The following is a 44,132-nucleotide window of genomic DNA, read 5'->3' as shown; positions in this document are numbered from 1 at the left end:
CGGCTCGTACTGGACGTACCGGCGCGGTCCGACAACGCGGCGAGGTGCCGTGCCGGGGGCCGCGACCCGGCAAACCTTTCCGGTCACAGCACTAGCGCTTGCGGGCCAGCAGGAAGCCCTGCGGGGACCTCTCGAGGGCGTCCGGCTCGCGGATCAAGCGGGAGACTTCGGCCAGTCCGGCCGCGGCCAGCAGCCCGGCGATCAGGTCCGGCGGGGTCCAGTACACGTCCAGCTCGACCGGATGTCCGTACGCGTGCTCCAGCCGGATCCGCGCGTCGCCCGCCTTGAAGGCGATCAGGAAGTAGCCGCCCGGCGCCAGTACCCGGGCGAACTCCGCGAACACCGGGGCGAGTTCCGAGGGCGGGGTGTGCACGGTGGAGTACCAGGCCAGGACCCCGCCGAGCACCCCGTCGGCCACGTCCAGCGCGGCCATCGAGCCCACCTCGAACCGCAGCCCCGGATAGGTCCGGCGGGCCACCGCCACCATCGCCGGGGACAGGTCGACGCCGAACGCCCGTACGCCGAGCCCGTCGAGATGCGCCGTCACCCGGCCCGGACCGCAGCCCAGGTCGGCGACCGCCCGGCCGCCGCCCCCGTCACCGCGTACGTACTCGGCGAACGCGGCCAGCATGGCCCGGTCCAGCGGCTTCCCGGCCAGGTCCGGGCTGACCAGACGCGCGTAGTCGACGGCGACGGCGTCGTAGGAAGCGCGCACGGTGTGCAGGTACGAGGTCTCTGTCATGCCCCTGGACAGTAGCCCGCGCGGAGCCTCCGCTCATCCTCCCGTCAGCGGACCGTCAGTGAACCGGCCAGGGAGCCGGCCGGTCGGATCGGCCAGTGGATTGGGCAGTTCCGCCCACTGATCGCCAGGAATACCGGGGCTCAGCCGCATCAGGGTGAGCGCCTTGGTGGGCAGCGGCCCGGTCAGCAGGGCCTCGGTGTCGGCGGTGGCCGGCAGGGAGGCCGCCGCTTCGGCGAGGGCCTCGGCGAAGGCCCCGGCCGAGCCCGCCGTGGCGCCGAGCGCCCCCGTCAGCAGGGACCCGAACAGCTTGCGCCGCAGGAGGGTCACGTCGTCGGTGATCAGCCGGCCGGACAGCGGCGGCACCGGCAGGCCGTGCCGCACGAGCCGGGCCGGACTGATCCGGATGTCGGCGAGGTCGCGGTAGACCAGCCGCAGCGGGGCGCCGGCGGGAGAGAGGACCACGAGGAGGTTCTGGCCGTGGGCCTCGAGGGCCACCCCGAGCTCCAGCACCCGCAGGCACACCGAGAGCGCGAGGCGGGCGAACTCGGCCCGCCAGGCCGCCGAGCGCGCAGGCGGGAAGAGGGCCAGGGCCGCCACCGGGAGCACCCGCTCGCCGGCGGCCGCGTTCGCGTACACCTCCGGCGGCTCGCGCAGCACGGCCGCCAGGTCCGGGCTGTGCGCGGTCGCCGCGCCCAGGGTGCGGGTGATGTGCAGCCGGCCGTCGAGTCGCTCGGACAGGTCCTGGGCGAAGGCGGAGACGGCCGCCGCCGTCTCGATGGAGTAGCCGGAGATGTCCCGTACGGAGGAGGTCAGCCGGGCGCTCAGCGCCGTCTTGACGTGCGCCCCGCCCTCGGTGGGCGCCAGCGTGCGCAGGGCCATCAGCGGATGGGCCGCGAAACCGGCCCGCACCCGCTCGCGCCCCAGCACGTGCGCCGCCTGCCACGGATGCACCGGAACCAGGATCCGCCCCGCGTCGCGCAGTTCGGCCGGCCAGTCGCCGGTGACCAGGCACTCCTCGTCCCGTACGGCGACCAGCCCGAGGTCGACCACCGGCCGGTGCTCGGGCGCGTACGCCAGCTGCTCGGCCACCGAGAAGCCCGGCCGGGAGCGGCAGTTCGGGTGGTAGGGGTGCCCGTCCACCACCTGCTGTTCCCACTGCCAGGTGGTCCGCGGGGCGAGGTCCTCTCCGGCCGGGTCCGCTCCGGCGAGGCCTGCCCGGGCCGGTTCCTGACCGGCGCGGGAGAGCGCGAGGGAGGCCGTACTGGCGTCCAGCTCGGCGGCGAACTCCTTCCCGTGCGGCACCCCCAGCGCCGTCACCAGCCGCGCGGCCTGCCGGAAGGCCGTGCCGTCGAGCAGCAGCTCGGTCACGTACGCCCCGGTCGCGTACGGATCCGGCCGCGGGCCCTCCAGCCGGGCGCCCCTGGCCAGCAGCAGCACCAGGCCGCCGGGCCCCCGCTCCCGGCCCACGATCCACTCCAGTGGTTCGAAGGCCAGCGCCCGCCACAGCCGGGTCAGCACGGCCGCCCGGGCGCCGCCGAGCGCGGCGGCGTAGGCGGGTCCGAGTGCGGGCCGGACGTCGGCCAGTTCGGCGGCGACGGCGTCTTCGGCCGGGGAGGCGGGAAAATGCATGCTGAGGCTCCGACATCGGATATCGCTTTACGGGATGATCAAATAATCATTGCGGATACTGAAGATCACGGCTGGTGGTTACGCCTTGCGGACCCTCCGGCGCACCGGACGGACCGAATGGAATCAGTGGACCTCAACGCCGCCGCCGACGCCTACGCCGCCACCCCGCTCCTGAACTGCCTGCTCCGGGAGGCGGCGGAGCCCGTCGAGCCCGCCGAGATCGTCAAGCCCGCCAGGCCCGCCAGGCCCGCCGAGCCCGCCGAGAAGCGGGGCGATGCGGCCGTGCACCGGCTGCGCGGCAGCGGGCGGCTGCTCCGGGTGCGCGGCGGGCGCCGGCCCGTCCGCCCCGAACTGCGCACGGCGGTCGGCTGGCATCCGCTCAGCCACACCGAGCTGGTCAAACTGGTCGCCGACGAACTGGGCCGGTTCACCGGGGTCTCCAACGACGAGCTCCCGGTGGAGATCACCGACAGCCGGGACACGGTCGCCGCGCTGCTGGCCGCCCGCGCCTCGGCCGAGCCCCCGGTGGACCCGTACCTCCTCTCCGAGCAGTGCCTGGTGATGGGCCACCCGCACCACCCCGCTCCCAAGGCCCGGGGCGGGGCCCCGGCCGGGAGCTGGCTGCCGTACGCGCCGGAGGCCCACGCCCGCTTCCCGCTGGTCTTCCTGGGACTGCGCGAGGACCAGACGGCCGAGGAGGGCGGCCCGGCCGCCTCCGAGGCGATCGACTCGCTCGCCGCGGTTCTCGACGGGCCGCGCGCTCCCGTCGGTTACCGGCTGCTGCCCGCCCACCCCTGGCAGCTCGACCTGGTGGGCGAGCGGCCCGCGGTGCGCGAGGCCTTCGCCGACGGGCGGCTGCTGCGGCTCGGGCGGGGCCGGCGCGCGGCCTGGCCCACCGCGTCGGTCCGGACCCTGTACGTGCCCGATCCGGCGGCCGACCTGTTCGTGAAGTTCAGCCTCGACGTCAGGATCACCAACGACGTGCGCCGGCTGTGGCGGCACGACCTGCTGCGGCTGCGCCGTACCGACGCGGCCGTCGAGGCCGGTTTCGCCGCGCTGCGCCGGACCGGCTCGGACGCGGCCTGGCTCGCCGACCGCGGCTACCGCACCGCGGCCTTCGCCTTCGAGGAGCTCGCGGTCCTGGTCCGTGACGGCCTGCACGCGCACGTCCGACCCGGGGCCACCCCGCTGCTGGCGGCCGCGCTGGCCGAGGGGTACGCCGGGAGTCCGCCCAGTGGCGCCGCGGACCCGGCCCGCTGGTGGCGGGCGTACCTGCGCCAGGTGGTGCCGCCCGTGCTGGAACTGTTCGCCCGGCACGGCATCGTGCTGGAGGCCCACCTCCAGAACACCCTGGTCGCCGTCGACGCGGCGGGCATGCCGGTGCAGGCCCTCTTCCGGGACGCGGAGGGGGTCAAGCTCCTGCCGGACCTGTCGCGCGCGGACGCCTGGCAGCGCCTGGTCTACTGCCTGGTCGTCAACCACCTGGCGGAGATGGCGGGAGCGCTGGCCGAACGCTATCCGGACATCTCGCCGCTCCTGTGGCCGGCCGTACGGGAGGAGCTCCTCCGCTACGAGGCCACGCGCGGGCTGCCCGAGATCGCGGAGCTGCTCGCCGCTCCGGCCCTGCCGGCCAAGACCAACCTGCTGCTGCGCTGGACGCGGGCGGACGGCGCGGACGCCCGGTACCTGCCGCTCCCGAACCCGCTGCGGGAGTAGGCCCGCCGGGGCGTGGGTACGGAATCGGCCAAGGTGGGCCGCGTCCCTGCTCTCCCCTCACTCAAAGGTATAGACCAATGCTACGTTGGTCGGGCAGACCGCGCAGTCCTTGACCACCCGTCAGAGGAGAAGCCATGCCCTCCCCTTCGCGGGGCGGCGGCCCGGCCGCCATGCCCAAGTACCAGCGGATCGCCGCAGCGCTGCGCCGCGATCTCGACCGCGCCGCGCACGCCCCCGGCGGTCGGCTGCCCTCCGAGCGCAGCCTGGCCGCCCGATACCAGGTCAACCGGCAGACCATCAGGGCCGCCCTCCAGCACCTGCGCGAGGACGGCCTCGTCGTCACGGGCCGCCGGGGCACCCGCCCCGTCGTCCCGCCCGTGGTCGAGCTGCGAGAGTTGCCGCAGCCGCCCGAGCCGTGCGAGCCGCCCGGGCCGTCGGCCGTCGGGTCGGTGTCTCCCGGCCCGGTGTCCTCCGGGCCCGTCCTCACCCAGAACTGGCTCACGCTGGTCAGCGTGCCGCCCTCGCTCGCCGCACTGCTCGGCATGGGCGGCGGGGACCGCACCCTCGTCCTCCACCACCGCGAACGCGGCCCGGCAGGGGAGACCCTCCAGCACGCCGTGACGTACTTCAGCCCGGGGGTCGTCGCGCGGAGCCCCGAACTGGCGGGCTACCGGGCCCGGGCGGCGGAGGCGGCGCGCGACGAGGATCTGAACCCCTTGCACCGCTGGCTCGACGGGGCCGCGGCGGGCGGCCGGGTCGCCGAGACCCTGACCATGACCCGCACCACCCACCCCCCGGCCACTTCCCCGGCCTGCGGACTGACCGTGCGCCGTACCGTGCACGACGCCTCGGGGCGCCTAGTGAGCGTCACCGACCTGGCCTTCCCCACCTGGGACCGCCTGACCTTCCACCGCGACCGCCGCGACCACGCGACCACCGGATTCCGCGTCACGTAGGACGCAACGGGGCGTCAGCGGCCCAGCGACCCGGTGGCCCAGCGACCCAGCCACTCGGCGACCCGGTGGCTCGGCGGCTCAGTGGACCAGGACCCGGTCCGGGGCCTGCTCCGGGCCGGCCGCGCCGGTGGAGCGGCGTCGCGGCCGCACCGGCCACCAGATGGCCCGGCCCAGGAGGGTGGCCAGCGCGGGCACCAGCACGATCGACAGGACGAAGGCGGACAGCAGGATCCCGAGGGCCGTCGCGAAGCCGATCTGCTGTGTGGACGCGGCCGGGGTGACGGCCAGGCTCCCGAAGGAAGCGGCCAGCACCAGTCCCGCCGTGGCGATGGCGGGCGCCGTGTGCCGCACGGCGCGGCCCACCGCGGCGCGGGCCGGACCCGGCCGCTCCATCTCCTCCCGGATCCGGTCGCTCATCAGGATGTTGTAGTCGGTGCCCAGCGCGACCACGAACAGGAACAGCACCAGCGGCAGCGTGAAGTCCACCCCGGGCCGGTCCAGCGCGCGCTGGAAGACGAGGGTCGAGGCGCCGAGGGTGGCGGCGAAGCCCAGCCCGACCGCCGCCAGCAGGATGGCCGGCGCGAGCAGGCTGCGCAGCAGCGCGAGCAGGATCAGCGCGATCAGCGCCGCCGCCACCGGGAAGACCACCTTCAAGTCCTTGTCCACGGCGGCCGAGATGTCGGCGAAGAGGGCCGGGGTGCCGCCCACGTGCGCCTCGGTACCGGCGGGCTTCTGGGCCGCGACCACGGACCTGACCGGGCCGGTGACCAGGTCGCGCGCCTCCTGCCGCTGCGAGTCCGCCGTCAGGAACACGTCGATCCGCGCCGCCCGCCGGTCCTCGCTCAGCACGGTGTCCGCGACCTGTCCCACGCCGCCGACCCCGGCGAGTGCCCGCGACAGCCCGCCGAGCCGCTCGGTGGTGAGCTCGGCGCCGTCCGAGGCGGTGACGAAGACACTGGTCGGGTCCGACACCCCGGCCGGCAGGGCGCGGGAGATCTCGCCCGCGGTGGCGACGGCGGGGGTGCGCTCTCCGCCCGCGCCGCCCTGCCCGTAGTCCATGCGCATCCCCAGGAGCCCGGTGGCCAGTGCGCCGAGCAGGGCCACGGAGGCGAGGACCAGTGTCAGCGGCCGCCGCGCCACTCGGTCGCCCATCCGTGCGGCGGCGCCCGGGCGGGGCTGGCGCTTCAGGCTGCGGGAGGGCCAGAACATCTTGCGCCCGGTGACCGCCAGCAGGGCCGGCATGAAGGTCAGGCTGCCCAGCAGCATCACCAGTACGGACAGGGCGATGGCCGGCCCGAGCACCCGGAACTGGCCGAAGGAGGCCACGCCGAGCGTGGCGAACGCGGCGACGATGGTCAGCGCCGCGGAGGTGATGGCCGTACCCACCCGCCCGGCGACCTCGGCGGCCGCCTCGCGCCCGGACTGTTCGGGGTGCTCGCGCAAGTGCTCACGGAAGCGGAAGAGGAGGAAGAGGAAGTAGTCGATGCCGATGCCCATCAGCACCACGTTGATCAACCCGGGTGTGGAATCGGCCAGCCCGGTCCCGGTCAGCAGCGCGGCGCCCACCACGGCGCCGATCGCGGCCCCGCCGATGACGGCGACCGCGAGCAGCGGCAGGAGGGCCGCCAGGAAACTGCGGAAGACCAGTACGTGCAGCAGGACGATGACCCCGAGCATGAGGGCGCCGACGACCGCCGACCTGGTCTCCTCGGAGTCCGCCGTGTCCACGCGGTCGGCGATCCCGCCGGTGAAGCCGGTGCGCAGCCCGTCCTGCGCGAACAGGTCCCGCGCGGTGTCCCGGAAGGCCTTGTAGGTGGACTGCACTCCGGGATCGGCGGCATTGCCGGTCAGTTCGACGGACAGCAGCCGGAAGGAGCGGTCGGGCGCCGTCATGGCCGGACTGACCCGGGGGACCTGCGAGTGGTCCTCGGCGAAGGGCATCGGATCCTTCGGCGCGGGCATCTCGATCCGGTGCCGGGACAGTTGGGCGGCCTGCGCGTCGATGCGCTGCTCGTCGGCGGCGCTGAGCGGCGCCGCGTCGGACCGGGCCACGAGCACGGTCAGCAGGTTGGCGTCCGGCTTCACCCCGAACCGCTCCTCGGCGATCTTCAGCGCGGCGGCCGAGTCGTAGCTCGCGGGCAGGAAGCCGCCGTTGCCGGCCTGGGTGGCGCGGAACACGAACGCCTGCCCCAGCATGGCCAGGGCGATGCCCAGGACCGCCCACAGGGCGATGACCTTCCACGGACTTCTCGTCGAGAATCCGGTCAGGGCGCGGATCACTGGTTTTCTCCGGTCTGTGGGGTGCCGGCCGGGGGTTCCCGGCCGGACTCCAGACCATCAGGGGCGGGCGGGGAAAACGTCGGGGCAGGGGAGGAGCCGCAGTCCGGGACCAGGGTCCGGCCGCCGGACCCGACCAGGACTCGGGTCCTGGTACGAGGTCCCGCCCGTGGGCGGGTGGCAGGGGAGGCGGCCGGTGCCAGAATGAATCACCGGAGCGAGCGGCCGCGTGAGCCCGGCACCAGCCGGGATGCGGCCGACGGGGGAGGACCGGCGGCATGAGTGTGGGCGTGGCACGGGACGGCGCGAAACCGGCGGCCGGCCAGGGCGTGGATCCGGGCGAGGCCCGGGGCGAGGCCCGGGGCCCGGATCGGGGCGGCGATCGAGGCGTGGATCGAGGCGTGGATCGAGGCGTGGATCGGCGCGGAGATCGGGGCGCGGCCCGGCTGGAGTGGACGCGCAACGACGCGCTCGTGGCGGTCGGGGCCGCCGCCATCGACCTCGTCGGCTTCTCCCTTGGCACCGTGACCGAGGGCGGATCCCTCAGTGTGACCGCGGTCGTCGTGCTGGTGGTCGCGGCCCTGACGCTGGTCGCCCGGCGCGTCCGTCCGGTGACCGTCCTGGCCGCCGTACTGGCCCTGGGCGTGGTGCTGAACCTGAGCACTCCCCAGGTGCCGCACTTCTCCCTCGCCGTGACGGTGGCCCTCTACTCGGTGGCCAGGTTCCGCGGCCGCGCCGTGGCCGCTGCGGCGGCGGCCGCCGTGGTCCCGCTCGTCTCGGCCGGCCAGAGCGGCTCGCCCCTGCCGTTCGGCTGGTGGGGCCTGCTCGGGAACGCGGTCGCCGCTCTCGTCGTCGTCGGCACGGCCGAGGTGGTGAACCGCAGGCAGCGGGAGGCAGAGGTCCACCGGAGGCTGCTCGCCGACCGGGCGGTGGCCGAGGAGCGCCGCCGGATCGCCCGCGAACTGCACGACATCGTCGCCCACCACATCACCACCATGCAGCTGATGGCCGGCGGGGCGCGGGCCAACCTGGCCCACGACCCGGAGGTGGCGCGGGAGGCCCTCGTGACCCTGGAGGGCTCCGGGCGGATGGCCCTGCGCGAGATGCGCCAACTCCTCGACGTGCTGCGGGCCGGGGAGGAGCCGGAGCACACCCCGCCGGCGCCCCAGCCCGGGGCCGGCGACCTCGACCGGATCATCACCGAGGCCCGGCTGGCCGGGACGGAGACCGAGTTCACCGTGGACGGGCCGGTCCGCCCGCTCCCGCCGACCGTGGGCCTCACCGTCTTCCGGATCGTGCAGGAGGCCATGACCAACACCCGCAAGCACGCCGGGCAGGCGCGGGCCCACGTACGGCTCACGTACCACCGGGACGAGGTGACCGTGGAGGTGCGCGACGACGGGGCGGGAGCGCAGGTACCGGCCGTACGGCCCGCGCCGCGCTCCGGGTACGGTCTGATCGGAATGCACGAGCGCGTCGCCCTGCAGGGCGGAACCCTGGAGGCCGCCGCACTCGACGGCGGCGGATTCCGGGTGGCGGCCCGCCTCCCGGTCCCGGATGCGGGCCCGGGGGAGGACGAGAGGGAGGAACGGCAGCGATGATCCGTGTACTGATCGCGGACGACCAGCCGCTGGTACGGCGGGGCCTGGCACTGATCCTGGCCCCCGACCCGGAGTTCGAGGTCGTGGGCGAGGCCGAGGACGGGGCGCAGGCGGTCGCCCTCGCCCGGGAGCTGCGGCCCGACGTGGTCGTCATGGACATCCGCATGCCGGTCCTCGACGGAGTCAAGGCCACCGAGGAACTCGCGCGGACGCTCCCCGAGACCCGGGTCCTGGCCCTCAGCACCTTCGACATGGACGAGTACGTGGTCGCCGCCCTGCGCGCCGGCGCGTACGGCTTCCTGCCCAAGGACATCTCCCCGGAGGAACTGGGCGCCGCGGTCCGCATCGTCCACACCGGCGAGGCCGCCGTCGCGCCGCGGCTGCTCACCCGGCTCATCTCCACGTACGTACGGACCTCCGCCCGGCCGCGGTCGTGGACCGCCCGGACCCCGGCCGAACTCACCCCGCGCGAGCTGGAGATCTGGCGGCTCATGGCCACCGGCCGGGGCAACGCCGAGATCGCCCTGGAACTGGACATCAGTGTCTCGACGGTCAAGAACCACATCACCGGCATCTTCGGCAAGCTGGGCGTCCGCGACCGCGCGCAGGCGGTGATCGCGGCCTACGAATCGGGCCTGGTGGAGGCCGGTTGCGGGAGCGGTTGATCACCAAGTGCCCGTAAGAGGACCGGAATACTCCTGGTGACCGTACCTCTGACCAGCCAAAACACTGGATGATTCGCCCGTGCGGACGGAGGTCCGTCCGTGGCACAGTGCGATGAGCCCAACCGCACGACCAGGGAGCCCCCATGCGCGATCCGCACTCCACGCCGCTCGCGGCCGCCCCCGAGTGCCCGCCGCAGCCCGGCCCGCTGCCCTGCTGCCCGGTGTGCGACGACGCGCCGGCCCGCATCTCCTGGCGCCAGCGCCCGGGCCGGCCGGTGGTCCTGGTCTTCGACCCCTGCGGTCACCGCTGGTCCTCCCCGGACGCGCCGGTCCTGGAGGTCACGCCGTCCTGAGGCGTTCCCCCCGCCCCGCCCGACGCTGATCGTGCGGATGCGCACTTCGTGTTCAAAGATGCGTGGTGGTCGCTGATTTCGAGCAGAATCCTTCAAAGAGGCCCGGCGGAGCGCTATCTTGCCAGGAGCATGCCAAAGAGCTGTGTCCGTGATCCGGACCGCACGAGGAGCTGCCCCATGAGACTGCCAAGCATCCGCAGGAACCAGGGCGCGCAGGGAGCATTAGCCCCCCCGGCCTGCCGAACCCGCCGAACCCGCCGAGGCCCCGCACCGGGGCGCCGCCGCACCCCGGCCGCCCTGCTCGCCGCGGCCCTCGCCGTCGCGGGACTGGCCGCCGCCGGACCGCTCGTCCCGCCCGCCGAGGCGGCCGCCGGCCCCACGGCCACCGCCGGCAACGTCACCGGTTTCGCCCAGTCCGGGAACACCTTCACCGTCACGGCCTCCAGCGGAGCCAAGGCCCGCGTGGTCGTCGCCCGCGCCGACATCTTCCGCCTCTGGCTCTCGCCCGACGGGGCCTTCACCAACGACCCGGCCGGCTCCGATCTCGCCCCCACCACGGACTTCGGCTCCGTGGCCACTTCCTATTCCGACGCGGGCAGCTACTACCGGATCACCACCGGGTCCCTCTCCATCAGGGTGAACAAATCGCCCCTGCAGTTCTCCGTCTACCGCGGCGACAACACCACCCCCGTCTGGCAGGAGACCCAGCCCACCAGCTGGACCAACAGCCAGACCACCCAGTACCTGGCCCGCGGCGCGGAGGAGCAGTTCTACGGCACCGGCCTGCGCCTCGGCGAATGGGCGCTGCGCGGCAAGACCGTCCCGATCGCCGTCGACAACAAGTGGCGCGAGAACACCAACGCCAGCCCCGCCCCCTTCTACATGTCCACCAATGGCTACGGCGTCATGCGCAACACCTGGGCCCCCGGCTCCTACGGATTCAATGCCCCCACCACCCTCACCCACGACGAGAAGCGCTTCGACGCCTGGTACTTCACCGGCGACTCGCTCAAATCCGTGCTCGACGCCTACACCGACGTCAGCGGAAAGCCGTTCATGGCGCCGATGTGGGGCTTCGAGCTCGGCAACGCAGACTGCTTCAACGCCTCCAACCCCGACTACCAGGGCGACCACAACCGGCTGCGCCACCAGACCACCCCCGACGTCGTCGGCTACGCGACCGACGCCCGCGCCGCCGACATGCCCTCGGGCTGGTTCCTGCCCAACGACGGCTACGGTTGCGGCTACACCGCGCCCCTCAAGTCGACGGTGGACGCACTGAAGTCCAAGGGCTTCCAGACCGGACTGTGGACCTCCACCGGTCTCGGCTCCATCGCGGACGAGGTGGGCACGGCCGGCAGCCGCGGCGTCAAGACGGACGTGGCGTGGATCGGCAGCGGCTACAAGTACGCCTTCAACGGCGTGCAGCAGGCCGTCGACGGGATCGAGCAGAACTCGGACGCCCGCCGCTACGTGTGGACCGTCGACGGCTGGGCCGGCACCCAGCGCAACGCCGTCGTCTGGACCGGCGACACCTACGGCACCTGGGACGACATGCGCTGGCACGTCCCCGCCATCACCGGAGCGGGCCTCTCCGGCCTCAACTACGCCTCCGGCGACATCGACGGGATCTTCGGCGGCAGCCCCAAGACGTACACCCGCGACCTCCAGTGGAAGGCCTTCACCCCCGCCTTCATGACCATGTCCGGCTGGGGCGCGACCAACCCGGCCGCCGGCTACCAGGACAAGCAGCCCTGGCGGTTCGCCGAGCCGTACCTCTCCATCAACCGCAAGTACCTCCAGCTCAAGATGCGGCTGATGCCGTACCTCTACACGATGAGCCGCGTCGCCCACGAGAGCGGCGTCCCCAGCACCCGTGCCATGGTCCTGGAATACCCCGACGACCCGGTGGCCCGTGGCAACCTCACCAGCGGCCAGTTCATGGCAGGCGACTCCTTCCTCGTCGCGCCCGTCGTCTCCGACACCTCGGTCCGGGACGACATCTACCTCCCCGCCGGGACCTGGACGGACTACTGGACGGGGAAGACGTACACGGGCCCGGGCCGGCTGAACGGCTACCAGGCGCCGCTCGACACCCTGCCGCTCTTCGTCAAGGGCGGCGGCATCGTGCCGATGTGGCCGCAGATGAACCACACGGGGGAGAAGCCCGTCTCCACCCTCACCTACGACATCCACCCGCGCGGCAACTCCTCCTTCAACCTCTACGAGGACGACGGCAGCACCCGCGCCTACCAGTCCGGCGCCTACGCCCGCCAGCAGGTCAACGTCACCGCGCCGACGGCCGGCTCCGGCACGGTCACCGTCAACGTGGGCGCCCACACCGGCAGTTACACCGGCAAGCCGGCCTCCCGCGGTTACGAGTTCACCCTCCACGTGGCCTCCGCGCCCACCGCACTCACGGCGGACGGAGCCGCCGTGGCACGCCTGACCTCCAAGGCGGCCTACGACTCCGCCGCGTCCGGCTGGTTCTTCGACCCGGCGGACCGCTCCGGAGTGCTCTGGATCAAGACGGGTTCAAAGGCGGGCGCCTTCACCGTCGCGGCCACCGGCACCAGCGTCCCCACGGCCGAAGCCCTGCCCTCCTCCACCCCGATCTCCCCGTCCGCCTGGTCCCTGGCCTACGCCGACAGCCAGGAGACGAGCGCCGAGAACGCCGCCGCCGCCAACGCCTTCGACGGGAACCCGGCCACGATGTGGCACACCGCCTGGTCCTCCTCCAAGCCCGCCGCGCTCCCGCACGAGATCCAGATCGACCTCGGCGCCCGCTACGCCGTGGACGGCCTCGGCTACCTGCCCCGCCAGGACGGCGGCGTCAACGGCCGGATCGGCGGCTACGAGGTCTACGTCTCCGACACCACCGCCGACTGGGGGCCACCGGTGGCGACCGGTACCTTCGCCGACACCGCGGCGGCCAAGACCGCCGCCCTCACCACCAAGACCGGCCGCTACCTGCGCCTCAAAGCCCTGACCGAGGCCGGCGGCCGCGGCCCCTGGACCAGCGCCGCCGAGATCACCCTCACCGGCCGCCCGGCCCCGCTCCCGGCGAACGCCACACTCGTCAACGCCGCCTCCGCGAGCTGCGTGGACCTGCCGCACAGTGCCACCACCCCGGGCACCGAACCCACCCTCTACACCTGCCACGGCGGCCCCAACCAGCGCTGGACCCTGCAGGGCGACGGCCGCCTCACCGGCCTCGCGGGCGTCTGCCTCGACGGCGCGAACGCCGCCCGCGTCACGATCCGGACGTGCGACGGCAGCGCCGGCCAGACCTGGCAGGCAGGCCCTCAGAGCACCCTGCGCACCGCCGGCCAATGCCTGACCCCGGCCGGCTCCGCCACCGCCAACGGCACCACCCTCACCCGCGCCGCCTGCGACAACACCCCGGCCCAGCGCTGGACCTTCACCCCCTGACCCACTCCCCGACCCCTGTCAGTCGCCGAGCACGGCCTGGCACTCCCGCCAGGCCGGCTCGCTCAGCAGCCCCCGGAACCGTCCGAACAGCGCGAGGAGTTCGGCCCCCCACGCCCGCCGGAAGGCGGGATCGATCCGCGCGAGGTCCAGCTCGTTGGCCACCGACAGCTCGGCGAGATCGCGCCGCAGCTCCACCGCGGGGGAGTGGACACGGCCGGTGAACCGGTCCCGGAAGGCCGCCTCCTCACAGGCGAGCGTCGGGTACGACGCCGACCGGTCGCAGGCCGCGTAGAGGTACACGATCGCCTCGGCCTCCTCACCGATCACCGCAGCCAGCTCGGCCCGGCGCTCCAGCGTCAGCAGGGCGGTGGGGAAACCGTCCGTCCCGTAGAACGCATGGCACAGGCCCGCCCGTCGGAGCGCGGGCCGCGCCCCCCAGGACGCGAGCAGCTCCTGTACGCGCCCGAGGTGCGCGAGGAGGGTCCCACCGGGGTGGGCGATCTCCTGCGCCCCGCTCCTGCAACCATGCGACGGCGCGATCCGACACCTGCGTGCCCCTCCGGCTCGTGGTGGTGGGTCGGCACCCGTCCCGCCTCCTTCCGCCTGGGGTCCGGACCCCGTGGCGAGGGCGGGGACGGGTTGCCGCCCGGTCCCTGCACCGATCTTGATCCAGCCGAAAACCCAAGTCAATCCTCCGATTTCCTCCCCACACCCAAGCGATACCTTGGGTCTCATGACCCTCGACGATCTTCGTGTGTTCGTGGCCGTCTGCCGGGCCGGCAGCCTCAGCGCCGTCGCCCGCGACCTCGGCTGTACCCAGTCGGCCGTCAGCCAGCACGTCCGCCGCCTGGAGAAGCAGACCGCCACCAGCCTCCTGGAGCGCCACGCCCGCGGAGTCGTGCCCACCGAAGCGGGCCGCATCGTCCAAGCCGCCGCGGCCGACGGCATCGCCGGTCTCGACGGAGCCCTGCGCCGCGTGGCCGACCTCGTACGGGGCGCAGGCGGGTCGGTGCGCGTCACGACCGGCGCGACCACGGTGCGGCACTTCATGTCCGAGGCCGTCGTCACCTTCCGCCGCCTCCACCCCGAGGTCAGCCTGGAGTTCCAGACGGAGAACTCCAGCCGCAGTTGCTTCGACGCCCTCGCCGCCGACGACCTCGACCTCGCCTGGATCACCATCGGCGGCCCGGTCCGCGGCATCGAACTGCGCCCCGTCATGGAACTGCCCTGGGTGCTCGCGGTCGGCGCCGACGACCCCCTCGCGGCCCGCCCCCGTATCGACCCCGCCGACCTCGCCGGCATCCGCCACATCCGGCTGCCGGAGAACTCCGCCTCCCGCGCCCACCTCGACACCGCCCTCGCCGAGGCGGGGATCCGCGTCCGCTCCGACACCAGCGTGGCCGACTGGGACACCGCCCTGCTGCTCGCCGAACTGGGCCTGGGCACGCCGTCGTCCCCGCGCTGCCCGGCTGGCGGGTCCCCGGTGACGACGGCCCGCTGCGCCTCGTACCCATCCCCGCCCTGCCGCCCCTCGCGGTCGGCTGGGCGGTCCGCCGCTGGGCGGCCCTCGCCCCGCCGGCCCTGGTCTTCGCCGACGAGGTGGCCCGCAGCTGCCGGGCGCGCGCCGCAGGGCAGCAGGGCCGGTTCGGCGGCTGACGAGGACGCGGGGCGCCGTACGGAGGATGATGGAGGGGCCGGGTACGGAGGCCGAGCGCGATCCCGCCGCCCGGCGGAGGAGGTGCACGTGCCATGACGGAGCACGACGGCGGTCCGTCGGCGTCGAAACTGGAGGAAGGCCGACTGCTCAAGGAGTTGGAGGCGATCCACCGCACGCGCCACGAGACCCTGCTCCACGGGTCCGACGAAGCCCTGGTCACCCACACGAAGCGGATGAACGAGCTGGAGCACGAGTACGTACGCCGCCACCCGCAGCGCGCCCAGACCGCGGCCCGCACCCGCTCGGGCGCCCGCGCCCGCGGCACCGGGGACTGATGCCGCCGATGGCCCGGCCCCGTACGGGGTCGGGCCATCGGCGTCCGGTCTGCGGGCCGCGTCCGCTCAGCGGGCGGCGTAGGGGAGCAACGCCATCTCGCGGGCGTTCTTGATCGCCACGGCGAGCCGGCGCTGCTGCTGCGCGCTGACCCGGGTGACCCGGCGGCTGCGGATCTTGCCGCGGTCGGAGATGAACTTCCGCAGCAGGTCGGTGTCCTTGTAGTCGATGTGCGTGATCTTGGCGGCGTCCAGCGGGTTGGGACGGGCCTTGACGGGCTTGCGGATGTCGGTGCGGCGGGCCATGCGGATTCCTTCGGTTCCTTGGGGTTTCTTGGGTTTCTTGTCGATTTACGGGATCAGGAGACGGGGTCGAGGAGTGCGTCGAAGGCGGCCGGCAGGCGTTGCCAGGCCTCGCGCCCTCCGGCGAGTTCGGCATCGGTCAGCAGGCAGGACTCCAGGAGCCGGGCCAGCCCGTCGCGGTCGAGGCCCGGTGAGGTGAAGACCAGGTGCTGGCAGCAGTCGCCGTGCTCGGGGTGCCAGCCCAGGGCGGCGGCCGCCCTGCGGACGGGAGGCACCATCTCCCAGGCGGCGTCCGGCAGCGAGGCCAGCCACGGTCCGCTGTTCTCCACGCAGAGCGCGCCGCCCGCGGCGTCCCAGGCCAGCAGGGTGTCGGGCCGGTCGGCGAGCCAGAACCGGCCGCGGCTGCGGGCCGCCGCACAGGCGAGGTCCTCCAGCGCGTCGTAGAGCCGCTCCGGATGGAAGGGCCGGTGGCGGTGCCAGACGAGTGTGGCGACCCCGGCCTCGTCCGCGTCCTGCGGCAGGAGCGCACAGGCCGGGTGCTGGGCGGCGGCCGCCGCCTCGGCGTCGAATCCGGCGAAGGCGATCCGGGCCAGCTCACCGGACCCGGTCTCCACCCGGCGAGCGGTCGGGTGGAGCTGGGCCAGCAGTGCACGGTCCTCGTCGTCCGCGTCCGCGCTGTCGACGAGGGCGAGGACGGGCGCGTACTCCAGCTGCCGGGCCCAGGTGTCCCCGACCGTCCGCTGGTCGGTGGCCGCCGCGGCGAGCCCGGCTTCGGCCAGGTCGTCCCCGTTGGCGAGGTACGGCAGGACGAGCGCGGGGTCGACGGCGGTGATCACATTGGTGAGCTCCAGGTCCTCGCCGCCGTGCGCGTCGATGACCTCGGCCATCGCGCGGGGCTCGACGGAGTCCCACAGTTCGACGACGGCGAGCCGGGTCAGCCCGCCCGCGGCCAGCCGCCACAGCTCCGGGACCAGGTCCTCGCGCAGCGCGCAGCACGCGCAGTCGTTGACGAGCGGGGTCTCACCCGAATCGAGGAGGCCGGAGGCATCGCGCACGGTGCGCCGTACGGTGCCCTCGGCCGCCGTGGAGAGGTCGTGGTGCAGGACGACGCTGCCGGGCACGGTGGCGAGCAGCTCCCGCACCGCCGTCCGGCGGGCGTCGGCGTGGAGCCCGCCGACGATGACGACGGGCAGGGTCACGGCTTGCTCCCGCGGTGGGCGAGGTGGATTGCAGGCTTCACGGTGCTGTCCTTCTGGGCGTGGTCAGTGGTGCGGCTCGGCGGGCCGGCCGGTCGGTCGGCTGGTCAGCGCTCTTCGCGGAAGTCGACGTGCCGGCGGACCACCGGGTCGAACTTGCGCAGCACCATGCGGTCCGGGTCGTTCCGGCGGTTCTTGCGGGTGACGTAGGTGTAGCCGGTGCCCGCGGTGGAGCGGAGCTTGACGATCGGGCGTATCTCGTTGCGTGCCATGTGGCTAGTATATGGCAATGATTTCCATTACCAATATGGTGGTCCACAACGAGAGGCGGGTAACACCTTGTCCGCGCACTGCCAGCTGACCGGCGCCCAGCCGGGCTTCGGCAACAACATCTCCCACTCGCACCGGCGCACCTCGCGCCGCTTCGACCCCAACATCCAGCGCAAGAGGTACTGGCTGGCGAGCGAGGGGCGGTACGTGCGCCTCACCCTCAGCGCGAAGGCGATCGAGACCGTCGACGTCATCGGGGTCGAGAGCGCCGTCGCCCGCATCCGGGCGCGCGGGGTGAAGGTCTGATGGCGAAGAAGAGCAAGATCGCACGGAACGAGAAGCGCAAGGCGGTCGTCCGGCGGTACGCCGCCCGGCGGGCGGAGCTCAAGGAGATCCTCCGGCTGTCGTCCTCGACGGAGGCCGAACGGGCCTCCGCGCTCGCGGAGTTGAGGAGTCAGCCGCGCGACGCCAGCGCCACCCGGGTGCGCAACCGGGACAGCGTGGACGGGCGCCCGCGCGGGCACCTGCGCAGGTTCGGGCTCTCCCGGGTCCGGATGCGTGAGCAGGCGCACGCCGGATTCCTGCCGGGGGTCACCAAGTCGTCCTGGTGACGACCAGGCGCATGAGAGCGGCGGCTCGCACCCCCTCGGGGGTGTGAGCCGCTGCGTCGTTCCGCGTCGTCTTGGTGTGGGTCATCTTTGCCTCGGATGAGACAATCTTGTATCGTTCGATGCGAAGGAGGCTCGCCATGGTGCATGAAGAAGAACTGCTGGACGGCGCCGCCCGCGTCCTCGCCGGCGATCACAGCGCCTCGATGGTGCAGATCGCCGCCGGCATCGGGACCAGCCGCGCCACCCTCAGCCGCCGCTACGCGACCCGGGAGGCGCTGCTGAAGGCCGTGGCCGTCCGGGCGATCCACGTGGTCGACGGCTGCCTCGCCCCGCTCGACCTGGACCGGGCCGCCGACGGGCCGGCCTTCGACGCCGCCCTCGAAGAGCTGGTTCTCGCGCTGATGCCCGCCGCGCACCTCTACGGCTTCACCTCGCGGGACGCCACCGTCCTCGCGGATCCGGAGTTCCGGGCCGGCGTGGACCGGCAGGACCAGCGGGCGCTGGCCTTCCTCGCCCTCGGCCAGCGGCTGGGACGACTGCGCGGCGACCTGCCGCCGTATTGGATCTGGTACTCGCTCTGGGGCCTGCTCGACGCGGCCGCCGAAGGCGTACGCGACGGGCACCTCGCACCCCGCCAGATCGGCCACCTGGTCCTGACGTCCTTCCTCAGCGGCACGCGGCCCCTCGCGCCCCCGCCTCCCGCTCAACCCTGAACGGATTCCCATGCACACCCCCTCGCAGGACCCCCGCCGGTGGATCGTCCTGGCGATCCTCTCCGGCAGTCTCCTGCTCATCTCCATGGACACCACGATCCTCAACGTGGCCTTCCCCTCGCTCGTCGGCGACCTCCAGCCGGGCGCCGTGCAGCAGCTGTGGATCATCGACGTCTACGCCCTCGCCCTGTCCGGCCTGCTGGTCACCGCGGGCGCGCTCGGTGACCGCTGGGGGCGCAAGCGGCTCCTCATGGCGGGCTTCGGCATCTTCTCCGCGGCCTCGCTCATAGCCGTGTTCTCCACCGAGGCCTGGCACGTGATCGCGGCCCGCGCCCTGCTCGGCATCGGCGGCGCGGCCATCATGCCGTCCACCGTGTCGATCCTGCGCAGCGTCTTCACCGACGCCAAGGAGCGCGCCTTCGCGCTCGCCGTCTGGGCGGCCGTCTTCGGCGGCGGCATGGCCTTCGGTCCGGTCGTCGGCGGACTCCTGGTCCAGGACTACGGCTGGCACTCCGCCTTCCTCCTCAACATCCCCGTCGCCGCCCTCATCGTCGCCGCCGGCCTGCGCTACCTGCCCGAATCGCGGTCCCCGCGCAGTACCGGCAAGTGGGACTGGTGGGGCGTCGGACAGTCCATCGTCGGCATGCTCGCCCTCGCGGGCGGCATCAAGCAGCTCGGCAAGAGCGGCATCGCCGACCCGCTGCCCTGGGCCCTGCTCCTCGTCGCAGCCGTGGCGCTGACCGTCTTCGTCCGCCGCCAGCTGAGCCTGGACAACCCGCTGCTCCAGGTACGGCTGTTCGCCAAGCCCGCCTTCAGCGTCGCAGCCACCGCGATCTTCCTGCCCATGGTGGGCATGGGCGCGATCCTGTTCCTGGTGACCCAGTGGTTCCAGTACGGCGAGGGCTACACCCCGCTGGAGGCCGGACTGCGCCTCCTGCCGGCCCCGCTCGCGCTGATCGCCGCCTCGATGGTGGCGCCCTCGCTGATGCAGCGCTTCGCGATACGCCACGTCCTCGGCGCGGGACTGGTCGTCCTGGCCGCCGGCATGGCCCTGCCCTGGACCTTCCAGCAGTTCGCCGACCTCGGCTACCCGGCCTTCGCGGCCGCCCTGACCGTCATCGGCCTGGGCGCCGGCATGGCCACCACCGTGGCCTCGGTGACGCTGGTCTCCGCCGCGCCCGCGGCCGAGGTCTCCAGCGCCGCCGCGATCGAGGAGACCTGCTACGAGCTGGGCTCCGCCATGGGCGTCGCCATCCTCGGCTCCACCGCAGCCGCGCTCTACCGGAGCAACCTGCCCGTCCTCGACCTGGACGGTCCCACCGCCGCCGCGGTACGGGACTCCGTCGGCGAGGCCGCGCACACCGCCGAACGGCTGGGCGGCGCCGTCGGCCAGGCGCTGCTCGACTCCGCCTCGCACGCCTACACCCTGGCGATCACCCCGGCGTTCCTCATGGCCGGCGGGCTCGCGGTCGCCGCGGCGGCCACGACCTGGGTGCTCATTCCGCGCGACCTGCGGCCCACCGAGAACCACTGATCCGGGCCGAGCCGAGCGCGGGCGCGCCGGGCGCCGGGCCCAGAGTGGTGGTGCCCGGCGCCGCCCGGTGGCCCAGGCCCGTGCGGTAGGCGTCCATCGCCGCCTCGACCCGGCCCGTGCGCCGCAACAGGTCGCCCAGCAGCCTGCACAGATCGGCGAGGTCGCCACTCGCCCCGCTGCGCTCCAGCAGGGCCAGCGCCTGTACGTAGTGCTCCTCGGCGGATTCACTCTCGCCGCGCTCCTCGGCCATCAGGCCGAGGAGTCGGTGCGCGCCGCCCGCGTGCACGGCGCCGTGGCTGTCCCCCAGTTCCAGCAGCGCCGAGAGCAGCCCGGCGGCCTCGTCGAAGCGGCCGAGCTGGCGCAGTACGTCGGCCAGCTCGACCTCCACCTGGGCCGTGTACAGCCCGGCCCGCCGGGCCGACAGCATGTCCCGGGCCGTACGCAACTCCCGCTCAGCCGACGCGAGTTCCCCGTTCTGGGCCTGTACGTAGCCGCGCATCCAGTGGCAGTGGGCCAGATCGGTCCGCAGCCGCAACTGCCCGTAGATCGCCTGGGCCTTGGCGAGGGAGGCGTCGGCGTCGGCCACCCGGCCCTCGGCGAGGAAGGTCCGGGCCACCTGCCGGTGCATGCCCGCCACCAGCGCCGGGTCGTTGACCTGCGGGGCCAGCGCCAGCGCGAGCTCGGCGGCGTGGGCCGCGCGGGCGTGGGCGCCCATGTCGATGTACGGCCCGATCACCGCCGCGTAGAGCAGTACCAGCGCCTCGGGATCGGCCAGCCCGCTCGCACCCAGCTCGTCGATGGTGGATTCGAGGAGGTAGCAGGCGTAGCGCAGCTCACCGGCCAGCAGGTGCGCGACGGCGCGGCCGCGGATCGGCCGGGCGCGCCGGGGGAGCGGCTCTTCGGCCAGGATCCGCTCGGCCGCCTCGAAGTGGGCGATCGCTTCCGGTAGTTCGCCTGCCTCCAACGCGCATTCGCCGAGCCCGAGCCGGGCCTCCGCCTGTTCGGAGGTCAGCCCGAGGTCGGTGGCCTCGGTGAGCAGCCGCCGGTAGTGGGCGGCGGCTTCGTCGGCCGCGCCTGTGGCAAGCGTCTGCTGGGCGTCGCTGAGGGCGAGCCGCAGCTCGGTGGCCAGGTGGGCGGGGCGGCCGGTCGCCAGCTCCTCGTACGAGGTGCCCAGGCGCGCGGCGAGGAAGCGCAGCGCGGTCTCGGAGGGGCGGACCTTGCCCGACTCCAGCGTGGAGATGTAGGCCGAGGTGTAAGAGGGCTCCGCCAGCTGCCGCTGTGTCAGGCCGAGTTCACCACGCATGCGCTGCACCCTGCGGCCGATCCGTGCCGGTTCGTCCATGGAATCCCCCTGGTTGCTCGAACTCCCCAGTATTCAGCGGGAGCAGCCCATTGCGCACCTGTCGTACGCCCCCTAGTTTAAGCAGCTGTTTCAGTGCGCTTATCAATCCGCTTAACTTCCTTTCCTGGGGGATGACTTCATGGATCCAGTCAGAGGGCGCCGAGTCCGGCGTCCGGCCGTCCGCTCCGCGCTGCGCGGGGCCGTCGCGATGGTCTGCGCGACCGCCGCACTGGTGGCCGCCGGACCCGCGGGCGCGGCGGGCGCGGCGGACACGCCGGCCAAAACCCGGGTAGAGGTGGAGATACCGGGCCCTGAGCAGGGCGGCTTCGCCGGATCCGGCCACACCCGCGTACCGGCCGTCGGCGGCCCCGCGAAGAGCGCGGCCCGGCTCTCCGAGGCCGAGCGGGCGGCGGACGGCGAGGTCGTCAAGATGGTCGACAGCGGACCGACCTCCGACCGCCTCGACGTCGTCATCATCGGTGACGGCTACACCGCCGCCGAGCTGGCGCGGTTCCGCTCCGACGCCGCGCAGAAATGGGCCGAGGTGACGGCCGTGGAGCCGTACACCACCTACCGCAACCTGTTCAACGTCTGGACGGTCGACGCGGTCTCCCACGAGTCCGGCGTCTCCGGCGACCCCGACGCGGCCACCGTCCGCGACACCGCCCTCGGCTCGTACTTCTGGTGCGACAACATCGAGCGGCTGCTCTGCATCGACCAGCCCAAGGTCGACACGTACGTGGCGAAGGCGCCGGAGGCCGACCTGGTCATCGTCCTGGCCAACAGCGCCAAGTACGGCGGCGCGGGCTACAACGAGCCCAGCCCCACCCTCGGTTACGAGGGGATATCGACGGCCTCGGCGGGCCATGCGAAGTCCGGCCAGGTCGCCATCCACGAGACCGGCCACTCGCTGGGCAAGCTCGCCGACGAGTACTTCTACACGGGCGTCCCGGACTACGAGAAGTACACCGGCCCCGAGCCCGCCGAATCCAACAGCTCCGCCCTGCCCGCCGACCGGATGGCCGCGCAGCGGGCCAAGTGGTACCGCTGGCTCGGCGAGCAGTCGCCCGACGGGGGCGCGGTCGGCGCGTACGAGGGCGGCAACTACTACGTGACCGGGCTCTACCGGCCCACCGACAACTCGATCATGCGGGTTCTGGGCAAGCCCTTCAACCTGCCCGGCGTCGAGGCGATGATCGCCGGGTTCTACCAGCACGCACGGACCGTCACGCCGCTCACCCCCACCGACCGCACCCTGCGGCTGCACCACACGGCGAAGGCGGCCGTGCCGGCGTTGGCCGGCGCGGACGGCCGCCAGCTCGTGGTCCGCTGGTACCTCGACGGCAGGGAGCTCAAGCGGTTCGAGGGCCGCGCCGAGGTGCCGGTGGCGGAGCTGTGGCTGTTCGACTTCCGCACGCACCGGCTCTCGGTCACGGCCGAGGACCGCACGCCGTCGGTGCGCGACCCGAAGGTCATCCGTACGCTGCGCTCCACGGTCGACTGGAACGTCCGGCTGTAGCACCCGCCCGGCCGTTCACGTGCGACGCCGCGCGCCCGGGCTAGGCCGCCGGGTGGTGCCGCACTCCTACGCGGTAGCGGGCCAGGCGCACGTCCCGCCCGGTGGTCGGCTGTTCGCACTCGCCGCCGGCCACCAGGTGGTCCGGGCCCCCATGTCGGAGGAACCGGACGCTACGATCCGGCGCCGGCCGTCGATCCCACCGGATGGCCGGCCCGTGTGCCGGCCGCGCCCTACAGGGTGTTCTGCCGTGCGGAGCCCGCCGCCTGCGCGGCGAGGCCGTCGAGGACGAGGGCGAGGCCCAGTTCGAAGCCGCGGTCGTCGAGCGCGGCCAGGCCGTCGCCGGTGGCCGCCGCCTCGGTGAGGGAGTCGGCGAGTGTCGGGTAGGCCGGGCGGTAGTCGCCCGCGGGGCGGGTGAATCCCGCGGTGAAGGTCTCCAGTGCGGAGCCCAGTACCAGGTAGTCGATGGCGGCGGCGGCCTCGGCGGCGCGCGCCGGGGTGCAGCCCGCCCGGACGAGGGCGGCGAGCAGCGCGTCGTAGCCGCGCAGCGCCCGGTCCGCCTCGACCCGGCGCCGGGCCGCCGGCGCGATCGCGTTCGGGTGGCGCAGGTAGACCCGGCGGTATCCGCGCGCGTACGCGGCGATCCCCTCCCGCCAGTCCGGCCCGTCGAGCGGGCTGAGGTCGATCTCCTCGTTGATCAGTTCCGAGACCGCGTCGAGGACGTCCTCCTTGGACGCGACGTGGTGGTAGAGGGATGCCCCCCGGACTCCGAGGCGGTCGCCGAGCGTGCGCATCTTCAGGGCCTGGGGGCCCTCCTCGTCGAGGAGTTCGAGGGCCGCGCGGGCGATGATCCCGCGGCTGAGCAGCGGTTGGTTCGGTCGGCCCACGGTGTGATCCCCCTCGTTCTCGGCCGTCAGGTTACCCGTACGGAGGGGCTTCCCAAGAGATCCGGGTCGGGTTATGGTCCCCGCATTCCCGCAACCTAACAACGTTAGATTTAGCTTCCGGGACGCGTCGGCCGCCCCGGCGCGTCCCTCCTCGATGAGAGGTGCGCATGCCAGACCTTCCCTCCCCCCTCCCGGACGCGGACGCGGCCACGGCTACGGCCACGGACACCGACGCGGCGCGGCTGACCGATCTGGGCTACACCCAGGAGCTGAACCGCAGCCTCGGCATCCTCGGCAACATCGCCATGGGCTTCGCCGTCGTCTCGCCCGTCGTCGCGCTGTACGCGGTCTCCATGGTCGGCACGATGATCGCCGGGCCCGCCTGGGTGTGGGCGCTGCCGATCGTGCTGCTCGGCCAGTGCCTGGTGGTGAACGTCTACTCCGAGCTGGCCTCGCAGTGGCCGCTGGCAGGCGGCCCGTACCAGTGGGGCCGAAGGCTGCTCGGCCCGTCCTTCGGCTGGATGAGCGGCTGGGTGTGGCAGTTCGCCGTCATGTTCGGCAACACCACCGTCGCCTACCTGGCGGCGCCCTGGGTCTTCGCCCTCGTCGGAGCGACCCCCACACCGGGGTCCATGGTCGCCGTGGCCGCCGGCATCCTGCTGGGCTGCATGCTGGTCAACGCCTACGGCATCCGGATCCTCAGCTGGTTCGTCTCCCTGGGCATCGCCGCCGAGGCCATCGCCTCCGTACTGGTGGGCTTCGCGCTCCTGCTGTTCTTCCGTGAGCACGGCTTCTCGATGTTCACCGAGACCCTCGGTGCCGAGGAGCTGTCCGGGGGCTCGACCGCGATGGCGTTCCTGGCCGTACTGGCCGTCGCGGGCTGGGGGTTCATCGGATTCGACGCCTGCGTCTCCACCGCGGAGGAGACCAAGGACGCCGGCCGGCAGGTGCCGCGCGCCATGTGGTGGGCGCTGCTCAGCGTCGGCGTGGTGGTCATCCTCAACGCGATGGCGGTCGCCCTCGCCCACCCCTCGCCGCAGGCCGTCGTCGCGGGCGAGGACCTCGACCCGGTGACCACCGCCGTCACCACCGCGTTCGGCTCGTGGTCCGACAAGCCGTTCGTGGCCGTGGTCCTGGTCGGCTTCCTGGCCTGCGCCATGGCTTCGCAGGGCGGCGCCGCCCGCGGGGTCTACTCGCTGGCGCGCGACGGCGTGTTCCCCTTCTCCCGGCAGGTGCGCAAGGTCAACCGGCGTCAGGCCCCCATCGGCGGCCTGATCGCCTCCACCCTCGTCAGCTGTACCGGCCTGCTGCTCGGCCTGAACGCCACCGCCATCGGCAGCCTGATCGCCTTCGGCACTGCGGCCACCTTCCTGCCGTTCTTCCTGGTCAGCCTGGCCGCACTGATCGCCCGGCTGCGCGGGAGCTGGGTCCCCGCCGGGCACATCCGGCTCGGGCGCAAGGGCACCTTCCTGAACGTGCTGGCCGTGCTCTGGACCGCCTTCGAGGTCGTCAACGTCTGCTGGCCGCGGGCCATCCTGGCGCCGCCTGGAGCCCCCTGGTACCAGATCTGGGCGGGCCTGCTCGGCACCGGCGCGGTGATCACGGCGGGGCTGCTCTACCTCGCGGTCAAGAAGCCGCAGCGCGCGCTGCGCGCCGCGCAGGAGACGCGCGAGGAGAGTGCCGCGGGCGGCGATGGCGTACTCGCCGCCGAGCGTCTCTGAATCGGGAGTCCCCCTTGTCTCGGCATCCGCACCACCACACCGAAGGAGCAATGTCATGAACCTGCCACGCACACCCCTCCCGCGCATGACCCGCCGCGGTTTCGGAGCCGCTGCCCTCGCGGCCGCCACCGTCCCCCTGCTCGCCCGCACGGCCTTCGCCTCGGAGAGTGCTGAGCCGCACCACGCACCGGCCGAATGGGAGCCGCACTCCGGCTGCGTGATGGCCTGGCCGTGGGACCGGCAGGTCGGGTGGGGCGGGTTGCTCGCCGACGTGCAGGCCGAGATAGCCGGCATCGCCCGGGCCATCGCCCGCTTCGAGCCGGTGATCATGGTCGCCGAGCCGGGCAACGCCGCCCGGGCGCGCGAACAGTGCGGAAGCACGGTCACGGTCATCGAATACCCGATCAACGACTGCTGGACGCGGGACACCGGCCCGATCTTCGCGGTCAACGCCGGTAAGACCCACCGGATCGGCCTCGACTTCGCCTTCAACGGCTGGGGGAACAAGTACCCGTACGACAAGGACGACTTCCTCCCCGTCGGCGTGTGCACCTACCTGGGCGACGCCCGCAAGCCCGTCGACATGGTCTTGGAGGGTGGGTCCGTCCTCACCGACGGACAGGGCACCCTCATCACCACCGAGGAGTGTCTGCTCCATCCCAACCGCAACCCCGGCATGACCCGTTCGCAGATCGAGGCCAAGCTGCTCGCCGCATACGGAGCGAGCAAGCTCATCTGGCTGCCGTACGGCCTCCACGGCGACGACATCACCAACGGACACGTCGACCTCGTCGCCGCCTACCTGGGTCCCGCCAAGCTCCTGCTCCACACCCAGCCAGACCCCGCCAACCCCAACCATGCCCGGATGGCCGCCAACAAGGCGGTGCTCGACTCCGCGACCGACGCCTGCGGCCGGCCCTTCCAGGTGGTGGAGATGCACCACCAGCCGCACTTCCGCCAGAACGGGCTGACGGTGGAGACCTTCAGCTACACGAACTACTACCTGACCAGCGGCAGCGTCGTCGTACCCACCTCCGGGGAACCGGCCGACGCCCTCGCCCTGGGACAGTTCGCAACCCTCTTCCCCGGGCGCGAGGTCGTCGGCGCCAGAGCGCGTGTCCTCGCCTGGGGCGGCGGCGGCGTCCACTGCGTCACCCAGCACGTCCCGGCGGTCAGCGGCTGACGCCGTACCACCTCACGACGTGCCGGCCGGTGTCCGCGGCGACGGGGGATCGCGGCGGCCACCGGCCGGTGTCCACAGAGGGCCGGCTACATGGGGTCCATGCCCCGGTCGTCCATCCGGCCCTCCTGCTCGCTCTGCTCCTGGAGGCGACGAGCCTTCTCCTGCAGCCGTCGGCGCTCCTCCGGGTCGGTGGATCGCTCGGCCGCGTCCTTGAGTTCCTGGGCCTTGGCGCGCATCTGCTGGGACCGGCCGCGGGACTCGCCTGAAACGCTCATGATCGCTCCTTGGATCAGTGGGGGAGAGCGGGCGGATTCAGCGAACCAGCACTGCGGTTCGCCCGCATCTCGAAGCGTCACCGAGCGTGATCCGTCGCGAATGGCCGACCGCGGATGCCGGAGCGCGCACCTTCGGAGAACCTGTGGTGGTGAGCCGAACCGACCCCGCGAAGGACCCCGCCTGCGCCGCCCGCACCACCGGCAACCGCACCACCAGCACCACCAGCACCACCGTCACGCTGCGCGTCAACGGCACGGACCATGCCCTCCGGCTCGACCACCGCGTCACCCTCCTCGACGCCCTCCGGGAGCATCTGGACCTCACCGGGCCCAAGAAGGGCTGCGACCACGGCCAGTGCGGCGCCTGCACCGTGCTCCTCGACGGGCGGCGGGCCAACAGCTGCCTGCTGCTCGCGGTGGCCCAGGACGGCGCGGAGGTCACCACCGTGGAGGGACTCGCCGACAGCGGCAGCGACACCGCCGCCGCCCTCCAGCGGGCCTTCGTGGAACGGGACGCCTTCCAGTGCGGCTTCTGCACACCCGGCCAGCTCTGCTCCGCCGTCGGCGCCCTCGCCGAAGCCGCCGACGACCCGAACGGCCCGGTGACGCTGACCGAGTCGGAGATCAGGGAGCGGCTCAGCGGCAACCTCTGCCGCTGCGGCGCCTACCCCGCCATCGTCCAGGCCGTGCAGGACGTGGCCGGATGAAGCCCTTCGGCTACGTACGGGCGAGCACCCTCCAGGAGGCGGCCGAGGCCCACGCGGCCCACCCGGGCTCCCGCTACCTCGGCGGCGGCACCAACCTCGTCGACCTCATGAAACTCGGCGTCGAGACCCCCGGCACCCTCGTCGACCTCTCCCGGATCCCGCTCCACGCCATCGAGGAGCTGCCCGGGGGCGCACTGCGCATCGGAGCCACGGCCCGCGGCAGCGACGTGGCCGCGCACCCCCTCGTACGCACCCGGTACCCGGCCCTGGCCCAGGCCCTGCTCGCCGGGGCGTCCGCGCAGCTGCGCAATGTCGCCACCACCGGGGGCAACCTCCTCCAGCGCACCCGCTGCACGTACTTCCAGGACACCTCCAAGGCCTGCAACAAGCGGGAGCCGGGCACCGGCTGCTCCGCGCTCGACGGAATCCACCGCGACCACGCCGTGCTCGGCCACTCCACCCACTGCGTCGCCACCCACCCCTCGGACATGGCCGTCGCCCTCGCCGCGTACGACGCCGACATCGAGCTCTACGGGGCCGAGGGCACCCGGACGGTGGCGGCCACCGCGTTCCACCGGCTGCCCGGCGACCGCCCCGAGCAGGACACCGTCATCCGGGACGGCGAGATCGTCACCGGGGTGCTCCTGCCGGCCGCCGCCCCCGGCGCCCGCTCCCGGTACCGGAAGGCCCGCGACCGGGCCTCGTACGCCTTCGCGCTGGCCTCGGTCGCCGTGGTCCTCGACGTCGACGCCGACGCAGGTCTCGTACGGCGGGTCGCCCTCGCCTTCGGCGGGCTCGCCCACCGGCCCTGGCGGGCCACCACGGCCGAACGGGCGCTCACCGGGGCAGCGCCGACCCCCGATGCCGTCCGGCAGGCGGTCGAGGCGGAACTGGCCGAGGCCAGGCCCCTGCGCGACAACGCCTTCAAGGTCGCACTCGCGCGCAATCTGGCCTGCGACGTGCTCGGCGCCCTGGCCCGTCCCACGCCGTAGACCCGCCGTTGACCCGTGGACCCGTGGACCCGTAGACCCGTAGACCGTAGACCCGTGGACCGCAGATCCGTGAACCCGTAGAGGAGCAGGCGATGCCCCCGCACCCGGCACTCGGCACCCCCACCGTCCGCGCGGAGGGTCCGGAGAAGGTCACGGGCGCCGCCCGCTACGCCGCCGACCACACCCCGCCCGGCTGCGTCTACGCCTGTCCCGTCCCCGCCACGATCCCACGCGGCCGCGTCACCGCCGTCGACACCGGCGCCGCCCTGGACCTGCCGGGGGTACTCGACGTCCTCACCCCGGACAACGCGCCGCGGCTCGGCCCCTGGGACGACCCCACCCTCCAGGTCCTCCAGGACCCGGCCGTCCCGCACCGCGGCTGGTACGTGGCCCTCGCCATCGCCGACACCCCCGAAGGCGCACGCGCCGCCGCCGAAGCGGTGAGGATCGACTACGCGATCGAACCGCACGACGCCGTCCTGTACGAGGACCACCCCGGCGCCTACACGCCCGAAGAGGTCAACGGCGGCTACCCCGCCGTGCGCCGGCAGGGCGACCCGGACGCGGCGCTCGCCGCCGCACCCGTACGCATCGACTGCGCGTACACCGTGCCCCCGCTGCACAACCACCCCATGGAGCCGCACGCCGCCACCGCCGTCTGGGACGCCGGGCGGAGCCGGCTGACCGTCCACGACTCCAGCCAGGGCACGGGCATCGTCCGGATGACCCTCTCCGCACTCTTCGGCGTGCCCGAGGAGCACATCGACGTCGTCTCCGAACACGTCGGCGGCGGATTCGGCTGCAAGGGCACCCCGCGCCCCCACGTGGTCCTGGCCGTCATGGCCGCCCGGAACACCGGCCGCCCCGTCAAACTCGCCCTGCCCCGGCGCCACATGGCCGCCACGGTCGGGCACCGCGCACCCACCCTGCACCGGCTCGCGCTGGGCGCCCGCCGCGACGGCACCCTCACGGCCCTCACGCACGCGGTCACCACGCACACCTCCCGCGTCCGGGAGTTCGTCGAGCAGGCCGCCGTGCCCGCCCGGATCATGTACGCCGTACCGGACATCCGTACCAGCCACCGCGTCGTCGCCCTGGACGTTCCCACGCCCTCCTGGATGCGCGCCCCCGGCGAGACCCCCGGCATGTACGCACTGGAATCGGCCATGGACGAGCTGGCCGACGCGCTCGGCATGGACCCCGTGGAGCTGCGCATCCGCAACGAACCGGCCGTCGAACCCGACAGCGGCCGCCCCTTCAGCAGCCGCCACCTCGTCGAATGCCTGCGGGAGGGCGCGGACCGGTTCGGCTGGGCCGCCGGGCGCACCCCCCGCCGTGACGGGCCGCTGCTGGGCGGCGTGGGCGTGGCCGCCGCCACCTACCCCGTCTGGATCGCGCCCTCCACGGCCCGGGCCCGGGCCCGCCCCGACGGCGGCTGCCTGGTCGAGCTCAACGCGACCGACCTGGGCACCGGCGCGCGCACCGTCCTCGCCCAGGTGGCCGCCGACGCCCTGGGCGTTCCCCTCGCGTCCGTGACGGTGGCCATCGGCCACACCGGCCTGCCCGCGGCCCCGCTCGCCGGGGGCTCCGCCGGAACCGCCTCCTGGGGCTGGGCGGTCCACGACGCCTGCACCGCGCTCGCCGCCCAACTGGCCCGCCACCACGGGCCGCTGCCGCCCGAGGGCCTGACGGCCGTCGCCGACACCACCGAGGCGGCCAAGGAGAAACCCCCGTACGCGCGCCACGCCTTCGGCGCGCACTTCGCGGAGGTCCAGGTCGACACGGTCACCGGTGAGGTGCGCGTACGCCGCCTGCTCGGTGTGTACGCGGCCGGGCGCATCCTGAACCCGACGACCGCCCGGTCGCAGTTCATCGGCGGCATGGTCATGGGCCTCGGCATGGCCCTGACCGAGCACAGCGCCGTCGACCCCGCCTACGGCGACTTCGCCCAGAGCGACCTGGCCTCCTACCACGTGCCCTCGCACGCGGACGTGCCCGCCATCGAGGCGCACTGGATCGACGAGCGCGACGAACACCTGAACCCGCTGGGCGGCAAGGGCATCGGCGAGATCGGCATCGTCGGGGTGGCCGCCGCGATCGGCAACGCCGTCTGCCACGCCACCGGGCACCGCCTGCGCGAACTGCCCCTCACACCGGACCGGGTCCTGGCGGTCCTCGGCTGACCTCAGTCGGTGTCCGACCCGAGGGAGGTGGTGAGGGTGAACAGGGCCCCGTCCGGGTCGCGGAGCGTCACCCACCGCTCCACGGCGTTGGAGGTGACGTCCGAGACGGTGCGCCCGCCGAGCGCGACGGCCGCCTCGATCGCGGGCCGGAGCTTGGGGACCCGGAAGTGGACGTGCCAGCGGGGCCTGGTGTGCGGGGAGTAGGAGGCGAGCTCGACCGGGCCGCTGTTGAGGCGGGCGACGGGTTCGCCGTCCTGCCGCAGCACGACCTGGTCCTCCTCGTAGGAGACCTCGCAGCAGCCGGTCCGGCCCGTGGCCCACTCCAGCACCGCGCCGTAGAACATCGCCGCGTCGAGGGCGTTGCGGGTGCGCAGTTCCAGCCAGGCCGGCGCAGGGCCCTTGCCCACCCGCCAGTCCGCGGCCACATCGCCCTCCCAGATCCCGAACACCGCACCGTCGGGGTCGGCCACGAGGGCCCCGCGGCCGCCGGATTCGAAGGAGACCGGACCGACCGCGATCGTCCCGGTCCGCTCCCGGATGCGGTCCACCGCCACATCGGCGTCGTCGACGGCGAAGTACGGGGTCCACGCCACCGCCACCCCGAGGTCGCTGGCCAGCGCACCGATGCCCGCGACCGGGACACCGTCCAGAAAAGCCACAGAGAAGGCCGCGCCCAGGCGGGCCGGCCGGAATCTCCAGCCCGCGACCGCACCGTAGAAACGCTGCGCCGTATCGAGGTCGCGTGCCATCAGGCTCACCCAGCACGGTGCGCCGAAGACCTCCCGCGTCGAAATCTCCACCGCTTCGCTCCGTCCCTCGTGAGCCCCTAGGTCTCATTCTGGCCCTTTCCGGGTCCTTTCCGGATGATCCTCGCGGCCGACCGCGTCGAATGCACACAGAAGGTGGCCGAGAACCACGCTCCGTGTCGAGCCCGTCCGGCGGTACGCGCCGATAACCTCGAATCCGGACGCCCCCCGCAGCCTCGGAAGGCAGGTCTCCCATGGCTCCCATGGTCGGTTCCCAGGTTCCCGTGATCGATCTCGGGCCGTGGCGGTCCGGCGAGGCGCAGGCACGCGCCCGCACGGCCGCCCGCGTCGACGAGGCTCTGCGCGCGGCCGGATTCCTGCTGGTCACCGGGCACGGGGTGGACCCCGCGCTGCCCGCGCGGATCCGGGAGGCGGCCCGCGCGTTCTTCCGGCTTCCGGCCGCGGCGAAGGAACCGTACGCGGTCACGGTCGGCGACCGGGGCTGGCTCGGCCCCGGGGCGGAGGCCAACAGCTACGCGGAGGGCGAGCCCTCGCCGCCCGACCTCAAGGAATCCTGGTCCTTCGCGGCGGACGAACCCACCGGAGACCCCGCCGTCGACGCCGAGTGGTTCCGGCCCAACGTCTGGCCGGCCGAGGTGCCGGCGCTGCGGCCGCTGGTGACCGAGTACCTGGGCCTGATGCGGGCCCTGTCCGACGAACTGCTGGAACTGCTGGCCACCGCCCTCGGACTGGCCGAGGACCACTTCACCCGCCACACCTCACATCCCACCTGGGGGTTCAACCTCAACTGGTATCCGGGCGCCGAGATCGTCGGCCCGCCGCTGCCCGGCCAGTTCCGCATCGGGGCGCACACCGACTTCGGCACGGTCACGGTCCTCGACCGGCAGCTCGGCTCCGGCGGGCTCCAGATCCACACCGATGCCGACGGCTGGCAGGACGCGCCCTACGATCCGGCGGCGCTCACCGTGAACATCGGCGACCTGATGGCCCGCTGGACGGGCGACCGCTGGCGCGCGGGCCGCCACCGTGTGCTGCCCCCGCCCGCCGACGCCCCGGCCGAGGAGCTGATCTCGCTGGTCTACTTCTACGACTGCGACCCGCACACCCGGGTGGACTCCCTGCCCGCCCCGGTCGGCCGCGTGGTGCACGAACCCGTCGACTCCCACGTGTACCTGCGGGGCAAGCTCGACTCGATCAGCGTGGCTACGACTTCGGAATGACCGGGAGGCCACCGGAAGTCTCCCGGGGTCTGACGTCCGGTCCGTCTCAGAGCTGACGACCCGCCAATATCACGCACATAGCGTGAAGTTCATGATCCGACGACGAACAGCAGCCGTTTCGCTGACCCTGCTCGCCCTCCTCCTCCCGGCCCCGCTCGCCGCCGCGGGCACCGCCGCCGCGGCCGCGTCCCCGACCGCGGACCAGAGCACCGAGAGCCGACGCGCGGCGGTGCAACTCCCGCGCCCCACCGGCTCTTTCGCGGTCGGCCAGGAGGATCTGCACCTGGTGGACCGCAGCCGCACCGACCCCTGGGCCGAGTCGGGCCCGCGCGAGCTGATGGTGACCATGCGCTACCCGGCGCGCCGCGACACCGGCAGGACGGCGCGCTACCTCACCCGCGAGGAAGCCCGGCTGCTGCTGATCGACCGGGGCCTCGACCAGGCGATCCCCGTCGAGACCCTGGCCGGCGTCGCCACCCATGCCCGGTCCGGCGCCCGCCCCGTCGCGGGCCGTTACCCGCTGATCGTGCTCTCTCCCGGATTCACCGTCCCGCGCGCCACCCTCACCTCGCTCGCCGAGGACCTGGCCTCGCGCGGTTACGTCGTCGCCGCGGTCGACCACGCGTACGAGAGCGTCGGGACCGCCTTTCCCGGCGGCCGCGTACTGGAGTGCCTGGCCTGCCAGAAGGTCGAAGGAGCGGGCGGCATGGGTGCGGTCAGCGGCACCCGGGCACGCGACGTGTCCTTCCTGCTGGACCGCCTCACGGGTCCGGGCCCCGCCTGGCGCCACGCCGCAATCATCGACAAGAGCCGCATCGCGATGGCGGGCCATTCCATCGGCGGTGCCTCGGCGGCCGCCGCGATGACGGCCGACCCCCGGATCCTCGCTGGGGTCAACATGGACGGCGGATTCTCCACACCGGTCGCCGGCGCCGGTCTCGGCGGGCGCCCCTTCATGATGCTGGGCGCGCAGGCCCGGCGTCCCGGCGGCAACAAGAGCTGGGACGACACCTGGCCCCTGCTCGACGGCTGGAAGCGCTGGATCACCTTCGCCGGCTCCGGCCACTTCACCTTCTCCGACTTCCCGCTGATCGGCGAGCAGCTGGGCCTCCCCGACCCGGAGACCCCGCTGCCCGGCACCCGCTCCGTCGAACTGACCCGGCGCTACGTCGGCGCCTTCTTCGACCAGCACCTGAGGGGCGCACCGCAGCCCGTGCTCGACGGCCCGTCCGCCGACGCGCCGGAGGTCCGTTTCCACACCCCCTGAGCGGTCAGGGGGTGGTTCACATGGTTGCCCCCTAGACCACTGTGACCGGGTGGCGCACGACGGCGTCGAAGAGGTAGCCCTGCGTGTTGTGGACCGACGTCTCGGGCTGCGTCCGCCCGGTCGCGTCGGTCGCCCGGGCCAGCAGGGCCGTCGCGCCCGTCGCCCGCGGGGTCCACGGCACCGACCAGCGCACCCAGCCACCCCGGTGCGGGGCGTCGTACAGCCGGGCCCGCCGCCAGTGGCCGCCGCCGTCGGTGCTGACCTCGATACGGGTGACGGGCGCCGCGGCCGACCAGGAACGGCCGGTCAGCAGGCGGGTCCGGTGCACGGGAACCGTGGCACCCAGCTCCAGCTCGAAGGCGCTCTTGAGGGTCTGCCGGGTCACCACCGGGCCGCCCTCCGCCGGGTACGCGGGCCCGAACAGCCGGTACATGTCGGTGTTCCACGGCGAGTACAGCGGCTCAGCGCTCACCTCGATGTCCCCGACCCACTTGATCGAGGAGATCCCGACCCAGTCCGGCACCACGAGGCGGACCGGACCGCCGTGGTCCGCCGGCAGCGGCTGCCCGTTCATCTCGAACGCCAGCAGTACGTCGTCCAGCGCCTTCGCCACCGGCAGCGGGCGCCGCACCCGTCCGAGGTTCACCCCGTTGGCGATCACCTCGTCGTCCAGGCCGCGCGGCAGGACGTCGACGGCGCCGCGGGTCACGCCCGCCAGCCGCAGCACGTCCGACAGCCGCGCGCCCCGCCAGCGCGCGACGCCGATCGCGCCCAGGGTCCAGGGCGTGCCGGTGACCGGCTGGCCCTGCTGCGTGGCGTAGAAGCTCCGGCCGTTGCCCGCGCACTCGAGGAACAGCGTCCGCTCGACCGCAGGCAGGGCGCGCAGCCGCTCGTACGAGAACTCCACCGGGCCGCCCGCGAGCCCGTCGCCCCACACCTTCAGCCGCCATTCCCCGGCGTCGATGCGCGGGGTGGAGGTGTGGTTGCGCACGAAGAACCGGTCGATCGGGGTGAGCGGGCCGGTGCCGCGCAGCGCCGCGAAGTTCGTCTCCGCGTTGGTGCCGCGGAGGGTGAACAGCTCGGGCGGCAGTGACTTGAGGATGCCGGGCGCGGCGGCGGGTGCGGGTGCGGGCGCGGGTGCGGGTGTGGGTGCGGCGGCGGCCGTGGCGGCCGAGGCCGCGCCGCCGCCCGCGGCCAGGCCCATGGATCCGGCGGCCGCCCCCACCGCGAACAGCCTGAGCAGATCACGGCGGTCCAAACCGGCGGAGCGGGCGCGGCCGCGCGCCCACTGCCGCAGGCGCGTGCGGTCGTACTGGCTCTCGTCCGACAGGTCGTGGGGCATGACGGGGTCACTCCTTGGTCGCGGTTCCCGACGGACCGTAGGGGCCCGGGGCGGGCCGCGGAAACCTTCCCACCGCCATGGCCATGAATCTGAAACACCCCCGCAATGGCCGATTACCGCTGGTCGGCGGAATTTCGGCAGGATGTGGGGCATGACCGAGATCCGTACCCCCCGACTCCTCCTCCGCCGCTGGACCGACGACGACCTCGTCCCCATGTCGGAGATCAACGCCGACACGGAGGTGATGCGCTGGATCGGCGACGGTTCCACCCTCGACCTCGACCAGACCGCCGAGGAGATCGAGCGCTGGGAGGACGAGTGGGACGAGGAGGGCTTCGGACAATTCGCCGTCGAACTCCTCGCCTCGGGCGAGCTGATCGGCGTCGTCGGGCTCTCGGTCCCCGAGTACCTGCCGGAGGCACTGCCGGACATCGCGATCAGCTGGCGCCTCGGCCGCCAGTACTGGGGCCAGGGCTACGCCTCCGAGGCCGCCCAGGCCACCCTGGAGTTCGCGCTCCAGGACCGCGGACTCGACCGGGTCATCGCCATCAACCGGTCGGGCAACGACGACTCCGAGAACGTGATCCGCAAGCTCGGCATGGTGCTCGAACGCGACACCACGGAGCCCGAGCACCACTACCTCCTGCAGATCCACGGCATCGACCTCACCGAGTACGAGGCCTGATCCGGCTGCGGTCCGCGGGCTGTCGGCCGCGGGCTGTCGGTTGCCCACCGCCGGCCACATCGGCCGATCGGCCGACCCGGGGGTCCGCCGGACGGCTCGCGGGCTCCGGCCGGCGGTCGGAACGGCCGGGGGCCCCGGCGCGGCGAGCATGGACCGGGGGAGCGGGAGGACGTACGCGGTCCTCCCCGCCCGGAGCCGAGAGGGACACCACGGTCGCTTCCGTCGCCGTGGGCAGGGCGCCGTACGGGCTGGCCGTCGGCCCGGACGGGCGCGCATGGGTGGCCACGGCCGAGGGCGTCGCCGTCGTCGACACCCGCACCCGCGTACGGGTGGCCCGCATCCCGTACCGCACCGGAACGGGCCCGGTCACCGACGGCGAGTACCGCGGCGGCGGCATGGGCATCGCGCTCTCACCCGACGGCGCGCACGCGTACGTCGGGGTCAACGTGCCCGGCGCCACCGGGGTGCTGGAGGTCCTCGACACGGCGAGGCTGGAGTTCACCGCCGCCGTGCCCGTGGGCCGGCGCCCCTTCGACGTGGACGTGTCCCCGGACGGCGCCGAGATCCACCTCACCGGGCACGACTCCTTCGACGTCACCGTCGTCGCGGCCGGCACGCTCCGCACCCGCCGCATCGAGGTCGCCCCCTACGGAACCGAAGGCGGGCTCGGCTCCTGGCTGAAGCCGCACTACGCGGCCGTCCGCCCGGCCGACGGGACCGAGCGGGTGTACCCGCTGGACGGCCCGCACGAGGACGTGGCCGTCTCCCGGGACGGCCGCACCGCGTACGTCACGGGCGGCCACACCCGTGACGGCTACTGGAACGGCATCACGGTCGTCGACCTCGACACGGGCGCCACCCGCCGCCACCCGCCGCCTTCCGGCGGGTTCGCGGCCGCTGGGCACCGCCGTCCTCTGAGCCCGCTCAGGCGGGTCCGGTGCCCGGTGCCCGGGCCGCGTGGCCGGCGCGGATCGCGGTGAGGGCGGCGGCGTGCAGGGCGGCCGGGGCGCCGTGGTGGGGGAGGGGGCTGCCCGTGAGGGTGTACCACTCGTCGGCGTCCTTGTACTGGATGTGGAACCGGACCAGGTCCCCGGCCACCGCCGTGGTGCGCAGGGTGAGCGGGCCGGTGATGACGCCGACCTCGTCGGTCATGGCGCCGCCCGGCCCGGCGAGCACCTCGTCCTGCCACTGCTGGTGTCGCGCGTCGGTCATGAGGTACAGCTGTCCAGCATCGTGGTGAGCATCTTCTTCTCCGGCTCGGTGACGGTCAGCCCGTAGGTGGATTTGACGGTGGTCCAGGCCCGCCCGTACTGGCACCAGCTCGACTTGTCCGGCGGCTGCCACAGGTCGGGGCTCTGGTCACCCTTGGAGCGGTTCGAGGCCGCGGTGACGGCCAGCAGCTGAGGGTTGGTCAGGTCGTTGGCGAAGGCCTTGCGCCGGGCGGCGTCCCAGCCGGCCGCGCCGGAGCGCCAGCCCTCGGCGAGGGGCACCATGTGGTCGATGTCCATCTTCGACGCCTCGGTGACGACCACCCCGTCGTAGAGGCTCTTCCAGGTGCCGGAGACCGCCCGGCATTCGGCGTCCCGCGTGACGTCCGTGCCGTCGCGCTCCAGGATGACCTCGCGGGTGTCGCACTTGTTCCCCTGCTGAGCCCAGTGCGTGAACTTGTCCCGGCTGTATCCGGCCATCGTGCCCACCGGCGCCACCTTCAGCTCCGCCAGTTGCGTACGTGCCACGGCGGTACTGACCATGCCGGGCAGGACGTCCCCGGCGGCGGGTGCCCCGGCGGGCGGGGCGGACTGCGATACCGACGGCTTCGCGTCCCCGCCGCCCGGGGCCGCCGGACCGGAGCAGCCGGCCGCGGCCGCGAGGAGCACGGCCGCCAGGACCGCGCCGGGCACACCTATCTGACGTTCCATAACCCCACCCCGAGCCGGTACCGCTTCGCACGCTGTCCGGGAAAGACTACCCAGAACCGGACATTCAACCGGCCGATGACCCTTCGGCGGGCGTTGTCAGTGGCCCTCGCTACTCTCCTGACATACCGCAGCTCAGGGGGATTTCACTCCCCCTGTCAGGGCTGCGCGGAAGCGGACGGGACAGGCGGAGGGGCACGGCTGATGGTGGCATGGCTGGCGGCGGGCGAGGCGTACGAGATCGCCCTGGTGGAGGGACGGGTGGCGGCGAGGTCCGCGACCGGCCGGGCGGCGGGACGGCAGTTGAAGACGCTGCCCAAGGCGCTGAAGGACCATCCCGAGGTGGACCGGCTGCGCCGGCTGGCCGAATGGCTCGACCGGCACGCCGCGGCCTGCATCGCGCAGGTCGACAGCTGGATGGTGTCCTCGCTGCCCGTGCCGACCGAGCTGCTCGCCCGGGTCTGGCCGGACGAGGCCTGGCAGAGCGCCCTGCGCGACATGGCGATCGTCGGTGACGACCCGGACGAGGTGGGCTTCCTGCGGGACGCCACCGCCTCGGGTGAGCTGAAGGTGGTCAACCTCGACGGCGAGACCGTACGGCTCTCCCCGCGCACGGTGACCCTCCCGCACCCGGTGCTGCTGCCCGAACTGGACGACGTACGGGAGTTCGCGGCCGAGCTGGGCATCGTGCAGCGGGTCGAGCAGATCCACCGTGCCACCTGGCAGAAGCCTGCCGAGCTCGCCACCAACGCCACCGAGGTCCGCGACTACGCGGGCGGGGTCTTCCCCACCCGCTTCGGCCTCGCCGCCCGGGCGACCGGCCTGGGCTACCGGGTCTCCGGCGGCTACGCCACCTGCAAGGTCCGCGACTCCGGGCCCGGCACGGAAGCGGCCGTCTGGATCGGCGAGCCCTACTACGAGGACGAGACGACCACGGGCGCCCTCAACTGGCACGACGAGGACGGCCGGACGGTGCCCCTGGCCAAGGTCGGACCGGTGGCCTGGTCCGAGGGAATGCGGATGGCCGCGGCGCTGTACGCCGGGCGCAAGATCGAGGAGGGCGGGGACGCGTGAGCACCGACCTGCAGGACACCGGGACCAGCACCGAGAAGAGCACCGAGAACAGCACCGAGATGAACGATGAGATGAACGATGAGATGAACCAGGCCGCACTGCTGCTCAAGGCCGGCGCCGTCCTGCCGCACGGCACCACCGGCGCCGGCCCCACCGCCGTCGATCTGACCGCGCGCTCCTACCGCCACCCCGGGCTCGGCGAGGACCGCGTCGTCGTCCGGCTCACCGCCGGCGAACTGGGCGCGGCCGAGGACCTGGCCGCCGGCTTCCTGGGACTCGTACGCGACGAGGACGAGCCGCCCGTCGTCGGCCTGACCCGGCGCCAGGCGCTCGGCTTCCCCGAATGGGTCCTCGTGCACCACCCCGAGGACGGCCACCACGCCCTCGCCATCGTCCCCGAACTCGACCGGATCGCCCGGCAGGCCAAGACCAAGCCCAAGGCCGCGCTCGACGCCTGCCTCGAACTGGCCGGCCGCCTCGCCGCCGCCATCCCGCACTTCCTGCCCGTCTTCCACGAGCAGGCGGCCCGCATCTTCCTCGGCGTCGAGAACACCACCTACGCAGCCCAGCTGTTCGGCCGCGCCCGCGTCGCCGAGGCCCAGCACGGGCTGAGCGTCGACGAGGACCGCCTCGACGCCGTCTTCCTCGAATTCGCCCTGGCCGGCGCCCTGCCGGTGAAGGTGCTCACCGGCTACGGCAAGGCTCTGGCCCTTCGGGTCACCCCCGCCGAGGCCCACGAGCGATTCCGCCGCCTGTGCGTACGCCGCACCGCCGGCGGGCTGCCGCCCTCCGCCCAGGCCGCCGTCGAACTGCGCCGCCTCGCCCGCGCCGCGGGCCTGACCGGCACCGAATCCGAGCAGGAGTACCTCGCCGAACTGCTGCCCCTGCCCGCCACCCTGCGCGCCGCGGTCGGCTGGTGGAAGGCCCACCGCGCGGCCCTCGTCGCGCTGGCCCGCCGCGTTCCCGCCGTACGCGGCACGCTCCTCGGGCTGACGCCGCCCGGCGGTGGCGACGGCGCCGAGCTCACCGGCCTGTGGCTGGACATCCTGGAGGAGTCCGGCGCGACCGCGGGGCTGGCCACGGAGGACCTGCCCGCCGAGCAGCGCTGCGCCGACGGCGCCGCCGGCTGGCTGGAGCGCTTCCACGCCGCCCGCCACTCCGGCTGGGGCCAGCGCCCCACGCCTCCCGTACTGCTCGACGTCGTCGAGCGCTGCGCGGAGCAGCTGCGCACCGAACTCGCCCGGCCCGGCCGCGAGGCGGGTCTGCGCGTGGGGGTCGAGGACGCCGACCTCCTCGACCTGCTGCTCGCCCTGGCGATCCCCGTCGCCGACCCCGACGCCAAGGAGAACAGGCACCGGCACAGCCAGCTCAACCTGACGGACTGGGCCTGCTCCGACCAGCGCCGCGATCTGCTCGCCCTCGCCGCCGACCGGCGGTTCCACCCCGCCTTCCACCGCGGGCTGAACGGCCTCGGATACGGCGGCCACGACGTCATCCGCCGCGTCGCCGCCTCGCCCGGCGGCCGCCCGGTGCTGACCGAGTGGGTGCGCGGCGTGGCGCGCGCCTCCACCGCCGCCGGCCTGCCCGGAGTACCCGACGCCATCGCCCGCCTGACCTGGCTGCCCACCGAGGCTCTCGAGCTGGCCCCCGAGGAAGTGGCCGCCGCGGCCGCCGCCGACCTCGGCGAGACCCTGGCCCGTACCCTGCGCGGCGGGCTCTTCGAGGAGCTGACCTGGCCCTCGTGGGAGAGCGCGGTCGCCGAACTGGCACCTGTCCGGAACCGGCGCGGCCTGACCGTCGTCGAGGCCTGGCCGTACCTGATCGTCGCCAACTCCACCCAGGTCCGGGTCATCGACGCCGACTCCACCGTCCTCACCCACGACCTGCGGGTCCCCACCGGCAACGAGTACCGCCACGGCTTCCACTACGTCGACGGTGAACTGCTGGTCTTCTGGAACTCCTGGAACACCAACGAGACGCAGGGCTACTGGCACACTTCGCCCGGCACCGTCTTCAGCCTCGCCACCGACCGCGCCCACTGGCAGCTGCGCTCCGAACACCTCAGCCTGCCGCTCCCGGACGGCGGCCGCGCCACCGGCGGCGGCGTCCTGCACCGCGGCGACACCAAGCTTCCGGACGAGCGAGCCCTGCTGTCCGACGGCACGTCGTACTGGGTGTGGCAGGAGCGCGACCAGAGCAACGAGCGCGGGTGGCGCGAGTACGACCCCGCCACCGGTGACCTCGGCCGGTACTCCCTGCCCGGGTTCCTCTCCGACGCACTGGACGGGCACCGGGTGAACGCCGGCTCCGTCGGGTACTCCTGCTGGCTGCGACCGGCGCCCGCCGTGCCGGACTCGGTGCTCGGCGCACCCGCCGACGGCCTGCTCGGCTGGCGCGCCGCCCGTGTCCCCGGCCACGGCTGGCGGGGAGCGGGCACCGGGGGCCGTACCGTCACCGCCCCCGAGGGCGGCAACATGCCGCTCGCGGCGCTCACCTTCCCCGGTGACGACCGCCCGCGCGCGCTGTCGAACCGCTACCACGAGCTGTGCATCAGTGACCCGGACGGGGTGATCACCGCGCAGGCGCGCGAGGACGACCGCCGCCGCACCGGCAAGGTGGAACTCCCCCCGCTCTCCCACTGGTACGCCCTGCGCCCCCGCGATCCGGAGGGCTCGGCCGCGCTGCGCACCGCCGACCGGGAAACCGTCGGCGCCCTGCTCAAGGCGGCCGCCGCCGCGGCGAAGGCCGACGACCTGCCCGCACTGGTGAGCCAGGCCCTGCCCCAGGTCACCGCCCCCGAGCTGATCGGCGGCATCGTCGAGGTCCTGCGCTTCGCCCTCGTCCAGCAGGAGGCCCTCGACAAGGTGGCCGCCCTGCTGCGGCCGGACGCCGAAGCCGCCGGGACCGGCCCGCAGGGCCCCGCCGACCAGCTGATCGACCAGGCACTGTGCGGACTCACCGGCACCGGCTACTACCGCCAGGGCGCAGATACCGACGTCGCCCACCGCTTCCTGCGCGAACTCGCCGCCGCGAGCGCCGACACCGGGGCGGCCGAAGCACCCGGCAGGCTCCACTTCGACGTGCCCGCCCTGCCGTACTCCGGGCTGCTCTGGACACCACTGCTCGACCAGCCCGCCGCCGTCGCCTACCGCGCGGTCGCGGTCGGAACCAGCGAGGAGGAGCGCGGCGCCGTCATCAGCCTGCTCCGCGAGATCGACGCGCTGGGCCTGGCCTCCGCCGAGGGATCCGCGGGCCGCTGGCGCCGGGTCCTGGTCCGCCTCGACCAGCGCCATCTGCGCGCCCCCGACGGAAGCGAACGCAACCTGCACCGGCGCGCCGTACTCCCGCTCGGCGGCGGAGCTGTCCTCGCCACGACCGAGCACAGCGAATCCGTCCCCGACGGCCACGAGTTCGGCGCCCTGCTCCACGACCCCACGGGCCGCTTCACCGTCCCCGGGCCCTACACCGTGCGCGGCGATGCGCGGGTGGGCGACCCGGAGCGCGGCCCCGACTGGCTCTCCCGCTTCCTCACCGAGGCCGCCGAGCGCGGCCCGGCGCCCTTCTTCCCCGAAGCCGCCGAGGAGTTCGCCCGGCTCACCGGGGTCCCCGGGGCACTGGCACGGCTGGTGGTCGCCGGCCTGCCCTCCATCGAGAACTCGTGGAGCAACTTCCTGGATCCCGAGCTGCGGACCCTCCTCGGCGTCAAGGTCACCGAGGCCGACCACGCCCGCGACGAGCTCACGGGCCTCGACGCCGTGGTCCGGCGGGCCGTCGTCGGCGCGCTGCTGCCCGCGGACCCGGCGCTCCTGTGGACCGAGGGCCCCGACGCGGCGGCCGCCGCCGAGGTGTGGAACCAGCGCGTGGGCCGTCGTACGCCCGTGCCCGACTGGCTGCTCACCGAGGCCTCGCGGGTGATGCGTATCGGGTGGGCCGTGCCCCGCGCCCTGTCCGCGATCCTCGACCCGGCCGCCTCCCGGGAGCTCTCCGTCGACGTCGCGTGGACGGTGAAGGGCGACCACGTGGAGCCCCGCGAGCCGGCCACCGACCCGTTCACCTCGTCCGTCCTGACCGGCGCCATGGTGACGATGGCCTGGCTCGCCCACCGGCTGCCTGCGGGCGATCCCCTGCGGGCGGCCCTGCCGCCCGCGCTGACGGCCGTACGACAGCGGCTCGCCGCCCCCGAACTGCTGCTCGCCAGCGGGCACTACGCGCGGCTCCCCGACTTCCGGAAGGCGGCGGGCACACCGACCGAGACCGGCGAGGGCTTCGAGCGGTACGGCGCGGTGATCATGGCCACCCACGACGACCGGCCCCAGCCCGCGCTGCGCCCGGCGCTGCTGGACTCCACCGGCTCCGACCCGTACCTGGCGGTCCTGCGCGGCGACGACCAGCGGCCCTCCGCGGTCGAGACGGCCCTGCGGGCCGCCCACGACCAGCGTTTCGCCGCCCTGCTCGCCGACCCGGGAGCCCCGGCGGCGGGCGCCGTCGACAAGGACGGCACCTGGTGGCCGCAGGACCCGAGCCGGTCGGTTCCCGAGCTGGTGACGGAGGCGCGAGACGCCTACGGTCTCGGCGCCGACGCGGCCGTCCTGTACCTCGCGCTGCTCGCCATGCCCGACCCCACCGACCGCAACACCGCGCGCTGGACCGGCTGGAAGCCCGCCAGGCTCAAGGCCGCCCGCGCCGAACTGGCCGCCACCGACCTGGTGGTGTCGGCCGAGCGGAGCCGGGCCGGGCGCTCGCTGTTCCTGCCGGGCGGGTGGGTGGACATGGCCTCCCCGGTCCTGCCGGTGGAGCAGTGGAAGCTCTCGATGTACGGCGACCCCCTGCGGGGGCCGCTGGTGCCCGCCGAACCGGCCGCGGAGCTCTACCGCCGGGCCTGGCAGCGGGTCCGCGAGGGCGACGTACCGCGCTTCGAGGAGCTCAAGGTCAAGCGCACCCGCCGACGCTGACCGCAGGGGCGGGGGGGGGGGGGGGGGGGGGGGGGGGGGGGGGGGGGGGGAGGGGGGGGGGGGGGGGGTGGGGTTCCCCTCGCCCTTCACCGCATCCCTTCTCGCCTCTTCTCTCT

At 73.6% G+C, this 44,132-nt stretch carries 36 protein-coding genes and 2 pseudogenes; 24 read left to right on the top strand and 14 right to left on the bottom strand.

Annotated elements, in window-relative coordinates; translation table 11 throughout:
- Positions 1–91 precede the first annotated feature (91 nt).
- Both ACZ45T_RS28495 and ACZ45T_RS28490 read right to left on the bottom strand, forming a co-directional pair.
- The gene (locus ACZ45T_RS28495; RefSeq protein ID WP_468446179.1) at positions 92–742 is read right to left on the bottom strand and encodes a class I SAM-dependent DNA methyltransferase; all 651 of its coding nucleotides are present in this window, start codon (positions 740–742) and stop codon (positions 92–94) included.
- A gap of 33 nt (positions 743–775) precedes the next feature.
- The gene (locus ACZ45T_RS28490; RefSeq protein ID WP_468446177.1) at positions 776–2,371 is read right to left on the bottom strand and encodes an IucA/IucC family protein; all 1,596 of its coding nucleotides are present in this window, start codon (positions 2,369–2,371) and stop codon (positions 776–778) included.
- Between the two features lie 117 nt (positions 2,372–2,488).
- Between ACZ45T_RS28490 and ACZ45T_RS28485 the strand changes: the two genes are divergently transcribed.
- Positions 2,489–4,087, top strand: coding sequence for an IucA/IucC family protein (locus ACZ45T_RS28485; protein ID WP_468446175.1), 1,599 nt, complete (start codon positions 2,489–2,491; stop codon positions 4,085–4,087).
- A 134-nt stretch (positions 4,088–4,221) separates the two neighbouring features.
- Positions 4,222–5,043, top strand: a complete 822-nt coding sequence (locus ACZ45T_RS28480; protein WP_468446173.1) for a GntR family transcriptional regulator — start codon at positions 4,222–4,224, stop codon at positions 5,041–5,043.
- A 78-nt stretch (positions 5,044–5,121) separates the two neighbouring features.
- Here ACZ45T_RS28480 and ACZ45T_RS28475 read toward each other — a convergent pair whose 3' ends face one another.
- Complete coding sequence (locus ACZ45T_RS28475) at positions 5,122–7,323, bottom strand: MMPL family transporter (RefSeq protein WP_468446171.1); 2,202 nt, start codon at positions 7,321–7,323, stop codon at positions 5,122–5,124.
- Between the two features lie 410 nt (positions 7,324–7,733).
- Between ACZ45T_RS28475 and ACZ45T_RS28470 the strand changes: the two genes are divergently transcribed.
- The 4 genes from ACZ45T_RS28470 (at position 7,734) to ACZ45T_RS28455 (ending at position 13,371) form a co-directional block, all read left to right on the top strand.
- Entirely contained in the window at positions 7,734–8,921 is a 1,188-nt protein-coding gene (locus tag ACZ45T_RS28470) for a sensor histidine kinase (protein WP_468446169.1), read from the top strand.
- Positions 8,918–9,586 (top strand): response regulator, encoded by a 669-nt coding sequence (locus ACZ45T_RS28465; RefSeq protein ID WP_468446167.1) that lies wholly within the window; start codon positions 8,918–8,920, stop codon positions 9,584–9,586. The genes ACZ45T_RS28470 and ACZ45T_RS28465 overlap by 4 nt, the downstream gene beginning before the upstream one ends.
- Before the next feature lie 143 nt (positions 9,587–9,729).
- Complete coding sequence (locus tag ACZ45T_RS28460) at positions 9,730–9,939, top strand: hypothetical protein (protein WP_468446165.1); 210 nt, start codon at positions 9,730–9,732, stop codon at positions 9,937–9,939.
- Between the two features lie 177 nt (positions 9,940–10,116).
- A complete protein-coding gene (locus tag ACZ45T_RS28455; protein ID WP_468446163.1) occupies positions 10,117–13,371 on the top strand; it encodes a TIM-barrel domain-containing protein in 3,255 nt (1,084 codons plus the stop codon).
- An 18-nt stretch (positions 13,372–13,389) separates the two neighbouring features.
- Here the strand turns inward: ACZ45T_RS28455 and ACZ45T_RS28450 are convergent, their stop codons facing one another.
- Positions 13,390–14,061 (bottom strand): DUF6817 domain-containing protein, encoded by a 672-nt coding sequence (locus ACZ45T_RS28450; RefSeq protein WP_468446161.1) that lies wholly within the window; start codon positions 14,059–14,061, stop codon positions 13,390–13,392.
- A gap of 43 nt (positions 14,062–14,104) precedes the next feature.
- Here ACZ45T_RS28450 and ACZ45T_RS28445 point away from each other — a divergent pair.
- Positions 14,105–15,027: pseudogene (locus ACZ45T_RS28445) on the top strand (LysR family transcriptional regulator).
- 93 nt (positions 15,028–15,120) lie between these two features.
- A complete protein-coding gene (locus tag ACZ45T_RS28440; protein ID WP_468446159.1) occupies positions 15,121–15,363 on the top strand; it encodes a DUF6158 family protein in 243 nt (80 codons plus the stop codon).
- A 66-nt stretch (positions 15,364–15,429) separates the two neighbouring features.
- Here ACZ45T_RS28440 and rpsR read toward each other — a convergent pair whose 3' ends face one another.
- The 3 genes from rpsR to rpmG all read right to left on the bottom strand — a co-directional run bounded on the left by rpsR (position 15,430) and on the right by rpmG (position 17,131).
- On the bottom strand, positions 15,430–15,666 hold the full coding sequence (gene rpsR / locus ACZ45T_RS28435) for a 30S ribosomal protein S18 (RefSeq protein ID WP_468446157.1): 237 nt from the start codon (positions 15,664–15,666) through the stop codon (positions 15,430–15,432).
- Between the two features lie 53 nt (positions 15,667–15,719).
- Positions 15,720–16,862: a CobW family GTP-binding protein gene (locus ACZ45T_RS28430; RefSeq protein ID WP_468446155.1), complete on the bottom strand. Its 1,143-nt coding sequence runs from the start codon at positions 16,860–16,862 to the stop codon at positions 15,720–15,722.
- Positions 16,863–16,966: 104 nt separating this feature from the next.
- Positions 16,967–17,131, bottom strand: coding sequence for a 50S ribosomal protein L33 (gene rpmG, locus ACZ45T_RS28425; RefSeq protein WP_362853298.1), 165 nt, complete (start codon positions 17,129–17,131; stop codon positions 16,967–16,969).
- A 67-nt stretch (positions 17,132–17,198) separates the two neighbouring features.
- Between rpmG and rpmB the strand changes: the two genes are divergently transcribed.
- From rpmB to ACZ45T_RS28405, 4 genes are all read left to right on the top strand, one after another.
- Entirely contained in the window at positions 17,199–17,435 is a 237-nt protein-coding gene (gene rpmB / locus ACZ45T_RS28420) for a 50S ribosomal protein L28 (protein ID WP_468446153.1), read from the top strand.
- The gene (gene rpsN / locus ACZ45T_RS28415; protein ID WP_468446151.1) at positions 17,435–17,740 is read left to right on the top strand and encodes a 30S ribosomal protein S14; all 306 of its coding nucleotides are present in this window, start codon (positions 17,435–17,437) and stop codon (positions 17,738–17,740) included. Before rpmB ends, rpsN begins: the two co-directional genes overlap by 1 nt.
- A 137-nt stretch (positions 17,741–17,877) precedes the next feature.
- Positions 17,878–18,453 carry a TetR/AcrR family transcriptional regulator gene (locus ACZ45T_RS28410; protein WP_468446149.1) on the top strand — a complete coding sequence of 192 codons (576 nt, stop codon included), beginning with the start codon at positions 17,878–17,880 and terminating at the stop codon, positions 18,451–18,453.
- 10 nt (positions 18,454–18,463) lie between these two features.
- Entirely contained in the window at positions 18,464–19,987 is a 1,524-nt protein-coding gene (locus ACZ45T_RS28405) for an MFS transporter (RefSeq protein WP_468446147.1), read from the top strand.
- Here ACZ45T_RS28405 and ACZ45T_RS28400 read toward each other — a convergent pair.
- Positions 19,950–21,329 carry a tetratricopeptide repeat protein gene (locus tag ACZ45T_RS28400; RefSeq protein ID WP_468446145.1) on the bottom strand — a complete coding sequence of 460 codons (1,380 nt, stop codon included), beginning with the start codon at positions 21,327–21,329 and terminating at the stop codon, positions 19,950–19,952. The two genes, ACZ45T_RS28405 and ACZ45T_RS28400, sit on opposite strands and share 38 nt — an antisense overlap.
- Positions 21,330–21,468: 139 nt before the next feature.
- On the opposite strand from ACZ45T_RS28400, the gene ACZ45T_RS28395 reads away from it, so the two are divergent.
- Entirely contained in the window at positions 21,469–22,848 is a 1,380-nt protein-coding gene (locus tag ACZ45T_RS28395) for a M64 family metallopeptidase (protein ID WP_468446143.1), read from the top strand.
- A gap of 230 nt (positions 22,849–23,078) precedes the next feature.
- On the opposite strand, the gene ACZ45T_RS28390 is transcribed toward ACZ45T_RS28395, so the two are convergent.
- On the bottom strand, positions 23,079–23,732 hold the full coding sequence (locus ACZ45T_RS28390; RefSeq protein ID WP_468446141.1) for a TetR/AcrR family transcriptional regulator: 654 nt from the start codon (positions 23,730–23,732) through the stop codon (positions 23,079–23,081).
- A gap of 167 nt (positions 23,733–23,899) precedes the next feature.
- Between ACZ45T_RS28390 and ACZ45T_RS28385 the strand changes: the two genes are divergently transcribed.
- On the top strand, positions 23,900–25,453 hold the full coding sequence (locus tag ACZ45T_RS28385) for an APC family permease (protein ID WP_468446139.1): 1,554 nt from the start codon (positions 23,900–23,902) through the stop codon (positions 25,451–25,453).
- A gap of 55 nt (positions 25,454–25,508) precedes the next feature.
- Positions 25,509–26,636, top strand: coding sequence for an agmatine deiminase family protein (locus ACZ45T_RS28380; protein WP_468446137.1), 1,128 nt, complete (start codon positions 25,509–25,511; stop codon positions 26,634–26,636).
- An 86-nt stretch (positions 26,637–26,722) separates the two neighbouring features.
- On the opposite strand, the gene ACZ45T_RS28375 is transcribed toward ACZ45T_RS28380, so the two are convergent.
- On the bottom strand, positions 26,723–26,911 hold the full coding sequence (locus ACZ45T_RS28375) for a DUF6381 family protein (protein WP_374777933.1): 189 nt from the start codon (positions 26,909–26,911) through the stop codon (positions 26,723–26,725).
- Between the two features lie 239 nt (positions 26,912–27,150).
- Here ACZ45T_RS28375 and ACZ45T_RS28370 point away from each other — a divergent pair, with 239 nt between their 5' ends.
- The 3 genes from ACZ45T_RS28370 (at position 27,151) to ACZ45T_RS28360 (ending at position 30,793) form a co-directional block, all read left to right on the top strand.
- Positions 27,151–27,618, top strand: coding sequence for a (2Fe-2S)-binding protein (locus ACZ45T_RS28370; protein ID WP_468446193.1), 468 nt, complete (start codon positions 27,151–27,153; stop codon positions 27,616–27,618).
- A complete protein-coding gene (locus ACZ45T_RS28365; protein WP_468446134.1) occupies positions 27,615–28,610 on the top strand; it encodes an FAD binding domain-containing protein in 996 nt (331 codons plus the stop codon). The genes ACZ45T_RS28370 and ACZ45T_RS28365 overlap by 4 nt, the downstream gene beginning before the upstream one ends.
- Positions 28,611–28,702: 92 nt before the next feature.
- A complete protein-coding gene (locus ACZ45T_RS28360) occupies positions 28,703–30,793 on the top strand; it encodes a xanthine dehydrogenase family protein molybdopterin-binding subunit (protein WP_468446132.1) in 2,091 nt (696 codons plus the stop codon).
- A gap of 2 nt (positions 30,794–30,795) precedes the next feature.
- On the opposite strand, the gene ACZ45T_RS28355 is transcribed toward ACZ45T_RS28360, so the two are convergent.
- Positions 30,796–31,542, bottom strand: coding sequence for a VOC family protein (locus ACZ45T_RS28355; protein WP_468446191.1), 747 nt, complete (start codon positions 31,540–31,542; stop codon positions 30,796–30,798).
- A gap of 260 nt (positions 31,543–31,802) precedes the next feature.
- Between ACZ45T_RS28355 and ACZ45T_RS28350 the strand changes: the two genes are divergently transcribed.
- Positions 31,803–32,780, top strand: coding sequence for an isopenicillin N synthase family dioxygenase (locus ACZ45T_RS28350; RefSeq protein ID WP_468446130.1), 978 nt, complete (start codon positions 31,803–31,805; stop codon positions 32,778–32,780).
- Positions 32,781–32,871: 91 nt separating this feature from the next.
- Positions 32,872–34,047 carry an alpha/beta hydrolase family protein gene (locus ACZ45T_RS28345; protein WP_468446128.1) on the top strand — a complete coding sequence of 392 codons (1,176 nt, stop codon included), beginning with the start codon at positions 32,872–32,874 and terminating at the stop codon, positions 34,045–34,047.
- A gap of 31 nt (positions 34,048–34,078) precedes the next feature.
- Here ACZ45T_RS28345 and ACZ45T_RS28340 read toward each other — a convergent pair whose 3' ends face one another.
- On the bottom strand, positions 34,079–35,389 hold the full coding sequence (locus tag ACZ45T_RS28340; RefSeq protein ID WP_468446126.1) for a sulfite oxidase: 1,311 nt from the start codon (positions 35,387–35,389) through the stop codon (positions 34,079–34,081).
- Between the two features lie 151 nt (positions 35,390–35,540).
- Here ACZ45T_RS28340 and ACZ45T_RS28335 point away from each other — a divergent pair, with 151 nt between their 5' ends.
- Together ACZ45T_RS28335 and ACZ45T_RS28330 are read left to right on the top strand one after the other, a co-directional pair.
- Entirely contained in the window at positions 35,541–36,074 is a 534-nt protein-coding gene (locus ACZ45T_RS28335; RefSeq protein ID WP_468446124.1) for a GNAT family N-acetyltransferase, read from the top strand.
- Positions 36,071–36,992: pseudogene (locus ACZ45T_RS28330) on the top strand (YncE family protein). Before ACZ45T_RS28335 ends, ACZ45T_RS28330 begins: the two are co-directional and overlap by 4 nt.
- A 6-nt stretch (positions 36,993–36,998) precedes the next feature.
- Here the strand turns inward: ACZ45T_RS28330 and ACZ45T_RS28325 are convergent.
- The gene (locus ACZ45T_RS28325) at positions 36,999–37,286 is read right to left on the bottom strand and encodes a hypothetical protein (RefSeq protein ID WP_468446122.1); all 288 of its coding nucleotides are present in this window, start codon (positions 37,284–37,286) and stop codon (positions 36,999–37,001) included.
- Positions 37,283–37,993 carry an HNH endonuclease family protein gene (locus ACZ45T_RS28320; RefSeq protein WP_468446120.1) on the bottom strand — a complete coding sequence of 237 codons (711 nt, stop codon included), beginning with the start codon at positions 37,991–37,993 and terminating at the stop codon, positions 37,283–37,285. Before ACZ45T_RS28320 ends, ACZ45T_RS28325 begins: the two co-directional genes overlap by 4 nt.
- Before the next feature lie 204 nt (positions 37,994–38,197).
- Between ACZ45T_RS28320 and ACZ45T_RS28315 the strand changes: the two genes are divergently transcribed.
- Positions 38,198–39,064, top strand: a complete 867-nt coding sequence (locus tag ACZ45T_RS28315; protein WP_468446189.1) for a DUF4132 domain-containing protein — start codon at positions 38,198–38,200, stop codon at positions 39,062–39,064.
- Between the two features lie 71 nt (positions 39,065–39,135).
- Complete coding sequence (locus ACZ45T_RS28310) at positions 39,136–44,016, top strand: DNA-binding protein (RefSeq protein ID WP_468446187.1); 4,881 nt, start codon at positions 39,136–39,138, stop codon at positions 44,014–44,016.
- Positions 44,017–44,132 lie beyond the last annotated feature (116 nt).

This window comes from Streptomyces sp. NPDC030995, assembly GCF_055571215.1.
The sequence above is the reverse complement of the archived record's forward strand: the minus strand, read 5'-3'. Positions and strand labels throughout refer to the sequence as shown.

Coding starts and splice junctions, on each gene's coding strand:
- ACZ45T_RS28495 (WP_468446179.1), bottom strand. CDS start 742: ATGACAGAGACCTCGTACCTGCACACCGTGCGCGCTTCCTACGACGCC.
- ACZ45T_RS28490 (WP_468446177.1), bottom strand. CDS start 2,371: ATGCATTTTCCCGCCTCCCCGGCCGAAGACGCCGTCGCCGCCGAACTG.
- ACZ45T_RS28485 (WP_468446175.1), top strand. CDS start 2,489: ATGGAATCAGTGGACCTCAACGCCGCCGCCGACGCCTACGCCGCCACC.
- ACZ45T_RS28480 (WP_468446173.1), top strand. CDS start 4,222: ATGCCCTCCCCTTCGCGGGGCGGCGGCCCGGCCGCCATGCCCAAGTAC.
- ACZ45T_RS28465 (WP_468446167.1), top strand. CDS start 8,918: ATGATCCGTGTACTGATCGCGGACGACCAGCCGCTGGTACGGCGGGGC.
- ACZ45T_RS28460 (WP_468446165.1), top strand. CDS start 9,730: ATGCGCGATCCGCACTCCACGCCGCTCGCGGCCGCCCCCGAGTGCCCG.
- ACZ45T_RS28455 (WP_468446163.1), top strand. CDS start 10,117: ATGAGACTGCCAAGCATCCGCAGGAACCAGGGCGCGCAGGGAGCATTA.
- ACZ45T_RS28440 (WP_468446159.1), top strand. CDS start 15,121: ATGACGGAGCACGACGGCGGTCCGTCGGCGTCGAAACTGGAGGAAGGC.
- rpsR (WP_468446157.1), bottom strand. CDS start 15,666: ATGGCCCGCCGCACCGACATCCGCAAGCCCGTCAAGGCCCGTCCCAAC.
- rpmG (WP_362853298.1), bottom strand. CDS start 17,131: ATGGCACGCAACGAGATACGCCCGATCGTCAAGCTCCGCTCCACCGCG.
- rpsN (WP_468446151.1), top strand. CDS start 17,435: ATGGCGAAGAAGAGCAAGATCGCACGGAACGAGAAGCGCAAGGCGGTC.
- ACZ45T_RS28410 (WP_468446149.1), top strand. CDS start 17,878: ATGGTGCATGAAGAAGAACTGCTGGACGGCGCCGCCCGCGTCCTCGCC.
- ACZ45T_RS28405 (WP_468446147.1), top strand. CDS start 18,464: ATGCACACCCCCTCGCAGGACCCCCGCCGGTGGATCGTCCTGGCGATC.
- ACZ45T_RS28400 (WP_468446145.1), bottom strand. CDS start 21,329: ATGGACGAACCGGCACGGATCGGCCGCAGGGTGCAGCGCATGCGTGGT.
- ACZ45T_RS28395 (WP_468446143.1), top strand. CDS start 21,469: ATGGATCCAGTCAGAGGGCGCCGAGTCCGGCGTCCGGCCGTCCGCTCC.
- ACZ45T_RS28385 (WP_468446139.1), top strand. CDS start 23,900: ATGCCAGACCTTCCCTCCCCCCTCCCGGACGCGGACGCGGCCACGGCT.
- ACZ45T_RS28380 (WP_468446137.1), top strand. CDS start 25,509: ATGAACCTGCCACGCACACCCCTCCCGCGCATGACCCGCCGCGGTTTC.
- ACZ45T_RS28375 (WP_374777933.1), bottom strand. CDS start 26,911: ATGAGCGTTTCAGGCGAGTCCCGCGGCCGGTCCCAGCAGATGCGCGCC.
- ACZ45T_RS28365 (WP_468446134.1), top strand. CDS start 27,615: ATGAAGCCCTTCGGCTACGTACGGGCGAGCACCCTCCAGGAGGCGGCC.
- ACZ45T_RS28360 (WP_468446132.1), top strand. CDS start 28,703: ATGCCCCCGCACCCGGCACTCGGCACCCCCACCGTCCGCGCGGAGGGT.
- ACZ45T_RS28355 (WP_468446191.1), bottom strand. CDS start 31,542: ATGGCACGCGACCTCGATACGGCGCAGCGTTTCTACGGTGCGGTCGCG.
- ACZ45T_RS28350 (WP_468446130.1), top strand. CDS start 31,803: ATGGTCGGTTCCCAGGTTCCCGTGATCGATCTCGGGCCGTGGCGGTCC.
- ACZ45T_RS28345 (WP_468446128.1), top strand. CDS start 32,872: ATGATCCGACGACGAACAGCAGCCGTTTCGCTGACCCTGCTCGCCCTC.
- ACZ45T_RS28340 (WP_468446126.1), bottom strand. CDS start 35,389: ATGCCCCACGACCTGTCGGACGAGAGCCAGTACGACCGCACGCGCCTG.
- ACZ45T_RS28335 (WP_468446124.1), top strand. CDS start 35,541: ATGACCGAGATCCGTACCCCCCGACTCCTCCTCCGCCGCTGGACCGAC.
- ACZ45T_RS28325 (WP_468446122.1), bottom strand. CDS start 37,286: ATGACCGACGCGCGACACCAGCAGTGGCAGGACGAGGTGCTCGCCGGG.
- ACZ45T_RS28320 (WP_468446120.1), bottom strand. CDS start 37,993: ATGGAACGTCAGATAGGTGTGCCCGGCGCGGTCCTGGCGGCCGTGCTC.
- ACZ45T_RS28310 (WP_468446187.1), top strand. CDS start 39,136: ATGAACGATGAGATGAACCAGGCCGCACTGCTGCTCAAGGCCGGCGCC.